50 protein-coding genes (2 of these 50 only partly in view) are annotated in these 57,671 nt (G+C 43.4%); 34 read left to right on the top strand and 16 right to left on the bottom strand.

Translation table 11 applies throughout. From position 1 onward, the window contains the following. Positions 1-519, bottom strand: the 5' portion of a protein-coding gene (torT, locus tag ATB74_RS06565) for a TMAO reductase system periplasmic protein TorT (RefSeq protein ID WP_060981521.1). It extends 510 nt beyond the left edge of the window; only the first 519 of its 1,029 coding nucleotides appear in the window; it begins with the start codon at positions 517-519; the stop codon falls past the left edge of the window. 92 nt (positions 520-611) lie between these two features. Between torT and torS the strand changes: the two genes are divergently transcribed. Beyond that, positions 612-3,623 carry a TMAO reductase system sensor histidine kinase/response regulator TorS gene (gene torS, locus ATB74_RS06560; protein ID WP_060981520.1) on the top strand — a complete coding sequence of 1,004 codons (3,012 nt, stop codon included), beginning with the start codon at positions 612-614 and terminating at the stop codon, positions 3,621-3,623. Between the two features lie 167 nt (positions 3,624-3,790). On the opposite strand, the gene ATB74_RS06555 is transcribed toward torS, so the two are convergent. The 3 genes from ATB74_RS06555 to ATB74_RS06545 all read right to left on the bottom strand — a co-directional run bounded on the left by ATB74_RS06555 (position 3,791) and on the right by ATB74_RS06545 (position 9,307). Further along, the gene (locus ATB74_RS06555; RefSeq protein WP_060981519.1) at positions 3,791-6,145 is read right to left on the bottom strand and encodes a fatty acid cis/trans isomerase; all 2,355 of its coding nucleotides are present in this window, start codon (positions 6,143-6,145) and stop codon (positions 3,791-3,793) included. A 201-nt stretch (positions 6,146-6,346) separates the two neighbouring features. Continuing rightward, entirely contained in the window at positions 6,347-8,011 is a 1,665-nt protein-coding gene (locus ATB74_RS06550) for a VRR-NUC domain-containing protein (protein WP_061017389.1), read from the bottom strand. A 57-nt stretch (positions 8,012-8,068) separates the two neighbouring features. Then, positions 8,069-9,307 carry an L-lactate MFS transporter gene (locus ATB74_RS06545; RefSeq protein WP_061017387.1) on the bottom strand — a complete coding sequence of 413 codons (1,239 nt, stop codon included), beginning with the start codon at positions 9,305-9,307 and terminating at the stop codon, positions 8,069-8,071. Positions 9,308-9,901: 594 nt separating this feature from the next. On the opposite strand from ATB74_RS06545, the gene ATB74_RS06540 reads away from it, so the two are divergent. Next, positions 9,902-10,282 carry a hypothetical protein gene (locus ATB74_RS06540; RefSeq protein ID WP_048660371.1) on the top strand — a complete coding sequence of 127 codons (381 nt, stop codon included), beginning with the start codon at positions 9,902-9,904 and terminating at the stop codon, positions 10,280-10,282. 165 nt (positions 10,283-10,447) lie between these two features. Here the strand turns inward: ATB74_RS06540 and ATB74_RS06535 are convergent, their stop codons facing one another. After that, positions 10,448-10,792 (bottom strand): YajD family HNH nuclease, encoded by a 345-nt coding sequence (locus ATB74_RS06535; RefSeq protein ID WP_017060876.1) that lies wholly within the window; start codon positions 10,790-10,792, stop codon positions 10,448-10,450. Positions 10,793-11,076: 284 nt separating this feature from the next. Between ATB74_RS06535 and yghU the strand changes: the two genes are divergently transcribed. The 7 genes from yghU to ATB74_RS06500 all read left to right on the top strand — a co-directional run bounded on the left by yghU (position 11,077) and on the right by ATB74_RS06500 (position 21,830). Beyond that, on the top strand, positions 11,077-11,934 hold the full coding sequence (gene yghU / locus ATB74_RS06530; RefSeq protein ID WP_061017385.1) for a glutathione-dependent disulfide-bond oxidoreductase: 858 nt from the start codon (positions 11,077-11,079) through the stop codon (positions 11,932-11,934). A gap of 225 nt (positions 11,935-12,159) precedes the next feature. Next, on the top strand, positions 12,160-13,386 hold the full coding sequence (locus tag ATB74_RS06525; protein WP_061017760.1) for an NAD(P)/FAD-dependent oxidoreductase: 1,227 nt from the start codon (positions 12,160-12,162) through the stop codon (positions 13,384-13,386). A gap of 353 nt (positions 13,387-13,739) precedes the next feature. Further along, positions 13,740-14,876, top strand: a complete 1,137-nt coding sequence (locus tag ATB74_RS06520) for a hypothetical protein (protein ID WP_060981514.1) — start codon at positions 13,740-13,742, stop codon at positions 14,874-14,876. Between the two features lie 16 nt (positions 14,877-14,892). Beyond that, entirely contained in the window at positions 14,893-15,798 is a 906-nt protein-coding gene (locus tag ATB74_RS06515) for a metal ABC transporter solute-binding protein, Zn/Mn family (RefSeq protein ID WP_061017383.1), read from the top strand. Between the two features lie 2 nt (positions 15,799-15,800). Next, the gene (locus tag ATB74_RS06510) at positions 15,801-16,595 is read left to right on the top strand and encodes a metal ABC transporter permease (RefSeq protein WP_061017758.1); all 795 of its coding nucleotides are present in this window, start codon (positions 15,801-15,803) and stop codon (positions 16,593-16,595) included. Positions 16,596-16,813: 218 nt separating this feature from the next. Next, entirely contained in the window at positions 16,814-21,301 is a 4,488-nt protein-coding gene (locus tag ATB74_RS06505) for an SslE/AcfD family lipoprotein zinc metalloprotease (RefSeq protein ID WP_061017381.1), read from the top strand. 205 nt (positions 21,302-21,506) lie between these two features. Further along, positions 21,507-21,830 carry a DOPA 4,5-dioxygenase family protein gene (locus tag ATB74_RS06500; RefSeq protein WP_052880068.1) on the top strand — a complete coding sequence of 108 codons (324 nt, stop codon included), beginning with the start codon at positions 21,507-21,509 and terminating at the stop codon, positions 21,828-21,830. A gap of 145 nt (positions 21,831-21,975) precedes the next feature. Here the strand turns inward: ATB74_RS06500 and fruA are convergent, their stop codons facing one another. Genes fruA through fruB form a run of 3 tightly spaced genes read right to left on the bottom strand, consistent with a single transcriptional unit; the run spans position 21,976 to position 25,869 of the window. Next, positions 21,976-23,733 carry a PTS fructose transporter subunit IIBC gene (gene fruA, locus ATB74_RS06495; RefSeq protein ID WP_061017379.1) on the bottom strand — a complete coding sequence of 586 codons (1,758 nt, stop codon included), beginning with the start codon at positions 23,731-23,733 and terminating at the stop codon, positions 21,976-21,978. 15 nt (positions 23,734-23,748) lie between these two features. Next, a complete protein-coding gene (pfkB, locus tag ATB74_RS06490; RefSeq protein WP_060981510.1) occupies positions 23,749-24,726 on the bottom strand; it encodes a 1-phosphofructokinase in 978 nt (325 codons plus the stop codon). Between the two features lie 9 nt (positions 24,727-24,735). After that, positions 24,736-25,869, bottom strand: coding sequence for a fused PTS fructose transporter subunit IIA/HPr protein (gene fruB / locus ATB74_RS06485; RefSeq protein WP_061017378.1), 1,134 nt, complete (start codon positions 25,867-25,869; stop codon positions 24,736-24,738). 385 nt (positions 25,870-26,254) lie between these two features. Here fruB and cra point away from each other — a divergent pair, with 385 nt between their 5' ends. Then, entirely contained in the window at positions 26,255-27,259 is a 1,005-nt protein-coding gene (gene cra, locus ATB74_RS06480) for a catabolite repressor/activator (protein ID WP_061017376.1), read from the top strand. A gap of 24 nt (positions 27,260-27,283) precedes the next feature. On the opposite strand, the gene ATB74_RS06475 is transcribed toward cra, so the two are convergent. The 4 genes from ATB74_RS06475 to nirB all read right to left on the bottom strand — a co-directional run bounded on the left by ATB74_RS06475 (position 27,284) and on the right by nirB (position 33,918). Beyond that, positions 27,284-29,074, bottom strand: a complete 1,791-nt coding sequence (locus ATB74_RS06475) for a bifunctional protein-serine/threonine kinase/phosphatase (protein WP_061017374.1) — start codon at positions 29,072-29,074, stop codon at positions 27,284-27,286. Between the two features lie 168 nt (positions 29,075-29,242). Beyond that, a complete protein-coding gene (locus ATB74_RS06470) occupies positions 29,243-30,712 on the bottom strand; it encodes a NarK family nitrate/nitrite MFS transporter (RefSeq protein WP_061017372.1) in 1,470 nt (489 codons plus the stop codon). Between the two features lie 141 nt (positions 30,713-30,853). After that, positions 30,854-31,198 carry a nitrite reductase small subunit NirD gene (gene nirD / locus ATB74_RS06465; protein WP_061017370.1) on the bottom strand — a complete coding sequence of 115 codons (345 nt, stop codon included), beginning with the start codon at positions 31,196-31,198 and terminating at the stop codon, positions 30,854-30,856. 137 nt (positions 31,199-31,335) lie between these two features. After that, the gene (gene nirB / locus ATB74_RS06460; protein ID WP_061017368.1) at positions 31,336-33,918 is read right to left on the bottom strand and encodes a nitrite reductase large subunit NirB; all 2,583 of its coding nucleotides are present in this window, start codon (positions 33,916-33,918) and stop codon (positions 31,336-31,338) included. A 472-nt stretch (positions 33,919-34,390) separates the two neighbouring features. On the opposite strand from nirB, the gene ATB74_RS06455 reads away from it, so the two are divergent. From ATB74_RS06455 to ATB74_RS06365, 20 genes are all read left to right on the top strand, one after another. After that, complete coding sequence (locus ATB74_RS06455; RefSeq protein WP_061017366.1) at positions 34,391-36,973, top strand: molybdopterin oxidoreductase family protein; 2,583 nt, start codon at positions 34,391-34,393, stop codon at positions 36,971-36,973. 161 nt (positions 36,974-37,134) lie between these two features. Further along, positions 37,135-37,731, top strand: coding sequence for a hypothetical protein (locus tag ATB74_RS06450; protein WP_155645126.1), 597 nt, complete (start codon positions 37,135-37,137; stop codon positions 37,729-37,731). Between the two features lie 8 nt (positions 37,732-37,739). Continuing rightward, a complete protein-coding gene (locus ATB74_RS24395) occupies positions 37,740-37,856 on the top strand; it encodes a phage terminase large subunit family protein (RefSeq protein ID WP_244270906.1) in 117 nt (38 codons plus the stop codon). Between the two features lie 214 nt (positions 37,857-38,070). Then, the gene (locus ATB74_RS06445; RefSeq protein WP_061017362.1) at positions 38,071-38,904 is read left to right on the top strand and encodes a hypothetical protein; all 834 of its coding nucleotides are present in this window, start codon (positions 38,071-38,073) and stop codon (positions 38,902-38,904) included. A gap of 105 nt (positions 38,905-39,009) precedes the next feature. Further along, positions 39,010-39,474, top strand: coding sequence for a hypothetical protein (locus ATB74_RS24080; protein WP_029842504.1), 465 nt, complete (start codon positions 39,010-39,012; stop codon positions 39,472-39,474). Between the two features lie 136 nt (positions 39,475-39,610). Continuing rightward, the gene (locus ATB74_RS06435; RefSeq protein ID WP_061017357.1) at positions 39,611-40,168 is read left to right on the top strand and encodes a cysteine hydrolase; all 558 of its coding nucleotides are present in this window, start codon (positions 39,611-39,613) and stop codon (positions 40,166-40,168) included. 146 nt (positions 40,169-40,314) lie between these two features. Beyond that, positions 40,315-40,854, top strand: a complete 540-nt coding sequence (locus tag ATB74_RS06430; protein WP_061017355.1) for a hypothetical protein — start codon at positions 40,315-40,317, stop codon at positions 40,852-40,854. A gap of 145 nt (positions 40,855-40,999) precedes the next feature. Further along, on the top strand, positions 41,000-41,299 hold the full coding sequence (locus ATB74_RS06425) for a hypothetical protein (RefSeq protein WP_061017352.1): 300 nt from the start codon (positions 41,000-41,002) through the stop codon (positions 41,297-41,299). Beyond that, positions 41,247-41,771, top strand: coding sequence for a hypothetical protein (locus tag ATB74_RS06420; protein ID WP_179946896.1), 525 nt, complete (start codon positions 41,247-41,249; stop codon positions 41,769-41,771). Before ATB74_RS06425 ends, ATB74_RS06420 begins: the two co-directional genes overlap by 53 nt. Before the next feature lie 140 nt (positions 41,772-41,911). Continuing rightward, complete coding sequence (locus ATB74_RS06415; RefSeq protein WP_179946895.1) at positions 41,912-42,397, top strand: GNAT family N-acetyltransferase; 486 nt, start codon at positions 41,912-41,914, stop codon at positions 42,395-42,397. A gap of 144 nt (positions 42,398-42,541) precedes the next feature. Continuing rightward, positions 42,542-43,165, top strand: a complete 624-nt coding sequence (locus tag ATB74_RS24245) for a hypothetical protein (RefSeq protein WP_061017346.1) — start codon at positions 42,542-42,544, stop codon at positions 43,163-43,165. Between the two features lie 135 nt (positions 43,166-43,300). After that, positions 43,301-44,371 carry a hypothetical protein gene (locus ATB74_RS06405; protein WP_061017344.1) on the top strand — a complete coding sequence of 357 codons (1,071 nt, stop codon included), beginning with the start codon at positions 43,301-43,303 and terminating at the stop codon, positions 44,369-44,371. Between the two features lie 148 nt (positions 44,372-44,519). Continuing rightward, the gene (dgt, locus tag ATB74_RS23710; protein ID WP_179946894.1) at positions 44,520-45,983 is read left to right on the top strand and encodes a dGTPase; all 1,464 of its coding nucleotides are present in this window, start codon (positions 44,520-44,522) and stop codon (positions 45,981-45,983) included. Between the two features lie 198 nt (positions 45,984-46,181). Next, entirely contained in the window at positions 46,182-46,766 is a 585-nt protein-coding gene (locus tag ATB74_RS06395) for a mobilome CxxCx(11)CxxC protein (RefSeq protein WP_061017343.1), read from the top strand. A gap of 7 nt (positions 46,767-46,773) precedes the next feature. Beyond that, positions 46,774-46,971, top strand: coding sequence for a hypothetical protein (locus ATB74_RS06390; RefSeq protein WP_061017341.1), 198 nt, complete (start codon positions 46,774-46,776; stop codon positions 46,969-46,971). A gap of 113 nt (positions 46,972-47,084) precedes the next feature. Beyond that, positions 47,085-47,582, top strand: coding sequence for a hypothetical protein (locus ATB74_RS06385; RefSeq protein ID WP_061017339.1), 498 nt, complete (start codon positions 47,085-47,087; stop codon positions 47,580-47,582). Between the two features lie 192 nt (positions 47,583-47,774). Continuing rightward, the gene (locus ATB74_RS06380) at positions 47,775-48,377 is read left to right on the top strand and encodes a hypothetical protein (RefSeq protein ID WP_061017337.1); all 603 of its coding nucleotides are present in this window, start codon (positions 47,775-47,777) and stop codon (positions 48,375-48,377) included. 150 nt (positions 48,378-48,527) lie between these two features. Beyond that, the gene (locus ATB74_RS24240) at positions 48,528-49,373 is read left to right on the top strand and encodes a hypothetical protein (protein WP_061017335.1); all 846 of its coding nucleotides are present in this window, start codon (positions 48,528-48,530) and stop codon (positions 49,371-49,373) included. A gap of 66 nt (positions 49,374-49,439) precedes the next feature. Next, positions 49,440-49,889: a hypothetical protein gene (locus ATB74_RS06370; RefSeq protein WP_155645125.1), complete on the top strand. Its 450-nt coding sequence runs from the start codon at positions 49,440-49,442 to the stop codon at positions 49,887-49,889. Positions 49,890-50,059: 170 nt separating this feature from the next. Then, positions 50,060-50,641, top strand: a complete 582-nt coding sequence (locus ATB74_RS06365; protein WP_061017331.1) for a hypothetical protein — start codon at positions 50,060-50,062, stop codon at positions 50,639-50,641. Positions 50,642-50,705: 64 nt separating this feature from the next. Here ATB74_RS06365 and ATB74_RS06360 read toward each other — a convergent pair whose 3' ends face one another. Next, positions 50,706-51,104 (bottom strand): hypothetical protein, encoded by a 399-nt coding sequence (locus tag ATB74_RS06360; RefSeq protein ID WP_061017329.1) that lies wholly within the window; start codon positions 51,102-51,104, stop codon positions 50,706-50,708. A gap of 195 nt (positions 51,105-51,299) precedes the next feature. On the opposite strand from ATB74_RS06360, the gene ATB74_RS06355 reads away from it, so the two are divergent. Then, positions 51,300-51,779 carry an Sbal_3080 family lipoprotein gene (locus ATB74_RS06355; protein WP_061017327.1) on the top strand — a complete coding sequence of 160 codons (480 nt, stop codon included), beginning with the start codon at positions 51,300-51,302 and terminating at the stop codon, positions 51,777-51,779. Between the two features lie 208 nt (positions 51,780-51,987). On the opposite strand, the gene ATB74_RS06350 is transcribed toward ATB74_RS06355, so the two are convergent. After that, positions 51,988-52,836, bottom strand: coding sequence for a DMT family transporter (locus ATB74_RS06350; RefSeq protein WP_061017325.1), 849 nt, complete (start codon positions 52,834-52,836; stop codon positions 51,988-51,990). A 138-nt stretch (positions 52,837-52,974) separates the two neighbouring features. Between ATB74_RS06350 and ATB74_RS06345 the strand changes: the two genes are divergently transcribed. Further along, entirely contained in the window at positions 52,975-53,874 is a 900-nt protein-coding gene (locus ATB74_RS06345; protein WP_017108419.1) for a LysR substrate-binding domain-containing protein, read from the top strand. Positions 53,875-53,956: 82 nt separating this feature from the next. On the opposite strand, the gene ATB74_RS06340 is transcribed toward ATB74_RS06345, so the two are convergent. Beyond that, on the bottom strand, positions 53,957-55,534 hold the full coding sequence (locus tag ATB74_RS06340; protein ID WP_061017323.1) for an EAL domain-containing protein: 1,578 nt from the start codon (positions 55,532-55,534) through the stop codon (positions 53,957-53,959). A 332-nt stretch (positions 55,535-55,866) separates the two neighbouring features. On the opposite strand from ATB74_RS06340, the gene ATB74_RS06335 reads away from it, so the two are divergent. After that, positions 55,867-56,289 carry a lysozyme inhibitor LprI family protein gene (locus ATB74_RS06335; RefSeq protein ID WP_061017321.1) on the top strand — a complete coding sequence of 141 codons (423 nt, stop codon included), beginning with the start codon at positions 55,867-55,869 and terminating at the stop codon, positions 56,287-56,289. Between the two features lie 119 nt (positions 56,290-56,408). Next, entirely contained in the window at positions 56,409-57,200 is a 792-nt protein-coding gene (locus ATB74_RS06330; protein ID WP_061017319.1) for a carbon-nitrogen hydrolase family protein, read from the top strand. 86 nt (positions 57,201-57,286) lie between these two features. On the opposite strand, the gene ATB74_RS06325 is transcribed toward ATB74_RS06330, so the two are convergent. Beyond that, positions 57,287-57,671: the end of a CHASE3 domain-containing protein gene (locus ATB74_RS06325; protein WP_061017318.1), read on the bottom strand. It continues 2,075 nt past the right edge of the window; only the last 385 of its 2,460 coding nucleotides appear in the window; the start codon falls outside the window, past its right edge; its stop codon occupies positions 57,287-57,289.

The following is a 57,671-nucleotide window of genomic DNA, read 5'->3' as shown; positions in this document are numbered from 1 at the left end:
AGGTGTTTCTCCTGATCCTTTAGGGTGTCTCTTCGACAAAAATTCTCCGACTTTGAATCCCATTTGATACCAATCGACTCCGACTGTGCCTTTCAATACCTTCTGTTGCTCTTCATTGATGGTTAACTCATTAACGGTCGCAAACACAGGGGTAGAGCCAACCCAATCTGTAAGGTTGTCGTGATAAGCATCAGGCGAAACTGTGCCTAAAATAATGGCATCGGCTCCCCATTGTGTGCAAAGCACCAGTTGTGAGGCCTGTTTGGCCACGTTAGGGTAACCACCAGCTTCCAAAACTCGGAGTTCGACTTGCTGCTTTGCTGCTTCTGAGACCATGCCGTAGTTGACAGATAACCAGTAAGAGTCTTTTAGGTGCGGATAAATGGCGCAAATTTTCTCTTTGTGTGATGTGGCCTCTGCGGGTTTGATTGGGCTTAAAGGCTCGCTAGCACTTGCAACAGTGGTCACTGAGGCCAGTAGTGAGAGAAGAATTTTTGAAGCGAAAGGTCTAGATAGCATGAATTGCCGTTTTATTGGTTTTAGATAAGAAACACTGCAAAATATAGCGTATTCTGCAGGGGTAAAGAAGAACGTTTTAAGGTTTAGAGTTTATGTTGTTAGCTTCAGCGAGTATTGGACGCAAGCTGCTGGCCTCATTCTTAGTGATGGCACTGTTGGTTCTATTGTCTGCATTGATCGGTGTTTCTGGTTTTAGCTTTGTAGCAAAAACGGAAAGAAACGTCGTTGATTCGGCGCTTCCTGCCATGATCGAAGCTCGCCAGGTTTCTGAGTTGAGTAATCGTATTATTTCATCGGTACAAACGCTTTCTAATGCGAGAAACGAGGCTGAGCGAAAAGAGGCTGGAACGGTATTGTTCGACCAACTTGAGTCGCTTCTTCAGCACATCAAAGAGCTTGGCGTCGACAGCTTCGATTCTCAACTCCTCAATAAACTCGAAAACAATGTCCAAAGTGTTATTAATACACTGGCTGAACTGGGTGTTTCGGTTGAACGTAAGCTTTGGTTAAGCAAAGAGCTGTCGTCTCGTGTTGAAGAGATGCGCCTACTTGCCGAAGAGCTAGAACAGCTGACGCGAACCCAAGTCTTGAACACGGCGACCATTGCAGTTGCTAACGTAACGCACATTTACGACCTGCTAGAAACCAAAGAAACGGATAAAGCCTACCAAGCCCTAGATGCGCTTGTTGAGGTTGACCTTGATTTGTCTGAACGCCTACACGAATTGCATTTGCTGGCGTTCAAAATGCTAAATCAAATTGAAGAAACACAGACCGTTACCAATGTTGAGCGTATTCATCAAATCCAATCTGAATTTGAATCCAACCTAAGAATCATGGCACGTCGTGTTAAAGCGGTCGAAGATCCTACTCGTTCAGCGCAGATGTCTCAGCTTCTTGAAGAGCTAAGAAAACGCCAAGTCGTGTTTGATATTTCGTTAGAACAATATGAGAACACCAAGAAGTCAGAGTTTCTGATGCAAAACACGCTGGAGTTGTTCTCTCAGCTGAATACAACGGTTAACCAACTGGTTGATGATTCAAACCGAAGCACCAAAGAAGCGGTTGACGAGTTGACTAGCACACTGAATCTGGCTCAATGGTCGCTGTCTGTGATTTCGGTTATTGGCTTGGTAATCGTCGCATTTATCGTGTGGCGAGTGGTGTATATCTCGGTTGTTAAACGTCTTACTGAATATTCATCGGCTTTGATGTCTATCGCACAAGGTCGCCTGAATATTGATATCTCGGTTAAGGGTAATGATGAGTTGGCTCATATGGGCGAGGCGATCATTACCGCCAGAAACACCGCGCAGGCACTGCAAGTGGTCGCGGTGGGCGAAGCAAAAGCGAAACGCGAGCTCGAAGAACACAAAGAGCATCTTGAAGAGTTGATTACTGATCGAACTTATCAACTGCAAAAAACCAATGAAAAGTTGAATATCGAGGTGGGCAATCACGCTAAAGCCCGCAACGCGGCAGAACAAGCAAGCCGAGCGAAATCCGCTTTCCTTGCGACGATGAGTCATGAAATACGAACGCCGATGAACGGTGTGTTAGGGACCGCAAGATTGCTCAAAGATACAGGGTTAGACCCTCTGCAATCAGGCTATGCTGACATCATTAACCGCAGCGGTAAGAACTTACTGGCGATTTTGAATGACGTGTTGGATTACTCCAAGATAGAAGCGGGGCATTTAGAGATACGCACGGCTTCCTTTGACCTTCATCAGATGGTTCAAGACACCTACCAGTTAATGGAAGGGCGAGCCGCCGAGAAGAAGCTAAATTTTGATTTTCAGATCGAAAGTGACGTGCAGCGTTATTGGCGAGGCGACGTAACACGAATCAGCCAAATCTTAAATAACTTGGTCGGCAATGCGATTAAGTTTACTGAAAGTGGTTCGGTCGATATCTTCATTAGCTTAGATGTCGAAGATGAAAATCGAGTGATGTTTGAAGTGTCTGATACGGGTGTCGGAATTGATGCAAGCGAGCAAGCTTGTCTGTTTGATGCTTTTACCCAAACCGATAGCGGTCGTAACAAAACGGGTGGTACTGGACTCGGGTTAGCGATCAGCAAAAGTATTATGCTGGCAATGAATGGTGATATTGGTGTTCATTCTGAAGAAGGCGAGGGAAGCCAGTTCTGGTTCTCACTGCCACTTGAAGCCGGTGAGATGATAGAAACGAAAGTACCGGTCATTGAGGCGTGTATTCGAGCGCAAGTACTTCTAATTGAAGACAATCCGGTGAACTGCATTGTTGCCGAAGGCTTTTTGAATAACTTAGGCCATGATGTTGTGATAGCGACAACCGGGCAAGAAGCGAGAGCCATATTCAGTGAACAAGAGTTTGATATTGCATTGGTAGACATTAACTTACCAGATTGCGATGGGGTTGAGTTAATTCAACAACTTAAAGATGATGCGCTCCAGCATGTGCAAAGTGCCAACCGCAAAGTTCCACCTATGATTGCAGTATCAGCTCACGTATTCAATGAGGAAGTCGAGAGCTATTTAGCATCAGGATTTGATGGTTTCCTACCTAAGCCACTTGAAAAAGAAGCACTTTCTCAGCTCATCGTTGCTCAACTTGATGGTAAAACACTATTGTTGCCACAGCCCGATCCAAATGATGCTGTTTGTAAGCAAAACGGTAACCGTATTATTACGAGCAACTATGATGAACTGCATTCGGCACAGGTGGCTGATGTTTTGGCAAAACATGCGACGACAACTGACGCTCAAGATGAAGGAGATGCTCCGGTGAAACTGATTGATTCAAAAGTGATCGAGGGTGACCTATCGATCCTTGGTTTAGAGAAAATGAAGCAAATCGTTGTGCTTTTCGAGGAGAGCAGCAACCTTACCTTGAATGAATTAGTTGAGGCGAGTGAAGCCGATAATGGACGAGAAGTGAAGTCTTTAGCGCACAAGCTCAAAGGATCTGCGGGTAGCTTGGGTTTATCAGCACTGTACAGTTTGTGTCAGAGCATTGAAGCAAGCGAAGATCCATTATTGCAGTATAGAGATAACGACCAAGCTTTGTCTGAATTGGTTAAAGGCTCGTTGGAAGCTCTTCTCCCTTATGTCTCTGCGTAATGGTATGAGCTTGTTTTAAGCAATACCTAAGCTGCACACCCAAAAAAATCCTCTGTACGAATATTCGTCAGAGGATTTTTTATACCGTGCAAGTTAGCCTTCCTTCAGAACGACTAGCCTTTCAAAACTAATCTCTCCCAAGAGCTAGAACCAAGGCTTATCACTTATTATCTATTTTCAAAGCGGTTGTAATCTAATAAACCAAACTCAATCGGTTGGTTTTGTTGATACCAACGGTGCACTCGATCACTGAACGGCCAGAATTCGCTAGAACTGCGTCGTACCGCAAACTTGTCTAGCATCGCCACGTAGTCCTCTTCTGTGTTTAAGTTTTGCAGCGTTTTAACCAGAGCAGGTATCTCGCTCTCGGTTAATGAAAGGTAAGCGGCAGGGTAGCTTCCCACAACGCCTCGTACGAGTGTTAAGTCGTCGTTGGCGTAATCACGGTTACCTTCTTCATTAAAAAGGCTAGAAATGTTGCTGTGGGCGTTATTGTGAATCATGGTGAACAGTTGCTCTTCGCCGTTTTCACCTTCAATCATGATCATCACTAACTGAGGAACATGACGTAGGCCCTCTCCCTTAATCAAATTCACTTGATTAAGCAGTGCTTCATTCTTTCTACCCAAACCGGTTTCGACAATATCAAAGCGATTATCAAGCACAGGTGCAAGCTTATCTTTGATCATATTAAGCAGTTCACGTTTAGGATCGGCCGTTTTGTAAACCACACTGGTTGGTTGTTCAAAAGGTGCAATATTACGCTGCAAGTAGTCGCTCAATTGTGTGCTTTGGTTTTTATACCAACTAGAGTGCTCAATATGTCGAACGTCTTTAGGAAGAAGGGTTAAGAAATTACTCTCACCTTCAAGGCGCAAGAAGTCCATGAACATGCGTGTAATCAGTTGGTGACCAAAGTTACCGTAAACATCGAAGCCTGCAACGAGAAGGTAATGAATACGTTCTAGAAGAGCGTAATCAAGAATCCACGCTGTCTTAGGTTGCGTGCCAACTAACCCTTGCACAACAGATGCGCTATCAAAATGTCTAAAGATGGTGAGGGCTGCATTTGGGTTGGCGCCATCGCCATCCCAAATGATGCCAGTGTCTAGGTTCACGCCACTTTCGAACCATTGATTAGTGAAGTCTGATTTCGCATTTAGGTATCGTGCTTGTTGCTTCGCGTATCTTACCCAGTTTGTGACAGGTACAGTGTTGCTCTTGAGCTCACTAGGTAGCTTTAAGTTTTTCTTTTGGCTCGCGTAGAAGGCATTTATTTCTGGTAAATCGGCTTTCTCGGGGTCGATGAAGAAAATCCAAAAGCGGTCGTTAATCACATTTAGGGCAAGTTGACCGCGGCACACTGGCCCCTTGATAAAGGCCATGATGGTGTTTTGAGCGTTGTCTAACATGAAGTGGAAGCGCGAGTTTACTGGCAGCGCTTCAAACGAAGTCATTGGGTTAGCAGAAACATCAATGTTGTAACTAGGAAGTTGTTTTACAGCGTAGTTAGCATCGACAAACCAGGTATTCCACTTTTGTAGTCGTTCTTTATTGAGTGCGAAAGGCATGTGCGTTTTGTCGACAATGGTGCCTTGCTCTGGAATTAGGCGGTAGTAAACACGGTCTACCTTTGGGTCGTCATAAGGGCGACGAGTTGTGATGCGTTGTACCGCTTCACCTGGAGGTGTTGCAGAGCGAACAAGGGTGAAGAAACGCGTTGGTTGTGCTAAATCAGAAAAATAGACGTGAGATAAAAACAGGTGCTCGTAGATGTAACGAGCTGAAAGTTGGCTCTTATTATCACTTTTATTTAAAAAGCTTTCGTAGACATTAACGAGCTCTTGTTCCGCATCATTCAGCGGAATGTGGTCGTTCATTAACGCGCCATTTTCCAACCAACTCATTAACGTCGCGTATTCTGTTTTATCTAAATTCGGCATCCCATAAGGCATCCCCCAAGTTGGGTAATCTCTCTCATATTGAGCATACTCTTCAATTGTTGGGCACTGTTGGTCGCGATCGGTTGAAAAATCGAAACCTTCAAGCTGTGTTTGATCGGGCAGAGGGTGATTCTCTTTCTGAATCAACATGCGAGAAACAAGGCCAGCATCTAGGTTCGCCGTTGAGTTCTGAATGCGCTCGTTGAGAACCGGATGAAAATCCGCATCGCGCCACTCTTGTGTGGTTAAAGCATCTTCAAATAAGCGAGTAGGGGCTGATGCAGTTAAGCGGGTGCCTTGATAAACGAGTGCTTTGCTCGCGCCTCGGTCTATGCCTTCTACTGAAGACATTTTGAGTTGGCAAGGAGCGTCATAACAAGCGTGACAAACCACGCAACGGTTATCAATGATAGGTTTTACTTCGTCAATGAAGTGCTGTGCTTGAGCCGAAAGAATAGGAGCTTGGCGATCGCGTACTTGTTGTTCGCCAAACAGTTCGTCGAAGTTTAAACCCGCGTAGACGGCACAACCTGAGAAGACACTAACAAAAGCTAAAATGAAGAGTTTTTTCAAATTCATACGTATTTATATATTAAGCATTTTCTCTAATTATATCGAAAATGATTGAAAATGCTCATGTTCTAATAATCTTATAGATAAGATCTTGATGGGACAGAGTAACTTGTCGATGCATGTCACTCGCTTTTGTTCATAAATTAGTGCTTAGACCTAGCTAGATTTAGTCGCTAAGATCTCACAGCTATGAGCCAAAAGTAAGACTCATTGATTGACGTAACAAACAGAGAAAGGGACGGACAATCGCTCAAACTCTTTGATCCAGCGCCATTGGTTGTCTTGCAGTTTATCTCCTGGGCCTTTGACTTCAATCCAATGAAACCCTTCGTCTTTGAACGCAATCAAATCGGGCATCCCGGTTCTAAATAGCTTTAAGTCACTCAATAACACTTTGAAGAGATCGATAATCAAGGCGTTAGGAATAGCTTCCATACTGTGTTCGATGAGTGCTTTAGGGAAATGATTCCAATGAACAAAGGGATTGGCGATGCCTTGCTTTTTATCGTACTGCTCAAGTAAGTGGTTCAGCCCGTATTCGGATATGGTTTGGAACACAGCTTCAATTTGCTCGGCTCGTTTGTTTAGGAAGTCTGAGTGATACAAGTCCAGTGGCCGATGTTGGTAACGATTGATAAAAGCACCTTCGACATCAGAGAAAATGACATTCCAGAAAGCCAAACCGAACAAACCACACAGAAAACTGTTTTCAGAAAAGTAGACATCCCAGCCTTGGCTTTCAAAATGTTGTTTTACCGCAAGCTCGACTCGCGTTTGGCTGAGATCCAATTCTAGTTTTATCTGCGCGCAACTTGGCTTTGAAGGGCGAGGGACCTTGTGGCCCTGCTTCCGTAATAACCTCTGTTCAAGCTTAACCGAGACCTCAAGCTCTGACACATCCGATGGAGTAGCTTGCATTTGCGTGACAATGTCACACATTAAGTCTAATTCATCTTGCTTGTCATAGATGCGCGCAAGTCGCTCTCTGCTCGGAGGAAGTCCAGATTGCTTGAACCAAAAGGTAGCTTGGTCATTTTGGTTAAGCCTTTCTAGGTCACGTGCGAGGTCATTGATCAATCGCGATCGTTTTCTAGCAATGCTTCTGTGTTCTGATTCTGCAGGTATCGATTGTAAAAGCTGCTCAAGAAACTCACCGTCTTTGCGGTCTCCTTCTGAATACAAGCGTTGAATATCGCGTATCTGGAGCAATTGATTGAGTTGATCTCTGGAAGTGAAGAAGCGGCGCTGCTTGCTTAATGGGTAGTTCTCGAAGGTGTTGAGTCCAAGGTCACTTAACACAAACTGGCTTAGGTCTTGGTAAGTATTGGCGAAGAAGAGAATCAGCAATACATCAATTACTTCGGATTCGACCACGTAAATACAGTCGAATGGTAGAGTTTGGAACTGATCAAAAGCTTGTGGTTCAAGGAACGCTAACAGTTGGTCTTTTTTAGCAGTTTTGTTGTTCTTAAGAGATGGGAATACATTTAGCAGTTCAGGCTTGGTGAGTAGGTGCAATCCAAGTTCGATCTGAGTGATTTCCAAGTCATGTTTGTCAGTAGGATGACTTAACGTAATGAAGCCAGAGGTGTTTAACTCACGTAGTGCACTATTTAAATCAGGAATCTCAACATAGCTGAGTTTATCACTTCGAAACCAGCAGCCCTTGCGAGAAAGCAAACGAACCATTAAACACTGACTAGCAATTGAAAGACGTTTGTATTCAGATAACCAACGGCATTCTTCGTCACTCAAAAGATCGGGGTAGAGTGTTTGAGCGTGTTCAACCAGCCGATTGAAGTTGTCGAGATAATAAGTAGGGGAGAGCTGAAGAGTGGTTTCGGTCGTCAATGGAGAAGTCGCTTGATACAAAAAGAGCCTAACCCTAAGGTTAAGCTCTTCAGTAACAAATTCAATCTTTTCTGATGATTAAGCTTGTGATGCTTTTAGTTCAGCAACTTTAGCTTCAGAGATTGGCTTAGTGATGATTGCTAGAACAATACACACCGCCATCATAACTGCAGAGATTGTGTAAGCTAGGCCGTAACCTTCGCCGTTTGCCATAGAGAAACCAACAACTGCTGCACCGATAGCGCCGCCGATACCCCATGCCGTGTAAAGCACGCCGTAGTTAGTACCGTAGTTTTTCAGGCCGTAGAACTCAGCTGTAAGTGTTGGGAATACTGCTAGAAGCGTACCGTAACCAACAGCAGCGATAGCCGTACCAATGATTAGCGTGAATTCAGAGTTGAACGTAGCGAATAGAGCCATGTTCGCGCCTTGAAGGATGAACGCTAGAAGTAGAGTGCGTACGCCACCGATTTTATCTGCAAGCATACCCGCAGCAACACGGCCGCCTGAGTTGAATACTGCAAGGATAGACGCTAGGTAAACTGCGTTTGGCAGGTTAGCTTGAACGCTAGCAATCGTAGTAATGTTACCGATGATCATTAGGCCAACAGATGCAGCGAACGCGTACATGATCCATAGAGAGTAGAACTGAGGAGTTTTCAGCATTACTTTCCAAGTTAGGTCTTCAGTCTTCTTAACCGCTTTAGGAGCTTGGCCTGCTTTTACTTTAGGTTCAGCTGGCGTGTAATCCGCTGGTGGGTTGTTGATTGTTGCTGCTAGAGGTACTGCGATTGCAAGTACACCAACACCAAGAATCATAAAGCTAGTTTGGATACCCATGCTGTCGATTAGCGCAGAAGTTACTGGTGCTAGGTAGATAGCTGCAAGACCGAAGCCTGCTGCGATAAGACCGTTAACCATACCTTTCTTAGAAGAATGGAACCATTTCATTGCTGATGGAGAAAGACATGCGTAACCGAAGCCGATACCAGCACCAGTCATAACACCGAACGTGATGTTCAGCATCATAGGTGTTGTAGCGAAACCAGAAGCAATCATGCCTAGGCCTGTAAGCGCTGTACCTAGGATAAGGATCTTACGTGGACCCATACGGTCTTGTAGGATGCCCGCAACAAGAAGACAAACAGAGAATGTGATAGTTGCAATAGCGTAAGGAGAAGATGCTTCAGCAGCACTCCAACCAGCTTCAGTGACTAGCGCTTTGTTAAATACACTCCAAGCATACAGGATGCCAAGACAAAGGTTGATACAGAAGCCTGCTAGCAGGATACGTGTTGCTTTATCAATCTTGCTCATTTTTATTCTCAGTTTTGTCATCGGTTAGTGGAGAGCCACTTAACTAAAGACGGGTTATTGTGATTGTTTCTTCAAAATTAGTTTGCGTTTATCAACAGATAGCGCAAAAGAGCGCGGATTATAACCAATAAAAATGTGATTGGAATCTCTTTTTCCATTTTTGGTAAATTAAATTCAGTTTGTTAATGGGTTGTTTTTTATTGGTTTTCAAAATGTTTTTAACACCTTTCTATTTTGTTCTTTTTCGCTCTGTCCCCCAATTATTCCTGGGATTTCGAGGTGATAACTTTTTAGTAGACTCGTATTCCGTGCGGATATCACAGAGTTGCAAATAATTTTAATTAATTTCCAAGGTTAAATTTGTGTAACAAAATAAATCGAAGTAGTGCTTTTTTCATATGAGACAAGGAGTAACGGAGTTCTATTAGAAATGGGATGTTAACCAGTTGTTAATGGTGATTTTTTCGGGTGCTTTTGCTTACATTTTGTTCGATATGAGGGGTTGTGTTGTTGGGAAAAAGTGGGAAAATAGTACGCAAACTGAGATTCCAAAAATGAAAGGATGCGTTTCTAGTCTATTACGAGGCGAGTATTATGAAACTATTTTTAATTCTATTGATGTCGATTACTGGTGGTGTAGCAGCTGCTGATCATATTCATTCTTTCTTGTTCGGCTTCTACATCGCGGCATTGGCTGTAGGCAGCTGTTACTGGCTTGCATTCCGCAGCACGCGTTTCCCACAGTTGGCATTAGTGCTATTGATGTGTGGCTTCTTTGCGAAGATTGCAGTGACGGTTATCGGTGTTTCTTGGGGTATCTCGAACGATATCATTCAATCGCCGTTCATTTTCTCATTGTCATACCTGTTCTTCTTAGTGGTTGTGTCTTATGTTTGGTTTGCATACCGCGATAAACTGACGATGAAAAAGCGCGCTAAACAGGTAGAAGAGTCTCGCAAACAAGCGGCAGCATAATTCGATTTGATTCTTAAAAAGCCTTCTTCGGAAGGCTTTTTTGATCCAGAGTAGTCTATATGGCTGCAGACAAAAGAAACCCCAGTATGGTGACATACTGGGGTTTCTTGTTATTCATCTATTATCTAGCAGTTACCATCTACCAAAGACAGTTCTGAAGGCGTGTTACTTCTTCATCATCTTAGCGAGATCGGCGAACGGGTTGTGTGTCGCTGACTGATGATCATCTAAACTCGCTTTTGCATCCACACCATAACGCTCATGGTCAGTGTATTTTGAATGCTCATGATCGTGACAGTATAGGCACAGTAGCTCCCAGTTACTGCCATCTTCAGGGTTGTTTGTATGGTCGTGGTCCACGTGGTGAACGGTAAGCTCTCGGAGGTTTGAGTAAACAAATTCACGCGCACATTTACCACAAACCCAAGGGTACAGTTTTAGTGCTTTTTCGCGGTAGCCTTTCTCTTGGCGAGCATACGCTGCACTCGAACCTGTGAAATCAGAAGACATTGCCAAATCCTTATCAATTGTAATATCCCGATTTTATCACAGCTTTCTTGAAGCTGTTGGTATGTCGTTCGTAAAATCATTGCTAAATGATGCGGTGGATTTATCGATATTAGATTGAAGTTTGAATACAGACTTACCTTCTACACCCTAATGCTTAAGCGGGTTATGTCTTTCTGGAATAAGCCATGCTTAACAGTTTGAAAATAAATCGTATTCAGGGGTTTTAACCACAGGCATGTGACCTAATATCAGTTTGTGAGACCCTATATTAATAAGGAAATATCATGTCAGAACAATACACTCCGCCAAAAGTTTGGGTTAACGATACTGCTAGTGGTAACAAGTGGGCAAACATCAATAGTCCTGAATCTGGAGCTCGCTTTGATAAAGAGCTTCCTGTTGGTGACCATGCTTTTCAATTGTATTCTCTTGGCACACCTAACGGTCAAAAAGTCACTATCTTACTGGAAGAGTTGTTAGCGGCTGGTGTTAAAGAAGCTGAATATGATGCGTACTTGATCAACATCGGTGAGGCGGACCAGTTCTCTTCCGGCTTTGTTGGAGTGAATCCAAATTCTAAAATACCAGCGCTTGTCGACAAGTCTGGTGATGAAGACGTTAATGTTTTCGAGTCGGCATCTATCTTGATGCATTTAGCTGAAAAATTTGGTCACTTTTTACCAAAAGAAGGGGCTGCAAGAACACAAACCATTAACTGGTTGTTTTGGGCACAAGGTTCAGCCCCATTCCTAGGCGGTGGCTTCGGTCACTTTTACGCTTACGCGGATGAAAAGCAAGAGTACCCAATTAACCGCTTTGCGATGGAAGCTAAGCGTCAGCTAGACGTGTTAGATAAACAACTCGCAAATAACACATTTGTGGCAGGTGAAGAGCTAAGCATCGCTGATATCGCGATTTGGCCATGGTATGGCAACCTTGTGCTTGGCAAAATCTACGATGCTGCTGAGTTCCTACAGGTTGAGTCTTACACCAACGTTGTGCGCTGGGCGAAGCAACTAGAAGCGCGCGAAGGTTTCCAACGAGGCCGAGTGGTTAACCGTTCATTTGGCGAAGAGTGGGAGCAAGTACCAGAGCGCCATTCTGCGGAAGATATTGATAAAGTTTTGAAACTAAAACCGTAATCTTTATATAGTTAGCTCTATATATCGTGAGTTAAGAAGCGCCATGTATCGTTTTGTATGTGGCGCTTTTTTGATCCTGTTACTTGGTAAATTGATTCACATTTAAAGTTATTATTACAAATTGGTAAAAGTGATTTTATTTAAATTGGGATTATCATTAATTCTGTTATAAATATAATGCGTTCCATCAGAAAGATTTTGCCTTTAGGCATGGTGGGTAAGCGAATGTTGAAACAGAAAGAAAAAATTGTTGTGGTTGGTGGAGGTGCTGCTGGCCTTGAATTGGTTACGCGTTTAGGTCGTGACAAACGTTATGACGTGACACTCGTTGAGCCGTCGTCACATCACTACTGGAAACCTCGCTTGCATGAAATTGCAGCAGGAACATTCGACGAAGAGCTTGACGCTGTTAGCTACTTCCAGCATGCATCTTGTAATGGCTACACTTACGTTCAAGCTTCAATGAGTGGGTTAGAGCGTGCTAACAAAGTCATCCAGTTGAACCACTTTAGCGGTACGACTCAAGAGCTCGAATACGACTATCTCGTCATCGCTGTAGGTGCCATCAGCAATGACTTTAAAACAGAAGGTGTCAGTGAACACTGTTTGTTCCTCGATTCAGCAGGGCAAGCACAGAAAGCTTGGCAGGAAATTAACCCTCTACTGAGAGCAAACAGTCAGCGTAAAATTTCTATTGTTGGCGCAGGTGCAACCGGTGTTGAGCTGGCGGCAGAGCTGGCAAAAGTGAGCGCCAAGCTACAGCGCTATCGTCAGGAAGGCAGCCTTGAAATTACTTTGATTGAAGCGGCAGATCGCGTGTTACCTGCTGGGCCGGAATGTATGTCGAAACGAGTCCATGAAGCTCTGGTAAAGCAAGGCATTAACGTTAGAACTGGGACCCGAATTCAAAGAGCAGAAGAGGTGAAATTAGTCACTTCAGAAGAAGAGATTATTTCAGCAGATCTGCAAGTATGGGCTGCTGGTATTAAATGTGCGGATTGGCTAAGTGAGTTAGACGGTTTGGAAACGAATCGAATTAATCAATTAGTCGTTGAGCAGACACTAAGAACGACCAACGATAGCGATATTTTTGTGATTGGCGATAGTGCAGAGTGTCCGCAACCGGATGGTTCTTTTGTTCCACCAAGAGCTCAAGCTGCGAATCAAGCCGCAGGTCACTTGGCTCAGCAGTTCAAGCGTTTAGCGAAAGGCAAGGCATTACAACCCTTTGTTTTCCACGATGGAGGCATGTTGGTAGCGGTTGGACATGACTATGCAGTCGGTGCTCTCATGAATGACAGAGTGCTTTTGCGTGGCAGATTAGTACGAAACCTTTACGACACTATTTTCCGTTTGCATCAGCGAGTCTTGTTTAGTTGGGGCAGGGTGACAGCATTGGTTGTTCTGAAAAGGTTGAAATGCGCGTTGAATCCATATAGTAAAAAGATTTAGCAATTGGACATTGGCTCCAAGACTCCGGCCTCAAACTGATTCACCCCTATAGAAACGCCACGCTTAGAATTGAGAGTGGCGTTTTTTAGAGGTTGCTCTGGTTGTTCAATCGAGATGCTCTTTTGTGCAGACAGATGTAGCTCTCGTACTTTAACGACAATCGTGACGAGTCTTTGTAAGTAAAGGGTTCACTTCAACATATTTTACTTTCCTATAGATACTGATTCTAAAGCTCTCCCTAAAACAACAATTTTACTTCTCGTTAATGATCAAAATTTGTTTCTCAAGAATTAATTGTTATGTTATAACGTATCAATTAATTCTTGGTGAGTATTTATAAAAGGAAAAATACAGTGAATAAAAAATTGGTTTCTCTAGCGGTTGGTAGCATTCTCGTTTCCCCTGTTTTTGCCGACACGTTGTCAAACCCTCAAATTGGCGTTGTTCTTGATGGTTATTATCAAGATGGTCAACGTAATAACTCGGAGCGTGACGAAGGCTTTGGTCTTGGCCATACCGAACTCAACATGTCTGCGAATATTGATGACAAGTTTTATGGCTCTTTGACTACAGTTATTGAAACTCACGATGATGAGACTGAATTACTGCTCGAAGAAGCTTTCATTGAAACACTGACGATGCCTTACGGTTTAAGCATTCGAGGCGGTCGCTTCCTATCAGACTTTGGTTACCTGAATAACCAACATATGCATACTGATAGCTTTGTTGAGCGTCCTGCTGCTTACCGCACATTCTTAGGCTCTCATTATTACGATGATGGTGTTCGTGCGAACATCGTTCTTCCTACAGATCTATATGTGAAGTTCGGCGTTGAAGCGTTAAGTGGTAGCAAGATGTCGTCTGTTGATGATGGCTCTGACGTTGGTGTTTACACTACAACTCTTAAGCTGGGTGACGACTTTTCAGAGTCATCAAGCTGGCAGTTTGGTCTGAGCTATTTACGAAATGAAAACGGTAAAGTTCGTGAGTTTGGAGACCATGATCACGGGCATGACCATGACCACGATCATAGCCACGGCGCGGCGGTAACGGGCTCAAACTTATACGGTGCTGACTTTGTATGGAAGTGGGCTCCTAACGGTAATTACAAATACCAAAACTTCACGCTTGCAGCTGAGTACATGCTGTTAGATGGCATCGTTGATGACAAATACAAAAATGATGCGGAATCACCAGATACGCTAGCAGGCTATTATGTATCGGGTGTTTACCGATTCAGCCCAAGCTGGTCTGCTGGCCTGCGCTACGGTGAAGCGGAAAGCTATGATGGGCACGCACATGGTGACCACATGCACTTTACTGCAATGAACGACAAAGAAGCGGATGCAATGATCGCTTGGGATTCATCTCATTTTGGTACGGTTAGAGCGCAATACTCTCGCGTTGAAAACCAAAGTAAAGAGACAGATAACGTATTTACCCTTCAGTATGTGATGACCTTTGGGGCGCACGGTGCTCATGCATTCTAGGAAATCCCTACTTACAATGGCAGCAGGTGTTGCCATTGTATCCTCATCTATAATTGTATCTTCGCCTGCAATGGCGTTGAATGTTTTTGTTTGTGAGTCTGAATGGCAAGCACTTGTTCATAGTCACGCTCCTGATGCCAACATCTACTCGGCGACTACGGCTAAACAAGACCCGCACTATGTTCAAGCAAGACCGTCACTTATTGCCAAAATGCGTCAAGCAGATATGGCGATGTGTTCGGGGTCTGAATTAGAAGTAGGCTGGTTACCAATGTTGCAAGTACGCAGTGGTAATCCTGCGGTTCAAGATAGGGCGCCAACCATGTTATACGCGAGCGATATGGTAGGTATGCTTGATACCCATGACCATGTCGATCGGAGCATGGGAGACATTCACGCTCACGGAAATCCACATGTTCAGTTTGCTGCTGAGTATATGATTCCTATCTCCAGAGAAGTCACCAAACGTTTACAACTGGTTGATCCTGACAATGCACATATCTATATGCGAAATGGCATGAAGTTCCGTGCCAACTGGCGTAATAAATTGGCAGAGTGGGAAACCAAAGCTGAGCCGTTACAAGGTAAAAAAGTGGTCGGTTATCATGCCACGTATCGCTACCTCTTTGACTGGTTAGATATGGCACAAATTGCTGATTTAGAACCTAAACCTGGGATATCACCGACTACGTCACATTTACAGTCATTGACCAAGTTGGATCCTGCTTCGTTTGATGCGATTGTGTATTCATCACATCAAGATAAGCGTCCTGCTAATTGGCTGAACCAACAAACCAACAAGCCTACGATACAGCTACCATTGACGGTTGCTGAGGGTCAAAGCCTTGATCAAATGTACGATCAAGTCATTGATGAGTTGCTGAGAGCGCTGGTTAACCCAGACACATCAACGAGATCGTAATGTTGATTGAATATGGTTGGTTGGCACCTGCAGTATTGTGTGGATTAATTGCATTAGTCGGCAACATCGTGCTTGGAGAGCAAGTTCTCAAGCGTCAGATCATCTTTATTGATCTCGCTGTCGCGCAAGTGGCTGCCCTTGGCGCTGCCTTGAGTCAGTATTGGCTGAGCCGATATGCACTGTTTAGCGGCTCTTGGTTTGCAGAGATGATTGGCCCGTGGGTTATGTCATTATTGCTGTGCGGATTAATTGCGTTAATGGAAAAGCGATACAAACAACACTTAGAACCAATGATTGGTAGTTTATTTGTTGTGTCGGCGTCATTGGCGATATTACTGGTAAGCAAAGATCCTCATGGTGCCGATTTTATTCAAGGGATTCTCAACGGGCAGCTACTGTGGTCTACCTGGGATGATGTCTGGCCATTGGCAATAATCACGACCGCGATGTTGGTGTTGATTAGCGTAAAGCCTGAATTTATGCAGGGTAGTGGCTTTTATCTTATCTTTGCTATTTTGATGCCGATCACCGTAAAGCTGACTGGGATATATTTGGAGTTTGCGTTACTGGTGATTCCCGCGTTGTGTGCAGCTGCGTATAAAGGTGTTCAGTTCTTTATCGCGAGTATTGGGATTGGCACTGTCGGTATTTTATCGGGCTTAGCGGTGTCGGCTTATTATGACTTACCGAGTGGCGCCAGCATTGTGATCACGCTGTTTTTGGTGGGGGTGATGTTTAATATTGTGATGCAGTTGTGCCGATACTTACGTGATACTAAATTGGCTAAGAGCTATTGAGTAGAAACGCCATATCTCGACCGAGATATGGCGTTTTTCTGTTTTAAGGTAGGGAGAGGTTTTGCAATTGGAATGAGAGTCTCAATTATCATTTTATTTATCTTATTCAATTACTTATGAGAAATGGTCTTTGTGGTTAAGACAAAAAACAATAGTCATCGAGATGCAGTAAATCTATAAGATAACGGTCCACTTAAAATTACGACCAACTTCGCTCAATGAAAAAAAACTTAATTGCGCTGGCTATCATATCCGCGGCTCTTTCCGGGTGTAATCACGACTCACTAAGCTATAGTAATGGCCCTGATACGGTTCCTCCAACAGACATTATTCCACCAACGGATATTCTTCCGCCGACAGATATTGTTCCACCAACGGATATTCTTCCGCCGACTGACATTATTCCACCAACAGATATTATCCCCCCAAAAACTTACATCGGTTCACTGTTGTCGAGCGGGGCGTTTGTGTCTGGAGATGTATACTGTGACGGTGTTCACCTTGAAAACGGAACGTTCAGTGTTAAACAAGGCGTGAGTTTTAGTTGTACCTTAGGTCACCTTACTTTAGGTGATTTCACGGCTCCTTTCCCTGAAGTTACAGAAAGCACGATTTCAAATGATGCGCTTCATGCGGCATTTGAGTTGACAGAGTTACATGGAGACAACGTTACTAAGGTACTCGAATCAATTGATGTTTGTGAGACTGAAAGTGCTATCTGTTTAAAAGAACTGGATGCTTTTGATATTGAGGATGTGTTTTCGCAACTTGATGATCAAGATGCTGTTGATGCGTACTTTTCATCGAAAGAAGAAGAGTCTACAGATGAAGTAGGTAAGGCTCCTAGTTCGCACGTAGACACAACTGTTGTTCCTGCGGTTGACCCTAATGCGGACAATAACCTTAACGCTGGTTTTGTTTCTGCAGACGCAGAGTCTACCTATGCTTATAAGCCAAGTATTGAAGGTAAGGTGTTAACTCGCAGTAAGCTTACAGACGCTAGTGGTAAAGCGATTTCTGGGATCAGTTTCTTTTCGGCTAACGCGACGGGCGTGACGGATGAAGAGGGAATCTTTGAGTACCTGTGGGGCGACAGAATCGTTTTTGGTATTGATACGTTTGAGTTTGGCTCCATTACGGGTAATCAGATTGCTTATAAATTGTCTGATGTGACCAATAATGTGGTTGAGAAAGCGAATATCCAGTCATTACTAGAGCGCTACGCGGTTGATCATCTCAGTCATTATGAGATATCTGAAGAAGTCCAAGATACCTTTTCAAAGTACCCTAACGTTATAAATGAACTGATTAACCTAACTCTGCCAAATGGGGGATTAATAGAGGGTACAGACTTTGAACTTCCTAATGAGTTTGTTGGTCAGTTTAGCCAAGGGTTAACGGCAGTAATCGATGAGCAGCTGCGCCAAACGCCTCAGTTTATGGATTATGTTCGTCAACCTGCCGTTTTATCTATGGATTCTGGTCAGTATGTTACGGAGTCTCTGCAGCAAATCTTCCACAACGTCACCACATTCCATGTTTTCAATGACAATGGTAGTTTTTACGGTGCGACGGGGTATACCCGTGGTATGCGAGCTCTGAACATATCGAACAGAGCATTCCCTGTGATGATGCCAAGAACTGATAAAAACCGTGAGCTTTACTTTGGTGAGCAACAGGCCTGGACTCGTGAAGGTAAGCCTTACATCGCACAACACCCAAGTATTTCTATGCCTCCGGTTCCTTTAGTCTCTGAAGACAACGCGACTTATGGTTTTCCATTCGTTACAGCAGGCGAGATAGGCAAAGGTAAAGTCGTGTTCATGGGTAATGGCTTATATCCAAGTATTCTGTCATGCCCTGAAAATTATTGGGCCAATCGAACATTGCATATCGATAGCAACAAACAACAGTGCACTGTTTCGACGTTCGAAAACCTACTGCATGATGACCAAGGCAGCATGAGGTTGTTTTTCTCGAACTTGTTTGAGTGGTTCAATAATGGTCTGCCTATTGCTGGGATGAGTGCAGTCACCAATATTGACCAAGCTTATTCGGCTTATCACCACTCCACAATGGGTAAGCAGTACACGTTTTTTGTTAGTCCTCAGTATGGTTTTGCATCAGTAGAAAAGCGTGGTTCAGGTGACTTTGATGGTTTGGATGCGAGTACTACGCCGATTTTGATCCTTCAGGCATATCCCCCTAAGTTGATTCAAGATGGCATGACTAACCAGTTTGTTGCTGACTTGGATAACCCGAACTTAAGCCAAGACGATATTACCGCTCTTATCAACTATGTTAATAACGGTGGCAATATCTTATTTATGGATGCGATTCAAACGACAAACCCTGAACCTATTGGACGCTTGGCAGATGCCGCAGGTGTATCTCTTGGTGGTGAAAACGTTACGCCGACAAACCAAGCTTTCTGCGGTAGCTCTTATTACTGCCAAGCTCCATATCCAAATCTTCACGTGAAGAGCGAAAAGGAAATGGTGGTTCTTGAGCGTTTCCAAGATAACCAAGGAGAGCCTCCATTCACGGTAAATCAAGATGGTACGGTTGAGTGGATCAAGGATGAGTCCAAGATTAAGTTTGAAATCCCGACTTATGAGGTTACTAAGTTAGACCCTGAAGGGAAACCAGTGCTTGATGAGTCTGGAGTACCAGTCATGGAGACCAAATCCGCACGTATCTTTGTTGAATCGGCAGAAGAGCGTGAAGCGGCGATCAAAGAACTGCAGTCGGCATTCGTTGGCACTGAGCTTTGTAAGAACGAGTATGAATACGAATTTAACTGTATAGAGACTCGTTCTGGAGACGGTGTGACTGTTCGCGGTGCTTATCATAGAGCCGATTTCGATCGCTATGAAGTGAGTAAAACCGTTGTCGACAGTATGGTGAAAGCAGCGAACTTGGGTTCTAACTTTACAGCGCTCTACGAGCACGAGGTTTACTATCGCACGAAAGGCACTCAAGGTAAGCGTCTGTCTAACAGCGAATTGAATCAAGCGTTTGATAACCTGTCTGTTTGGATGTGGAATGACAACGCATACCGTTTTGAATCAGACATACAAGATGAGTTAGGGTTCAAGCAAGCTGTTCAGTTCCTTAACTGTTATACCGAAGGCTTACATCAAACAGACACAATTGATGCACAGTGTCCTGTTGACCTAAAAGCGTCGTTAGTCGCTAATGGAATGATTCATGGTGAAGGTGAGTTATCTGGGCAGTTGAATCCTAGCTATCCATTAAATTACATGGAGAAACCTCTGACTCGTATCATGTTGGGGCGTTCATTTTGGGATCATGAAATCGTTGTTGATACTACAATGTATCCGGGTCGAACTTCAGGAGCATCTTCGTCAAGTTCGGTTCTTATCCAAGCTGATGGCAAGGGCGTCACGTATTCGGCTGGGAACAATCAATCGACAGGTTTATGGGCTCCTCAGCTTCAAAATGTGACTATTAGTGATGGTGTAGCTGCAACGATCACTGTGATGATGGCGGATGACCTTACAGGTAAGCCGAATCATGAAACCAGTTTGAAGCGCCCTCCGCGTATGCAAACTAACTATGCGTACGACGGTTCAAACTTAACCTTCAAGGTTCCATATGGCGGCCTTATTTACATTCAACCGAAAGTAAAAGAGTTTGGTGCAGTCTCGTTTAACATCGATGGCGCCTTAAAAGCTGCTTGGTGGAAAGAGGGAGAGTGGATTAACTCTATTCAATCGGCAGAGGCTCCAATTGCAGAAATCGATACGGGTTCATTTATTTATACGACCCCAATTAGGAATCTAGAATCCACTGATTTGAACCAATTCGCAACAGATATGAATCGATTCGCCGAAGCGGCAAGTGACTTCTACGGGCGTGATGGGAAACAAAGCGATGGTTTACACCGTAGGTTCACTTATACAGAACTGAAGGCGTTCCGCCATCGTTTTGTGAATGACGTGCAGATTTCGATTGGTGCTGCTCACTCTGGCTACCCAGTGATGAACTCAAGCTTTAATGCAAATCGGACATACATTCCAACCAACCCTGTTAATGACTGGCTGTTGTGGCATGAAGTTGGTCATAATTTAGCATCAGCTCCTTTCTTAGCGGCTGGTAGTACAGAAGTGACCAATAACCTTCTTGCGTTGTATATGCAGGAGTTAGAGGGTCGCAATGCAAACCCTGAAATGGATCGCATTAAATCGGATATTAAGAAAGCGCCTAAATGGTTGGAGCTTAATAATGAACATGCGTGGTCGCATGGTGATGCAGGTTTACGATTAGTTATGTTTGGTCAGCTAAAAATCTGGGCGAAATCGAACTTTGCAATTGATGATTGGTATACACGCGGCGCAAGCCAATCTGATGTGTATGGTGAAGATGAAGGCTGGAATATGTTCAAGCTAATGCATCGTAAAGCGCGAGGCGATAGAGAAGGCGACTCGAATACGAACTATTGTAGTGCTAGCGAGACTGGGCTTTCTGGTGGAGACTTAATGATGGTGTGCGCTTCTTATGTTTCAAACTATGACTTAAGTGACTTCTTTGTTGCTTGGAACGTGGGCGAAACCTCAATGACTAATGCTGATGGCTCTAAGTCTTATAGTGGCGGAATTAGCTCTAAAGGTCTTAGTGCGGTTGAACAGTTAAAACTAGAGAAACCAAAGAACAGCCCTTTGAATGTTAATTCAATTTACTAACGCTAACTCTTGCTAAGGCATTTTATAGCCTAGATACAAACGCCACACTTAGATTACGTGTGGCGTTTTTGTCGCAATGTTCTAGAAATTATCAGCTAGATCAGTCTTCTACATGATGTTTAATACTTCGGCTGCCATTGGTTAGCTGTCCTTGCTAGAGAAAGCAGGTTAAACTGTTCGCATCATAATTCTAAAGGATGGTGCCATGTACCACGGTCATATCTATTTCCCTTTGCGATTTGCAGAGCAGGCAGAAACACTGCGTCAGAAAATCCTCTCAGAACGTAAAGATGTGTTAGAGACTTTCCCATTAATCCAGCGTTTGGTTGGCCCACATAAGATGCCGATGTTTGAGATTCACTTTGCTAACAAAGAGTCGGGTATTGTTGAGTGGCTTGAGCAAGAACGCGGCGATATGTCGGTGCTTATTCACCCGGTAACTGGCGGTGAAGAAACTTTGGATCACACAGTACGCGCGATTTGGCTTGGTCGTGAGCTGGGTGTCTTTGAAGAAACGCTAAGTAGCTAATCAAATATACCAATATTGTACTTAACTCATTCCGACCGGAAAATGCACGAATAATAAAAAGGCTCCTCAATTGAGGAGCCTTTGTTCTGTTTCAAGGAACAGTTTATCAAGAGTCTCTGTTTGTCATCTAAACAGAGTAGGGGGATTAAGCCTCTGCAGTTGCCTTAGAGTCGCTCATCTTTTTAAGAGCTGCGTAACCAAAGCCAGTTACCGCTGTACCCGCTGCAATTGCCACTAGGTACATAAGAACTGGAGAGATAGCGCCAGGAATCAGTAGTACGAATAGACCACCGTGTGGAGCCATTAGTTGTGCACCAAACATCATTGATAGAGCGCCAGTTAGTGCGCCACCTGCCATACAAGCTGGGATAACACGCATTGGGTCTTTCGCTGCGAATGGAATAGCACCTTCAGAGATGAAACATAGGCCAAGAACGAATGATGCTTTACCTGCTTCACGCTCGCCCGCTTCAAACTTGTCTTTCACTAGGAAAGTCGCAAGACCCATACCTAGAGCAGGAACCATACCTGCTGCCATAATAGCTGCCATTGGCGCGTAAGTTTGCGAAGCCAGTAGACCAACACCGAACGTGTAAGCCGCTTTGTTTACAGGACCACCAAGGTCGAAACACATCATTGCGCCTAGAATAACACCCAGAAGAATCGCGTTAGACGTACCCATGTTGTTTAGGAAGTCTGTCATTGCGCTCATCACGCCAGAAACAGGACCACCCACGATGTAAACCATCACAAGGCCAGTGAACAAACTCGCGATAAACGGGATGATCAGGATAGGCTTAAGCGCTTCCATCGATTGTGGAAGTTGAACCTTGTCAGCAATGAACTTCGCTGAGTAACCCGCTATGAAACCCGCTGCGATACCACCTAGGAAACCTGCGCCTGTTGAACTAGCCAACATACCGCCGATTAGACCAGGAGCCAGACCCGGACGGTCAGCAATCGAGAATGCAATGAAACCAGCAAGAACAGGAATCATCAGTGCGAATGCAGAGCCACCACCGATAGTCATCAGTGCCGCTGCTAGTGTGCCTTCTTCTTTAAACGCTTCGATACCGAATACGAAAGAAAGAGCGATGATCAAACCACCTGCAACCACTACAGGAAGCATGTGAGAAACACCTGTCATTAGATGCTTGTACACGCCTTTCTTCTCGTCAGTGGGTGCTGAATTTGAAGATGCTGTGTGTTGGTAAGGCTTAGCTTCAGCAAAGGCCTTCTCAACTTCTTGCTTTGTTTTCTTAAGCGCAGGACCCGTTGTCGTTTTGTATAGCGCTTTGCCATTGAAACGATCAAGAGGAACATCGATGTCAGCAGCGATGATAACCAGATCAGCGTCTGCGATTTCTTGGTCTGTCAGTTGGTTCTTCGCACCTACAGAGCCGCGAGTTTCCACTTTGATTTGGTGACCTAGGCGTTTACCTTCTGCTTCAAGCGCTTCAGCTGCCATGAAGGTATGTGCAACACCGGTTGGACAAGCAGTAATTGCTACGATCTTTTTGCTGCCTGTTGTTTCTGGTGAAGTATTTGCTGACGTACCAGTTACAGCAACTGCTTTTTCAACTTGAGAAGCGTCTAATACTGTTGCTTCTGCTGCCGCCTTCTCTAGAAATACTTTTGCATCCGCAGTGCACTCAGAGATAGCTGCTTGGTAAACTTTTTTGCCCACGAAACGTGCTTTATCAACGTTTGTGTTAGCTGCAATAACCACAACATCGCTGCTGTCGATAGCGTCTTGTGATACTGGAGATTCAGGTAACACGCTTGATTGACATTCAATAGCGGCGTTCCAACCCAGTGCTTTTGTTGCTTGCTCTAACAAGCCTGCTGCGATGATGCTGTTTGCTACGCCACTAGGGCAAGCTGTGATAATGGTAATATTCATAATAAACCTTTTGTCCTATTTGCTTGTGTCTAACTGGATAGTTGGAGCACTAAGCGACTGTAATTGGATATTTTGTAGTACTGAATCCAGCTCTTGTTGGCTGGTGATGCCCACACCTACCTGTGAAACTGCTAGAGCAGATAGGGCGGTTGCGAATTTAATAAGTTCTGGTTTTGGCATCTGTTGCATGTGACCCCAACATAGGCCAGCAACCAATGTGTCACCTGCGCCTACTGTGCTTACTACTTGCATACGCGGTGGCTGAGCATGTAGCCATTCACCTTGGTTAAGCCACATCACGCCTTCAGCGCCAAGTGATACCACGATGTTATCGATGCCTTTTTCACTTAGGGCTTGGCCTGCGTGTTGGCATTGGTCACGTGTGGTTAGTTCGGCATTGAACAGCTGAGACAGCTCTTCATCGTTTGGTTTGATTAACCATGGTTGTGCATTGATACCGGCTTTAAGTGCGTCACGGCTGCTGTCGAACAAGACCTTTTTACCTAGGTCACGCAGGCGTTGTACCCAAGAAGCGCAAAGCTCTGGTGATACGCCTTGCGGCAAGCTGCCTGCAATCACGAAGTAATCGTGCGTTTCTGCAAGCTCTAACAAAGTTTCTTCAAACGCTTTGATAGCGTCAGCATTAACAGGAACACCAGGGAAGTTGATGTCGCTAACTTGGCCTGAATTCTCTACCAGTTTCACGTTAATACGAGTTGCGCCATCAACACGGATGAAGCGGTCCGTTGCGCCCATCTGTTCGAACAGTTGGCAGAAGGCTTCTTCATTATTGCGACCAAGGAAACCTGTTACGGTAACTTTTGCGCCAAGCTCTGAAAGTACTTTGGCTACGTTTACGCCTTTGCCTGCTGCATGCAGAGAGCCTTTGTTTACTAGGCTAACTGAGCCGACATTCAGAGCGTCGATAGCACCTGTTAGGTCTAGGGCAGGGTTTAGCGTAACGGTAACGGCTTTGATTTGTTTATCAGACATATCGACTCCTTAACCTTCGCCAAGGCCTGAAGCGATAGCTTTACCAATCGATTCAAGTGCTTGTGCTGCATCATCACCTTCGGCAACAAACTGAAGCTGGTGGCCGTGTTTAACGCCAAGTGCGATTACTTTCATCAAGCTCTTCGCGTTCACTTCTTTTCCGTCACCATCTAGGTTTGATACGCGGATAGTTGATTCGAATTTCTTCGCTTCTGCTACCAGCATTGCACCTGGGCGAGCGTGTAGGCCGTGCGCGTTTTTGATTTTGAATACTGCGCAGTTGTCATCGTCTTGAGATGCTGTAGAAACCGCTTCACCTTTCAGAAGGCCAATCACTTGTGCTGCATCCGCAGTTAACAGTTGTTGCTGTTTACCTTCGAAAACCATCTTGCTTAGGTTAGCCAGAATTGATTGGTGTGCGCTGTTACAAGCGGCGAATGCTACCAATGCTTTCACTGGTGTGCCTTCGTATTCACAATGGTTCGCTGTTGAAACAAACGATACGCCAGTGCGAGTTACGCCTTTGTCGCTGCCCAACAACCACAGGCCTTGGCCTAGGTGAGTCGGTGTTTTTGTTACTAGGTCAGCAACGAATGTGTTGTCAGTGCAACCCGTGTTCTTAAGAAGGCCACCCGCGACTGCCGACATTTGAATCATGTCGCTTGCAGGGAACAGTAGCTGAACTAAAGATGCGTCTAGGTCGGCTTCAAGCTGAACTTCGCCGTTAAGTAGAGCGATGATTTCGTCTTCTGATTTCGCTTGCTTTAATTTCTCTTCAACACCGTCTGCCGCCAGCACTTTTGTTAGCTGCTTAAGGATGCCTAAGTGCTCGTCAGATTTAGCAGCAATACCAATTGCCACGTAAACGCGGTTGCCGTCTGCCCAATCAATACCTTCAGGGAAGTGGTGTACTGCTACGCCAGTCTCTTTTACTAGGCTACGAGTGTCAGTGGTTCCGTGAGGAATCGCGATGCCGTTACCTAGGTACGTAGAGTTCTGGTTTTCACGGTTCAGCATTCCTTCAACGTAGCCAGAGTCAACTAAGCCTTTCGCGGTTAGGTCGCCAGCAATGTTCTGGATAGCTTTGAATTTGTCATCGGCCGTTTGACCGAGAGTGATGTCAGATTTTGATAATTTAAGCATGGTGCCTCTTTAGCGTATCGCTTGAGAATTTGTGTATCGCTACGATTCAGTCTAGAGCAAGATTTATGGAGCTTAACTCGTTGCTTTGCTCTTTGTTCTATCTTAGCTGAATCGGTTCAGCATTCGGTGTAAAAAAATTCAGCAAAGCCGATTTTGGTTCTCAAAATAGTTTTGCTGCGTGTCGTAATTTAAGTTTCGTTAATAACGAGAAGTTGAATCACAACAAATGACGCTCAATCCATACAAAAGGATGATTGAAGTCACTTTTCAGATTTTGCTGAATCCTTTCAGCTTTTATACTGAATCGATTCAGCATATAATTCAACTAATCCGAGGATCAGATCATTGGTTATATGATCCTACGCACAAAATACAGGTCACCCATATGACACTTGATGAAATTGCTAAATTGGCTGGAGTATCGAAAACCACGGCCAGTTATGTCATCAACGGCAAGGCGCAGAAATACAGAATTAGTGAAAAGACTCAGCAAAAAGTCATGGCGGTTGTCGACGAGTATAATTACCGTCCAGACCATGCTGCTTCTTCGCTGCGCGCTGGTAATAGCCGTTCATTTGGTTTGATTATTCCTGATCTCGAAAACAGCAGTTACGCGCGTTTAGCTAAATTGATAGAGCAGAACTCACGTAAAGTGGGCTACCAGATTTTGATTGGTTGCTCTGATGATGATGCAGAAACCGAACGCAAAGTAGCCGAAGCTTTAGTGAGTCGTCGTATCGATGCTTTGCTGGTGGCGAGCTCAATGCCAGACGCCAATGAGTTTTACTTGAAGCTGCAAAACTCAGGTACACCCGTAATCGCGATTGACCGTCCGTTAGATGATGAGCACTTTGCGTGTGTGATCAGTGAAGATTTCGAAGCCGCATTTGAGCTGACTCACTCGATTCTTGATGACAGCATCCATAGTGTTGGTTTAATCGGCGCGTTACCTGATCTGAACATTTCACGTGAGCGTCAGTTGGGTTTTGAAGCAGCGAACAAAGCACATACTCAACAAACAGGGTTAACAGAAAACAAGCCGATGGTTGTGGGTTATGGTGAACACTTTGACAGAGAATCTGGACGTGAGGTTTTTGAGGGTTGGATTGCTAAAGGTACAGTCCCTGATGCCATTGTCACTATGTCTTACACCTTGTTAGAAGGTGTACTGGATGTAATGGTCGAAAAGCCTGAACTGATCAAGCAAGTAAAGCTGGCAACCTTTGGTGATAACCGTTTATTGGACTTCTTACCTTTTAAGGTTCACTCACTGCCGCAGCAATTTGAAGTCATTGCCGATAGTGCTTTTGCACTTGCTTTGAACGCATCAGCTAAACGCTATCAAGCTGGCATTGAGTTAGTGCCAAGAAGCTTAGTAAAACGAGGCTAAACGCGGTTAGCTTGATCTTAAGGTTTAGTTAGAACTAAGCAATAAGCCAAACTCTACAATGGCAACAATGCCGAGCAACAAGGCCAACACTTTCCAAAACTGGATTGGGTTTCGGTTTATTAAAGGTTGCTTGGCTTTGCTTTTCACCAAGCTTTGGTTCGGTGTGTAAAGGTCTGCCACAAAATCCCCCAACACTTGATGACGCTCGCTTGGCGATTCCGCACAGGCTTTTTGTAACACCAAATCCACCCAACTTGGTAAGTCAGACCGTTTTTGTGTGATCGGTTGATATTCCCACCGATGGTGACGAGATTGATTAAGCGATTGTGCGGTCATCTCAGAGTAGGGCAATGTACCCGTTAGCATTTCATAGCCGATCACTGCGATAGAGAACAAATCTGAACTAGTGGTCGCCGTATTGTGCTTGATGGTTTCTGGTGCAATATAATTGACCGCGCCTAATGGTGTGTCGTCCTTGTCTGTGAGCTCTCCCTCTTCAAGGCCCCTCACTAACACTGCACCAAGGTCGATGATTTTTATCTCACCATCACGTTGAATCATGATGTTCTCGGGCTTTAAGTCTCGATGCACCATGTCTGCGCGTTGTAATACTCGAATACCTTGCGTGATTTTTTCTAAGATTTCACGCACTTCATTGAGTGACGGCTTTGGATTATCGTACATCCATTGTCTTAGCGTGATACCTTCGACCCATTCGCAGATTTGATATAAGAATTGCGAGTGCTCTGGCGTTGGGTAAACCTTCATGATTTTCTTGTTGTGCAGTAATAGCCCCGCCCATTGTTCATTAAAGAACGCTCGGAGTTGCGAAGGACTATCGTGATATTGAACAGAAGGGACCTTCAACACGAACTCGGTTTGTGTCTCTTTCTGCATCACACGATACACATGGCTTCTAGTGCCTGCATACAACACCTCAAGTACCATAAAGTTGTCGATACTTTGCCCGAGTTTTAAAGCGGGTGGGATGGCACGTTTAGCCAGTTTTTCATGGAATTCAATGAGCGAAGGCTTAGGTAGGTGGTTAACTTGCACAATCAAGCAGCTTACGTTGTCTGAACTGTTGTGACTTAAAGCGGTATTACAGATCGTTTGTGCAGCGTGTTCGAAATCAACGCCGGGTTTGTCGATATGTTCCTTGAACGTGTTGGGAGAAACGAACTCGTGTACGCCATCAGATGTCAGGATAAAGCAGTCGTTTTTCTTGATGGGAAGTGTTTGATAGTCAACGTTGAGTTGGTTGTCCATGCCTAAGGCGCGTGTTAGGTAATGCTTCTGCCCCATATTCTTGCGCGTATGGTCGCGTGTCAGTTGGCGCAATTCACCATTTCTTAATAAGTAGATACGGCTGTCACCGACATGGAATAAATGCGCGGTGTTTGATTTTAATATCACGCTGCTGAAAGTCGAAACTAGGGCGTTGTGGTTAACTTGTTGTGCGGAATGAATATTAGAAACAGAGGTATTGAAGAGCCAAGAGTTGAGTGACTTTAAGACTTTCTGAGCCGAGCGCTGAATGCTCCAACTTTGTGGCGTTGCGTAATAGTCGTCGATAAACTGCATCACGCTGGTGTGGCTGGCTTTCTGGCCGTGTTCACTGCAACTCGCGCCGTCTGCTATGCAGGCAACACTGCCTTTCAACTCTTGCTCCGCGCGAGTTTTAGGGTGTTTTACAATGATGGCGTCTTGGTTTTCATCACGGATGCCTTTATTCGAATAACCACCAAACTTGAGCGTTAACTGGTTATTAGATTCTGGCGTGATGACTTGCCCTTGGTTGAATGAAATTGTCATAACTGCTCTTCTTCTTAATTGGTCTTCTCTCAGGTCCTTGAGAGAACATCCTAGGAAGAACAAAAGCCCTAGTGAACCTAGAGCCTTTGAACGCAGTACCAAAGTGGTGAAACACACCTTAGTACCACTCCCGATTCAATAATTCAGTGTTTCATGTTAGTGCTGGGACTAACTCGAAACATTGATCAGCGTGACACTGCCATCGTCGTTTACCTCAGCGATTTGTCCGTTTGGTTCTTCCATAAAGAACAGAGTCACAAAACCAAGTACCGCTGTCGCAGCAATCACTAAGAAGAATGTTTGATAGCTCACGAATGACAATACGGTAAGGTAAACCACCGCGCCAACGTTACCGTAAGCGCCAGTCATACCTGCGATTTGGCCTGTCATACGACGTTTAATCAGTGGCACTGTTGCAAACACCGCACCTTCCCCCGCTTGTACGAAGAACGAACACGCCATTGCCGCAACAACCGCTAACCATACTGGCCATGTGCTCTCTACCTGACCCATTGCGAAGTAACCCACAGCTAAACCTGCCGTTAGTATCAGTAGCGTTGGTTTACGACCGAATTTGTCAGAAATCCAACCGCCACCAGGGCGAGACATCAGGTTCATGAAGGCATAAGCCGAAGCGACCATACCCGCAAGAACGGGCGTTAATTCAAACGTCTCCGAAAAGAATAGCGGTAACATAGAAACGACGGCGAGTTCTGAACCAAAGGTTGCGAAATACAACACGTTTAACACTGCGACTTGCTTGAATTTATATTGGTGAATTTCAGGCACTTCTTCTTTAAATACGTTCTTGTTTACTTTCCAAACTTGAGACACTTCGTATACATACAGCGCAGCTAAACATGCATATACAGCGTAAACCGCCATGTCAGACAACATGCCAATACCTGATGGAGACAGTTTCCAAGCCAGCAGAGCCAGTGCCGCGTACATTGGGATCTTCATAATAAGTAGGAAGAAAAAGTCACCCTTTGATGTTACTTCCATTGCGGTCACTTGAGCAGGCTTGAAGTAGGTAGACCCTTTTGGTGTGTCGGATACGTTTTTGTAGAACACCACTGAGAACAGTAGGCTCATTACACCCGTGATACCGACCGCATAACGCCAGCCGTCTTCCCCACCAAACGCTAGGGCTAGAGTTGGAAGTGTAAACGCCGCTGCTGCAGATCCGAAGTTACCCCAGCCGCCGTAAATACCTTCTGCTGTACCCAGTTCATTGTGTGGGAACCACTCAGACACAAGACGAATACCAACAACGAAACCTGCACCAATGAAACCTAATAGGAAACGTGCAATCGCCGCTTGAATGAAAGAGTCTGCCAGAGCAAACATAAAACAAGGGATTGAACAGACAGCGAGTAGCGAAGAGTAGACTAATCTTGGGCCATACCTGTCGGTCAACATACCAATGGCGACACGCGCCGGAATGGTTAATGCAACGTTGAGAATCAGGAGTGTTTTGATCTCTTCAGTAGAAAGACCCAGTGATGTTTTCACCATTTGCAGTAGTGGGGCAAAGTTGAACCACACAACAAAGGTGATAAAAAAGGCCATCCAACTTAGGTGTAAGACTTTCATCTTACCCGTAAATGAAAGCAGCGAAAATTTTGTGTTATCCATGGTTTAAATCCTTTAAATCTGGAAATTACCCGGTTTTAGCATCTGCGTTACTTTTGAAACTCGAACGCATTAATGTGGCTAAAACCTATGCCGAAATTGCTTACGCCTATAAAGCGTTTGCATCATGATGTCGGCGTTTAGTTAACTGGCGATAGCAAGCGGCGCGAGAACTTGAACTTGTTCTCCTAGCTTGCGAACTTCAAATTTCACGAGCTTGAGCTCGGGTTGTTCAAGACATTCGCCAGTCTCTAAGTGGTAATGCTGCTTGTATAAGGGCGAGGCCACGTAAGGCTCTCCGCTTAGTGAGCCAATAATACCACGTGACATCACATTCGCCTTGCCGATAGGGTCGAAATTAGAGAGCCCATAAAGCGTGTCGCTGCGTTTGCAGTAAAAAATAGCCACTTGGTTGTCGTCTACTTTTGCGCAAATTCCCCCGTTTGGAGTTAGGTCGCGTGTGTTGCATACGGTTGTCCAATTTTCCATGACTTTCTCCTGATCTAAATATAAAACTAATCATCAATTTAATTAGGGTGATAGCCGGCAGCAGTTTTCTTGGGCTGCGCCACTGCCGACTATCGATATTAGGTTTCGTTGTTACTGATTCACTCACTCAATGAGGCTTACGAAACTTCCGTGACTTCGATTTGGTCTGCTTTTGTTAGCTTTTCATCGCGTTTTGCATTCGAAGAATCACTCAAACTCGGCTTAGGAAAACGTTGCTCTCGCTCTTTTATGAATGACAGGCTAGTGTCCATTTCTTCGCTGTTGATGTAGTGCTGGAATCGCTTCATCTTTTCAGGGTTTTCAATGGTGGTTTTCCATTCACACTGGTATTTCTCGATGTTGAGTGCGATGTCCGCTTCGAGTTCTTCAGCAACGTTGAGCTTGTCTTCAATCACGACTTGCTTGAGGTATTCAATGCCACCTTCAAGGTTCTCCATCCATACCGATGTACGTTGTAGGCGGTCTGCGGTTCGTGTGTAGAACATCAAAACGCGGTCGATGTATTGAAGCAGTGTGGTTTCGTCCAAATCAGTGGCGAATAGGTCTGCATGGCGAGGGCGCATACCGCCGTTACCACAGATGTAGAGGTTCCAACCTTTGTCAGTTGCGATAACACCAATGTCTTTCGATTGCGCTTCTGCACATTCGCGAGTACAGCCAGAAACCGCAAACTTGATCTTGTGTGGCGAGCGTAAGCCTTTGTAGCGGTTCTCAAGTCGAATTGCTAAGCCAACACTGTCGTCGACACCGTATCGACACCAAGTGCTACCAACACACGATTTCACAGTACGAACCGATTTACCGTAGGCGTGGCCAGTTTCAAAGCCTGCATCGATCAGTTTTTTCCAGATGATCGGCAGTTCGTTCAGCTGCGCACCAAACAAGTCGACACGTTGACCGCCTGTGATTTTGGTATACAGGTCGAACTCTTTAGCGACTTCACCAAGCACGATTAGCTTATCTGGTGTGATTTCACCGCCAGCAATACGTGGTACCACAGAGTAGGTGCCATCTTTTTGCATGTTACCGAGGTAGATGTCGTTGGTGTCTTGCAGTTCGATGTGTTGATCTTCGAGGATGTAATCGTTCCAGTAAGAAGCCAAAATTGAACCGACTGCTGGCTTACATACGGTACAACCTAGTCCGTTTCCGTGAGAATCTAATAGTTCATCAAAGGTCTTAATTTTGTTGACGCGGATGATGTCAGTGAGTTCTTGGCGAGAATAAGCAAAGTGCTCACAAATATCGTTAGAGACTTCAACACCTAGGTTACTTAGCTCACTATCCAGAACCTGTTTAGCAAGAGCAGAACAACCGCCACAACCTGTTGAAGCATTAGTGGTTTCTTTCAGTGCAGCCATAGTGGTGCAGCCAGCAGAGACCGCGTTTTTAATGTCGCCTTTGGTCACATCAAAACATGAACAGATCACAGCGCTGTCTGGCAGAGCTTCAACACCCATTGCCGAACCTGAATCGTCCGCCAAGTTAGGTAAAATCAGTACCGATGGGTTCTCTGGTAGTGGCATATCGTTTTGCTTGATTTGCAGTAGCGAGCCATAGGCTTCTGCGTCACCAACCAATACTGCACCGACAATCTTTGTGCCGTCAGCTGAGATGATCAGGCGCTTATAAACTTGTTCGATTTCATCGTTATAGGTATACGATTGTGCGCCTTCCGTCTTGCCGTGTACTTCACCAATACTGGCAACATCGACGCCAAGCAGTTTGAGCTTAGTGCTCATGTCTGCGCCAGTGAATGTAGCGTCGTCAGTACCGTCAGAGACAATATGCGAAGCCGCGATTTTTGCCATCGAATAACCAGGCGCCACTAAGCCGAAGATCTTGTTGTCCCAAAGCGCACATTCACCAATGGCGTAGACGTTATCGATGTTAGTCTGACAGTGATTGTTGATGACAATACCGCCACGCTCGCCAATCTCGACATCAGAGCTTCTTGCTAGCTCATCTTGAGGGCGAATACCTGCAGAGAATACGATCATATCGGTTTCTAAATGGGTGCCATCGGCGAAGTTCATGCGGTAGCGAGCGTTTTCGCCATCGACGATTTCAGAGGTCGCTTTCTCGGTATGAACTTGCACACCAAGGTCTTCAATCTTTCTGCGCAGTAGGGCACCGCCACCGTCATCTAATTGAACGGCCATTAGGCGAGGCGCGAATTCAACCACATGGGTTTCTAAGCCAAGGTTTTTGACTGCGTTTGCGGCTTCTAAGCCAAGCAGACCCCCGCCAATGACCACGCCAGATTTACTGCTCTTGCTTGAAAGCTCGATGGCGTCTAAGTCTTCGATAGTACGATAAACGTGACAGTGTTCTTGGTCGTTACCGGGAATAGGGGGAACAAAAGGGAAAGAGCCCGTCGCCAAGATTAGCTTGTCGTAACTTTCAACATGACCACTCTCAGTGATGACTTGTTGATTGGCTGTGTCTAGCTTGGCGACTTTCTGGTTCAACAAGTAGTTCACGCCGTTGCTTTGGTAATACTCTTCACTGGTTAATGACAAGTCATCAGCGGTTTTACCATTAAAGTAGGCGGTTAGCTGAACACGGTCGTACGCTAGCCTTGGCTCTTCGCTAAAAGTAATTACATCAAACTCATCACTCTCTGATTGCAGGATGTTGTCGATAAATTTGTGTCCAACCATGCCGTTACCAACAACGACGATTTTCTTTTTGCTCATAATCCATTCCTTATTCTCGGCTTCATCATTACTAGCATCTAATTTCTAGTCGTTAGTAGTTGAATACCGGGTTGAGATTCCACTCAATTCATAATCATCAAGAAAAACAAAAATGTTTTTTCTAAGTCTTGGTTTTTAGTGGAGCAAGGAGGGTGCCAGATTATAGTCTGCTCATTTAAATAAAAATTAACATATAAAATTCAAAAACTTAAAAATCTACAGTGGCACGCACTTACCCCTAAAGTGGTATGTTGGTTTTTTGTTAGACTGGCATAAATGAGCGTTTGTGGTGCAACTTTCTACAAGATGGTGCAAAAATTAAGTTTCCATTTTGATTAAGTTCTGCTGGATTCATTGTTGATATTTCTTTGTTTGTTAAGTTGTTGTTTTGTATTGTTAATTTTTCAACTTTAACAATTGGTGTTAAGTGGCGTGTTATTTGCTTGGTTTAAGTTATTACAATTATGGATAATTGAGCGAGAAACGGATGACCGATTCAAACAGCGGCTGGATAAAATCGACCTGTGCTTATTGCGGTGTGGGGTGTGGAATAGAAGCGAGGCCGACATCGCTAGGAAAACTAGAAGTACGTGGTGATAAAGACCACCCGTCAAATTACGGAAAGCTGTGTACTAAAGGGATTGCGCTTGGCGACACCGTCACGCCTTTAGGTCGTCTTACACAGCCAGCTCATATTCAGAATGACCAAAAACAAGAGCTAGATTGGAACAGTGCAACTCAGTTAGTCGCAGACAAATTCAATCAAACGATCGAAGAATTTGGAGCCGATTCCGTCGCGTTTTATGTTTCTGGTCAGCTGCTTACTGAAGACTATTATGTTGCCAATAAACTGATGAAAGGCTTCATCGGTAGCGGCAATATCGACAGTAATTCTCGCCTTTGTATGGCTTCAACTGTGGTTGGGCATAAGCGTGCATTTGGTGCAGACACAGTACCAGTTTGCTATGAAGACCTCGAGCAAGCAGAAGTGGTCGTTATCACAGGCTCAAATCTCGCTTGGTGTCACCCGGTTCTTTTTCAGCGCCTACGCGCTGCCAAGCAAGCCAACCCAGAAATGAAAGTGATCGTCATAGACCCGCGCTACACCGACACCTGTGAAATTGCTGATATACACTTGGCGTTGGAGTCTGGCTCAGACGTGGCGCTGTTCAATGGTTTGCTAGCCTACTTAGATGACAACGACAAACTCGATGCTGATTACATTGAAAAACACACCCAAGGTTTTACGGAAGCGATTCGAACAGCCACAGATTACCGTTATACCGAATCAGGCTGGGGCAAAAAAAGCGTTCCTGAGCTGACCGGGCTTAGCGAGCAGCAACTTGAACAGTTCTACCAGTTGTTTGCATCGAACGAGAAGGTGCTGACTATTTATTCCCAAGGCGTAAACCAATCCACCCAAGGGTGCGACAAGGTAAACGCCATTATTAACAGCCACTTAGCGACTGGCAAAATCGGTAAGCCGGGCATGGGACCATTCTCTGTCACAGGCCAACCGAACGCGATGGGTGGGCGTGAAGTAGGCGGCTTAGCCAATACCTTAGCGGCGCACTTTGAATTTGGTGATTCGCAATCACACCAAACCGTGAGCGAATTTTGGCAGGCCGACAGCTTGGCCACTCACGCAGGGTTGAAAGCGATCGACCTGTTTGATGCCATGAATGAGGGCAAGATAAAAGCCGTGTGGATCATGGCAACCAACCCAGTCGTGAGTTTGCCTGACAGCGAGAAAATCAAAACCGCATTAGAGAGGTGCCCGTTTGTGGTGGTGTCGGACTGCATTGCCGATACGGAAACCACACGTTTGGCCGATGTGGTGTTGCCTGCGCAGGGGTGGAGTGAAAAGTCCGGTACCGTGACTAACTCTGAGCGTCGAATTTCACGTCAACGCCGTATATTACCAAGCCCAGGAGAAGCCAAACCGGATTGGTGGATCTTAAAAGAAGTCGCGCAGAAAATGGGATTCAAAGAGCAGTTTGACTTCCGGCATGAAGGCGAGATCTTCAAAGAGTATAGCGAGATGACAGCGCTCGGTAATGAAACGGGCAAAGCGCGCGATTTGTGCTTAATTGGATTAACCAAACTGGATGAAAAAGGCTATGGCGAGCTGACTCCACAGCAGTGGCCAGTGCTAGAGTATCAACCAGAGATCATTGAACAGCGCATGTTCACCAATGGCGAGTTCTTTACTGAATCTGGCAAGGCGCAGTTTATTGCGGTTGAACACGATAAGCCGATTGCTGATACCAGTGTCGAATTTCCGCTAATCATGAACACAGGGCGAATCCGAGATCAATGGCACACCATGAGCCGAACTGGCTTGGCGGCTGGCTTAGGTGAGCATACACCCGAACCTTTTGTTGCCATGCACCCAGACACTGTCGCTGCACTTGGCTTCGATGAGTTTGGTTTAGATGCGTTTAACCACACGACTATAAACCCAGTGGTGAAAGTGCGCAGCGCACAAGGCGAGTGCCAAGCGCGCTTAGTGGTAACCAAAGAGATGCGCCGTGAACAGGTGTTTATGCCTATTCACTGGAATGCTCCGACCGCCAAAGACAGTAAGCCGTGTGACTTGATCTTGCCTCATACCGATGCAGCCTCTGGTCAGCCAGAATTCAAACACACACCTGTTGTGGTAGAGCCGTGTGGCTATCGCAGTGAAGCCGCGTTGGTCAGTGACAAAGTGATGGATTGCAGCGGCTTTGATTACTGGGTTCGCCAAAGAGTGGAGGGCGGTTTTCTGTATCGTATATCCTCATCTAAGAACCCAATGGAGTTGGTGATTCAGCTTGCCAACACCCTTGATGCCTTGCCGGAGCCAAACACGGATGTGATTAAATCACTCCATTACCACGGCAATAAATCGTTCAAGAATTATGGCTCTGCCAAGCTGGATCAGTTTGGTGTAAAGCAAGCGTTCGTAGTGAACAGTAAGCTCGACCATGAAAGCATAGATTGGCTGGTGGCATGCCTAACCCGAGAAGCCGATGAAGAGTTTGAAGCCGAGTTTTTGAGTACATTGGCGAAGTAGCTGACTACCTCTAACCTATTCATACTTAAAGTTAAGCGCCGACAATTATGTCGGCGTTTTTGTTTTTAAGTATGCAATACCGATTGATTAAATGACAAGTTTCACATATCATTTTACGAATTGGTATGGTGTTCCATAATATTCTCGGTAGAGGTAAATTGATGTCTAAATTGGCCATTTCTAAATTCTTTGAACAAAAACTGGAGGCTCCGCTTCACAACACCGTGTGGTCTTGGGGAAGTGAGAACGCCAAAGGGATTTACCTACGCGCATGGAACCGCACCAAAATCGGTGAGAAGTTTGATATTGCCAACAGCGGTATGGAAACAGACAACGATGGAAGAACTCGAGCGGGTGGCGTAGAGCGTGCAAAACACGTTAAAGCCATTGCCCAAGGCAAGCCTGGCTACATTGTTGCCATTGATGGAGAGGTTGATGATGAAGGCAAGTCGCATATTAAAGATTACAACGACAAAGCCGTATTTCGCATTTTATCGCTAACAGTGAACGAGAAGGGCAAAACGCTAGCCGAAGTCGACTACGACAACCCGATACTCATTGAAGCGATTGGTGAAGAGACCGACGTAGCCGCGATTATGGAAAGCCTAGAAGATAAACCCAAAGCGCTTGCCACATTAGCCAAGGCCGAAAAGCTCGGTTGGCAAATCACAGGCATGAACGACCAAGGCGTAACCATTCTACTCAAAGGCAAGAAAACCGGCCTTATCTCATACACTGGCGAATTCAGCGCTGCTTAGGAGTGACTATGTATAACCAAGGCGACCTGTGCCCACACTGCGGCTTAATCATTATGCTACCCACAGATCTAGAACCAAAATGCCTAGGCTGCGGTGAAGAAATCAATGAACACGATGACGACTAACTCACACATTGAGTCACTTTCTGCATTTTGCCGAGACTATATGGAATTTTTCTGCTTTTCGTCATGTTTGATAAAGAAGTAATCAGGTAAGATTTTGTTATTAAATGAGTTATTAGATAGAGCCTGAACGGTTTAGATTACTAGACAGAATTGTTTCAGGGACAAAATGTAGAATTATTCTGTCTAATATAGCTGTTATAAGCAAAAGGACAGTATGAAGACAGTTATCATCACACTTCTATCAATTCTTCTCTTTCAAGGGATTTTGGTCGTTTTTTCAGGAGCTTCTGTGGTCTTTAATGACTTAAATGGTGGCTTTACTCTATTTGTAGATGTCGCATCGAAAGGCGCTACAATTGGTGTGTTTATTTGGGCTGTTTTCCTTTTTCAAGAGCAAAGGAAGGAAAAGAAGGCAGATACTAGCCTACAGCGTTCAAAAGATCTTAGCTTTAGGCTTATTGACTTCGTAGGTAGTTCTAATTATTCACTGAACAAAAATTCAGCGAATGTATTGATAGCATACTTATCATCGTTGAAAGCCGAAGTTGGGAATAAGAACTCAACGGAAACACATTTAAAAGAATACAAGTTGGCTCTTGATATTGTAAATGAGTCACTAAAGGTAGTGACTCTTAGAGATATAATCGGTGTTGAGAGTGGAAATGATTATGATGGTGTTATCGAAACACTCACAGCGCAATATAAAGTTCAAGATAGCTTGAAGGCAATTGATCCAGACCTGTTTAGACGGATTGAAAGTGGCGAAATTAGTAATACAAATTTCTCTATTAGTCCGCCTGATAGCGCATTGCGTTTATGGCAAATAGAAGAAATTATGAAATATGTCTTTGAGGCTACAGAAGAACAAGTCGTAGAATCACTGGAACGTAAGCCAAATTGCTTCACAGATAAGCATCATCATATTCCTGTTTTGTTTGCCTATTATTACTTTTATACGGAAGGCTTATTGCACGTTAGTAAAGACAAAACATGGAGCTTTTCAACTAATGGGATTTTGATGGCATGTGAACGTGAATTTTGCTTATAACAAAGCATTTAAGAGTGATTCGCAACGCTTGGCAGTTTCGCTTCGCTCAAGTATAGCCAAGCGCCGCTCACACCTTAATGCGGCGTTATGCCTTTTGGAGGGGAAATGAAAAATCTGCAAGAATTGGTCCTAAATTTTCGTCGTGTAATGGAGTGTTTAAATCCGTCCGATTTTGTAGGAACGTCCCTGTCTGTGAGTAAGTTTCCTTCTGCTTGTTGTGATGACTCCTCTCAGATTTTAGCCGCGTATTTAACCGATAATGGTTTTTCTGGTGCGGCATTAATTCGTGGGGAATACGGTGGAAAAAGCGAAGAGTTACATTCTCATGTTTGGCTCGATTTAGATGGCTTCAAAATAGACGTAACTGCAGACCAATTTAATAAAAGAGGCTATGACAATCCATCAGTAATAATCGCACAGGAAAACGAGTTTCTAGAGACTTTTGAAACAACGAACGATGGTATTGCTGATTTTCGTATTCACTTAAAAGGCTACTCTGACCCTGGCTTAGAAAGTGACTTTGAATCTTGCTACAAGGTAATATTGTCGCACTTATCAGCACAGGCATAACAAACTGTTCAAGAGGGATTCGCAACGCGTGGCATTTTTACTATGCGTTGGTTTTAGTGTTTAAGGTGGTATGCGGCGGCTTTGGTATTGCGTTGCTCACCCCTTAACAGGGCGTTAGCTTTCCTAGGAGATCATCGTGACTAAATTACTACTAGTTATTGATATGCAAGAGGACTTTTTCCAGCAGGGTAGACTCGCTGAAAAAAGAACGAAATTTACTCGCTCATTGAATGAACTGGTACATGCCTTTCGTAAAGAAAGTCAAAAGATTATCTGGGTGCGACAAGTTTTTGAAGAAGACTTATCGGATACATATTTAGCGTTACGACAATCGAGTCAAAAGTGGACTATTGAAGGTACTAACGGCTGCGAGCTATTAAGTGAGTTGTCTCGACATCCTGAAGAGCATGAAGTTATTAAAAAGCGCTATAGCGCTTTCTTTGAAACAGAGCTCGATGAAATCTTAAATGAAATGCCACCTAGTGAAATTGTAATTGCTGGTGTAAATACTCATGCATGCGTGAGAGTCACCGCTATCGATGCATATCAACGTGACTACCATTTGTTACTGGCCCAAGAGTGCATCGATTCGTACGACCAAGGTTGTCATGATGAATCATTTGGATACATGGTGAATAGTGGCATCGGAGTTCCATTATCCAACACTGAGATCATCGATAGATTGAAAAGCTAACAATAAATTTAAGAGTGATTCACAACGCTCGGCGCTTTCACATCAAGCCAGTTTAGTGTTTATGGCACAATGCTTAGGTAGGGTGGTTAGCGTTGTTCACACCTTAATTGGGCGTTAGGTTAATCTTACGGAGTATTCAGATTCATATGTTTGGTAAATTTTGGCGAGACCCTGTTGTAAGTGCGGTTTTCGGTGGTCTGATTCTCTCGGGAGTAACGGCATCAGGCACATATTTTCTAGGCTATTGGTCGGTACTTAAAGAGTTTTTCGTTGATTTTTATACTTATTTGGTTTCGCCTTCAAATGTGCCGATATGGTGGGTAGGTCTATCGAGTATCGTCACAATATTGGTTTTTGGGTTCGTGTTGTATCTATTTCTTCAAAACAAAAAAGAGACTAGAACGGTATCTTGGAAGGGTTACAAGTACGACAATTTTTGGGGAGTAGAGTGGCATTGGACATACTTTGGTAACTCTATTGAACGTATTAACCCTTTGTGCCCAAACTGTAAGTATCAGTTGATTTCTGAACCGTCATATACGAATTACGAGAAAACGACATACAAATGTGAAGATTGTGGCTACTGTACGGATGTAAGTGGCCACTCAGAGAGTGATGTGAAGCGGAAAGTAAACCTTAAAATACAGCAGAAAGTTCGCACTGGTAAATGGTATGAAACTAATTAACCTAACAATATATTTAAGAGTGATTCACAACACTTGGCGCTTTCACTCCAAGTCACTTCAGTGTTTATGGCACAATGGTTTAGTTGGGTGTTAGCGTTGTTCACACCTTAATTGGGCGTTAGTTGCGCGCGAAAATAGAGAACATATGAAAGAAAGTTGGATTCGGTACGAAGATATTGAAGAAAAGAGACAAGGCTATTTTGTTGTTTACAACCCTGTATTCACAGGTCAAGACTTTGCTATGTTAAAAATTCATGTTTATGAACAAGAATTAGTTTCTGAAATAAAAGGGATCGCCGAACATGAGCTGAGTATTTGGGCAACACGATACGCTACTCCAATTATGGTTATTGTAAAAAACTTTACTCAAACTGATTGGAGAACCAAAGACATTGTGGGGCACAATTTTCTGCTTGGTTACGCTGCTTGGTTACGCTGCTGGTAATGATGTGATAGCGCATTGGGATGAATACCCTAAGTCACAAGAACCGCAATTTGATTTGTCAAAAGAGACCTTAGCAATCATATACTCCGATTTGAGTAGTAGAACTTTTGAGCAAGTAACAGAAAAACAAAAAGAAGAAGCAAAAGGTCGAAAATTACTATTGTTTGTTATGACTTTCTGGTTTTGTGTTATTCCTGCTTTCATTGCATATCTAGGCTGGTCTAGTCCGTTCTTTTCTTTACTAGCGTTACTATATAGTTGGTATCTGGCTACGAAGAAAGGACTTGAGTTGTGGGGTAAGAAAAGTAAATCTCAAAAGGAATTAGATGAGGAAAAGGAGAAGTTACAGAAAGAACATCACCACTATCATTGTAAGCTCAATCCTGATGCATTCCTTAAGCTAAAGTGTGAGAACTTTAAGAAAGAGCGTCTAGAAAGAGAGCGCAGTAAGGTAGAGGAAATGCGCAACTAACAAACTGTTCAAGAGGGATTCGCAACGCGTGGTATTTTTACTATGCGTTGATTTAAGTGATTAAGGTGGTATTCGGCGGCTTAGGTATTGCGTTGCTCACCCCTTAACAGGGCGTTAGCCGACAACCAGAAACTTGAGTTATGGAGAACAAAGTGAACGTAAGGAAAGCGATCAAGCAAGACTCCAGTAAGTTGTTAGAACTTATTGGACACAAAGCTGAGTTTGACAGAAGTATGAAAGGGTTCGACGGTGAAATCTCCACGACTGAAGAGAAGATTGAACGAACCTTATTTGGTGACTATCCGTTTGCCCACGCTTTGCTATTGGAAGTCGATGGTGAAGTCCAGGGTTTCGCCTTGTTTCACTATCGTTATTCATCCTTTCGCGGTGAGCCGTCTATTTGGCTAGATGACCTTCTAGTTGTTAGTAAGCATCGGTCAAAGGGATACGGTGCTGAACTTATGCATGCTTTGAAAACGGAAGCTCAAAAGTCATTAACTTCTCATATTTCTTGGACAGCTAGCCCACATAACTCCAAAGCTCACGAGTTTTACAAAAACTTAGGCGCAGAAGTTGAACGGATGGATGGTCAGCGTCCATATTTCCGTTGGGCAATGTACGGCTAACAAGCAATTTAAGAGGGATTCACAACGCTTGGCACTTTTGCTTCTACTTCAAATTTAGTGTTTATGACACAATGCTTTAGGTTGGGTGGAGGCGTTGTTCACCCCTTAATTGGGCGTTATAAAACTTTATGGGAATGGTCGAAATTGGATAAGTTTGAAGCAATCGTTGTGTTAATTATGGCTCCAGCCTCAGTCCTCGGTGTCATTACCTTTTTAGCAAAGCATTTTATTGATAGTTGGTTTAAATCAAAGCAAAAAGAATATGAATTAAAGCTTAAAAACAGGCTTGATACTGAGTTACATAACCACAAAGAAAACCTTGAGAATGAGAATCTGCGCTATCGAGTCAAAGTTGCGGGGGTGTACGAGCGACAAGCAGAAGTGTTAGTCGAACTTTATACAAAAATTGTAGATGTAGATACTGAGCTTTATAACGCAATTAACTATGCAACAGGTAACTCTCCAATATACGCACGATTTGAAACCGCCTATCGAGAGTTACGCTTGTACTATGAAAGAAATCAAATACTGATTCCAGAGAGTATCGATTCATTAATTGGTGCTTTGCTTAATGACGCTTTTTGGAGTTTTGATGGGCATCGCAGTGCAGAAAGTAGATTGGCAAATACAGGGTACTTCGTTGAGGGGCAACTCGACGAAATTTTTGACAATAAAAAAGAGGCTAGCGAGTTAGCCAAGACAGTACCTCAGATTAAGAAAGAGCTAACGAACAGTTTGCGTGAAATTATCGGGGTACCAGTTTTATAACAAACAATTTAAGAGGGATTCCCCACGCTTGGCATTTTTGGTTTGGGTCAAGTTTAGTGTTTACGGTGTCCAAATTGAGTATCGTGGTAGCGTGGCTCACCCCTTAATTGGGCGTTATATTTTTAATGGAGTTATATGAACCAATTTTTTGAAAGTGAGACGACTCAACGAGTTATAGCGAAGTTCACTAATCGTATTGAGGGGTTGACTTATGAAACAGATTTTGAAAAAACTCGCGGTCAATACCTACTTGTTGTTTGCAAAGCTATAAAAGGTAACCCAAAGCTTTGGGATGAGCGTTGCCAAATAAATATTGGCTGGGTTGGTGATCATCTGCTGCATTTTCTATCGGAAAGAACCTCAAATCTAGACAAAGATGATTTAGATAGTGCTATGGGGTTATTCTTTAGGTTTCTCCTTGAATATCATCTATCGACTCCAAATGATATTCATCGCGACTTGGAAAGAGTTAGACGGTTTTGTACAGAGAATGCTGCCGATTTTAATGATGAGGGTCGTTCGGATATCTACTTCTCTATTGGAGAAATGCCGATAGCCATTTTAAAGGAAATTGCTAATAGCCCAGCGATTGAAAGTGTTAGAAAGCTTCACGTAGCAACTTCTGAGTTTGAAGAGACTAAAAATCGATGGGACGTTGAACTTCGTGAGAGAGAAGAAAAAGCGAGTAAACTAAAAGAGTCCCTAGATAGTTATAAAGATGCATTTAATTTTGTTGGACTGAGCGAGGGCTTTAATCAGCTCGCAGAGCAAAAGAAGCAAGAAATAAGAAATGTACTTTTTTGGTTAAGGCTAGTGTCGATACTAATCGTTTTACCTCTGGGTGCAGAAATCGTATTTGTATTGGCAAATATCGATAAAGGTGCCGAGCTTTCAAGAATCATGATGTTAGTGGCATTACCCACAGTCTCATTGATTGCTATTCTTGTTTATTATTTCCGTGTACTTCTGAGTAACTACAAGTCATTACAATCTCAGTTACTGCAAATAGATCTAAGAATGACACTTTGTCGGTTTATTCATAACTATTCGGAATATGCTAGTGATATGAAAAAACAGGACAAGTTCTCGTTGGAGAAATTTGAGAACATCATATTCTCAGGGATTACTGCTAGTACTGAAAACATACCCTCGACTTTCGATGGTGTAGAACAACTTGGAAAATTGATAAAGTCAGTCAAGCAATAAAAATATAACAAAGCGTTTAAGACAGATTCCCAACGCATGGCATTTTTCATTCCATCGTTGGGTTTTGTGTTTAAGGTGGTATGGTTAGGTTTCGTGGTGGCGTTGCTCACTACTTAACGCGGCGTTATATCAATCAGTTGGAAATAATATGAATTATAAAGAAAAGTTAAAATCTGATAGATTTCGATCTTCCACAATTGGAGGTCGAGATTTCAACGAAGAAATGGAAAGTGATCGCGGTAGAGCAGTGAATTCTGCAGCAGTAAGACGCTTACAACAGAAAACACAAGTTTTCCCTTTAGAATCTAATGCAGCAGTACGAAGCCGTTTAACGCACTCGCTAGAAGTTCAGCAGGTCGGCCGCTACATAAGTAAAATTATTCTCAAAGAGCTGAGCAAGCAGGGGATTGATCTCTCGGAGTATTCGGAGGGCTTTGTTAGTGCTGTCGAGGTATCATGTTTACTACATGATATCGGTAACCCACCATTTGGGCATTTTGGCGAAGAAGCTATTAATCTATGGACGAAGACTTTTCTTGCTAAATTAATAAATGATGCTTTTGGTGAGGAGCCAGAATGCCAGAAATTAATTAAGGATCTTTGTAATTTTGAAGGTAACGCACAGGGAATCAGGCTACTACATCAGATTCAAGCTTTGAATCTTACATATACTCAATTGGCTTGTTTGGTAAAATATACTAGAGCGGCTTACGAAGATAAGCCTTCAACTGATGATGAATTCTGCTACAGGAAAAAAAAGCCGGGTTTTTACCTAACGGAAGAAGCTCTGTATAAATCTATACAAGAAAAGCTTGGTATTGAAGATGGTGCGAGATTCCCTCTAACTTATATTATGGAAGCTGCGGATGATATATCTTACTGTATCGCAGACGTTGACGATGCAGTCGACAAAGGTATTCTTTCAATAGATAAACTTCATTCTGAAATAACGAGAATATGGGAATCTTTTCGTTGTAAGGAGGGTGTTGATGATACTGTTGTTGATGAAGGGTACTTGCTAACAATTTCTGAAAAAGCTATGGAAAAAGCCAAGGAGCAGAAATTCAATAGCAACCATGCTTATATTTTGACCCTTCGTACTACTTTAGTTAATGATCTTGCGCACTATGCAGCTAGTCGTTATGTTGAAAACCATGACTTGGTTTTTTCGGGGGCTTTTGATGAGTCTCTGCTCGATGGGTGCGACAAGTATAACCTAGCAACTGAGACTTTAAGGCTTCTATCTGTAGACAATGTATTTAATCACGCTGAAGTAGAAAACTTGGAGTTAAAGGGATATGCCGTAATCTCTGGTTTATTGGAAATCTATTCTCCACTGATAAAACTATCATTTTCGGAATTTAAGACTTTAGCACAAAGTAACAGATTAAAAAGCCATCCGATTGAAACACGTTTATTTCATAAGTTATCAAGTAAACATAAGAACACTTACTTTTCGGTAGTGTCTGATCTTTATGATGTAGAGACTCCGTCAAATGCTCAAAGGTTAACTGAGATCTATCATCGCTCGAGGTTGGTAATTGATTATATTAGTGGAATGACTGATGGTTTTGCTCTAGAAGAATATCAAAACCTTAGCGCGTCGAAGTAATTGATATAACAATCTGTTTAAGAGTGATTCGCAACGCTTGGCATTTTTGCTATGCGTTGCGTTTAGTGTTTAAGGTGGCATGCGGAAGCATCGGTATTGCGTTGCTCACACCTTAACAGGGCGTTATGTTACAAGATGGTGACCACTATAATGTATGGTGGTATTATGAGTCCTGTTTATTATTAACTTTGAGCTGATATGACAGAACCTGTTGATAGAAAAGAAATTCTGGCTGAAATAAAACATCAAGAGTTTTTGGCTTACGGTACAGCTCAAATATTTGAGAAACGAGCTAATACTTTAAAATTCTTGCGAGCTTGGCTTACATTTTTGGGTATTGTTATGCCTATTACTGTTGGTGGCGTCTACTTGGCATTTAGTAAAAGTACAGAGTTAATTGAATGGACGGTTACTCTAGCAGGAGTTATCGGTGTCTTTCAGTTAGGTTTGTCTACATGGGCTCTTGTTTCAGGTTGGGACAATAAATACGAGTCTGCAATTAAATCGATGCAGGGGAACGTCTCCATTTGCAATCGTTGTAAGCGTTTCTCTAGCGCCCCCCCAATTGATGACATTGATCTCATGAAAGGTTTCAACCAAATTCTCAACGATGTTGAGATGCAAGAGTTGGTTGACCTATCGCAGCATGTAAGTCAGAAAGAAAAGCAGTACGCATATGTTTCTTCTTTAAGTTTCTATGGTGGGTCTTGTCACGCTTGTGATCAAAGCCCAAATCAATTTCATACAACCTCTACTTGCCGTAGTTGTGGACAAAAAAGGTAAAATAATAATGAGTCAAAATGTGGATAATATCTTACGTATGGTTGCTCAATTAACTCCAGCAGAAAAAGCAGAGTTAATGCATAAAGTTTCAAGCGGTGGTGCTGGGCTCGGAAATGACTTTGAGTTTCGTAACAAAGGTGGAGCTCCCGATGCCATTGGTTTTGCGCCAAGAAATGGAGCCAAATGCCCAGCATGTGGAAAGTAACATAACAAAGCATTTAAGAGTGATTCCTTACGCTTGGCATTTTCGCTTCGCTCAAGTGTAGCCAAGCGTGCGTCACACCTTAATGCGGCGTTATATTTTTAAGAGGATTTAGTGTGTCAAACAGAGAAAGAGCAGCCCAAAGAGCGTTAGACATAATCAATAATCTTGGCGGTGTTGCTAGCGAATTTCGTGATAATTGGCTAATAGTTCAGGCATATAGCACAGAATTTGAGGGTGTGGATCAGCGTGCAGCTTTGATTGCCTCTATAGAAGAGTCAATTGACAATCAAAAAGCTACCGAAATTCTAGGAAACCTTCAGTCCGAAGTTCAGTACTTACAACAGACTCCGGTGGGTGATTTAAGGTTTGAAAGTGCAGATGTTCGTTTCAGACGAAATGGTTTGAGAGATATTACAAATGTAGTTGACGAACAACTCGATTCGAATACAAGGCTTGCTAATCTTATCTGTGTTGTTTACCAGATTCGATGCAACATTGATCATGGACATAAGGAACTGACAACAGCACGGAGTCAACGCCTCTTCACTATTGGAAACAGCATCCTATCAACAGTAGTTGGAGCGTTGATGCCATCAACCGAAGGCGCATAAATATAACAATCTGTTTAAGAGTGATTCGCAACGTTTGGCATTTTTGCTATGCGTTGCGTCTAGTGTTTAAGGTGGTATGCGGCGGCATCGGTATTGCCTTGCTCACACCTTAACAGGGCGTTATACATTATTGGATTGCTTCCAAAGCTTAACAATTTTTATTATAATTCTCTTTTTATTAGTTCTTTTAATATGTCTAGATTCAAAAATCTCATTTTAGATGAAATAGTTCCTTACTGCCCTAATACTCTACCTGAGACATACATTGACTTTAACAATACTTTTTCGTCAGAAACTAACTTTGAAGTCAACTCTATCGAAATGATTTTAGGTCGGTCGGTCTCCTTTCCCGTCTATCGAAACCTTAGAAAGCAGATTTCAAAGATTCTTTATAGTAACCCAACGTCGGCGATCACCGGAGAAATGGGAGTATATTTATGTTGGGATGTGATTGACTATGACTCAAGGAACGAGCAATATTTGCTTGAATGTATTTATGTAGGTAAGGGCTGGGCAAAAAATAGAGTAGATAAGCATTTAAAGAAAAAGATGTCTAATAACAGATATTTTATTACCTTTTACGAGTGTGAAAACCGTATTGCTAAATATATAGAACAGCTTTTTCTTGATTATTTCTATTTCGATTTGAACAGGTCAGAGAATCATGGAAAAGAGCCGTTGTACCACTTTATAGATGATATGACTCTTGTTAATGGTTGTTATAGATTTCAAGCAATTGACATAGAGCGTCACATGAATGACCCTAGAGTGCAGAGATCAATGAAATCATTCTAAATAAGAATAATGTATAACAATCTGTTTAAGAGTGATTCGCAACGCTTGGTATTTTTTGCTATGCGTTGCGTTTATTGTTTAAAGTAGCATGCGGAAGCATCGGTATTGCGTTGCTCACACCTTAACAGGGCGTTATGTGTAAGAGGTAAAATGAGTTATATGCAAATCTCTGATTGGATATCGTTAGGTTCTAGTGTCGGCGCCTTAGTAGCAGCATTGGTTGCTTTACTTTCTTTATTTGAACTAGTACGTCAAAGGAAATCAAGTTACAAACCGGATATCGCAGTTTTATCTAGCAAATTTATTATTGAGCATAGTGAAAACTCAGAGCGGTTCTCCTGTTTTTGGTCTACCCCGATTCCAAATGATGAGGGGTTTAGAACTTTGAGAATTGTTAATGTAGGTTTAGGTGTCGCTAAAGATCTGGAGATTGAGTGGATATTTGACGTAAAAAATCTGTATCAAAAAGCAGCAATTTCCTGTCCGAAAGATACGCCAATAGAGGAAAAATTAATACTTGAGGGGGAAGAGGTGTTCATCAAAGTTGGCGATATTTCGACTTTGTTGCCATTAACTACAGAGCCTGAGAATGAACTCCCTTATCTAGTTCCTAGTACCATTTCTACGGATGGGCATTTGATTAATATCCCATCATCGTACGAAGCTTTGGTCACAATGTGGATATACAACAAGGTGATTTCAGGCTCTGATTGGGACTTCAGTGATATTGAGCCTTTGCAATTAAAATTATCTTTCTTTGACCTCGGAAGAAAGAGGCATACTCAAAAGGTTACATTGAAACCAAAATTTAATAGCAGTATAAAAAATTCAGTAAGTGATGAGTTTTCGTATTTTCGGTTAGAGTTCTCGCTTGGAAATTACACATACAAGGCGTTTAAGACAGATTCCCAACGCATGGCATTTTTCATTCCATCGTTGGGTTTTGTGTTTAAGGTGGTATGGTTAGGTTTCGTGGTGGCGTTGCTAACAACTTAACAGGGCGTTATGTACATTCGGAGGAACGAATTCGCAACTAATGTGTTATAGGGATATGTAAAGAGCTTGAACCTTTCTTTTTTGGGGCTAAATATCAAGCTCTTAAGGCGAACTATCTCCACTTTATTATTAAAAGGTAAACCTAAAATGAATGTACTTATCCTACGACACTCTGCTGAACAAGCTGAAATTAATGGTAAGCGCCATGTAATGAAAGCGTCGGAGCTAGAGCACTCCACTGGATATGCTTTAAACAAAGCTCAGATCGCATCAATTAAGGTTGGTGACCCAATTTATATCATCGACAAAGACAATGAAATTGCGTTTTTGGGAAAAATTGAGGCACAACAGCAGCGCTTTGTTCAGTTCCCTACAAAAAAGGAAAAGCGACAGGACTTTACAATTAAGAACATTAAACCTAAGGCTTATGTTCGTGTCCCTTTCGTTAAAGGTTGGGAGACTCATAGAGGTGTTAAGGTAATGCCTTTTCAGGAGTTTGAAGCATTGTTCGCATAGTCTATTGATATGCACATAACAAAGCACTTAAGAGTGATTCGCTACGCTTGGCAGTTTCGCTTCGCTCAAGTATAGCCAAGAGTTGCTTACACCTTTATGTGGCGTTGTGCCACTAATTACATACGGAATTCTATATAAATTGCGGTTGTCATTTAAACCTGAGATCATTTATGAATAAGTTACTCGTTGAAGCTTTATTGCAGTTGGCAGGTGTAGCGTTAGATAAGCTAGAAAAAGATAAAGAACTTCAAGATAAGGTCATCAGCAAATTTCGAGGTATAGCAGATCTGATCCAAGAAAAGTCTGGTCGAGTAAATGTCCATGATATGGATACAGCCATTCAATTATCTTTGGACACAGCGATTAAACGAGATAAAGAAACAATGTGCCAAGTGCTATCTGTTATAACTACCTTATATGCAACTACGGATGTCAAGCGTGGGGCTATATGTGGTGGTACTTTATTGAAATTCTTTGGAGAGGATGTATTCCCCCATATAGACCAAAGAGAGTTGCGTTTTGCTAAAAATATCAATGACAAAGTCTACAAAAATGTCTTAGCTACTGTTGAAGCAAACTTCGATGAAAAAGTATCTAACTATCTCGTTAAAGACTACGCAGACTTTTCAAATGTACAGCCCACTTCTAGTTATTGGGGAACAACTGATGCGATTGAGGGGATATTGAGACCAGTAATGAAAAATGGTTCCAAAATCTTCAATTTTGTAAAAAACGTTGCTGCGAAAAAGTAGCATAATACAAGCATTTAAAAATCAAGCCTACCAAACAGGGCGCCATTAACAGGCGCCCTTTGTATTAGTTGGAAACACTGTAAGTGTCGTAATCACGCAGTAAGAAGAGTGCGACACAGGCTGCGAGCATTGGCCAAGAGGCAAAGAATAGTAGGTTGTTGAACGGGTCCATGTACTTAGCGAAAGAGGCGAAAGTTGAACCTGCATGCAGGACTAAAATTGTGCCGTAGGTGTACTTCTTCCACATGCCGACGACAAACGCACCTAAAAAGCCGAGCTGCGCGACACCCAGCGCCATCATCGCGTTGTCCGAGATGTCGACGCCATAAAAACCAGACAGCACTTTTACAGCGTGTTCAGGGACAAGGATCTTATCCAACCCCCAGAACAAGAAGACGATAAAAATACCGATTCTTAGTAGCAGTAGGCTGGTCGCCAGTTTGGTTTGAAGTGACTTTTCCATGATATTCCTTTTATGCATTCAAGATGCGATGACGTTAAATGTTCATCAAAGGAGACCTATGGCTTTTGTGTTTTCTTTCGCGGTTTTTCAGTGACTTATGTAACAAGGAATGTCTGGTTGATCTTTGTTTATATAATATGTCGTTTTTTTGATGTGGTATCATTCATGCAATTAATTATTAATGGATTATAAAACGTGAAAAAATACCTACTATTATCGCTTTCGGTTTTAATTTTGGCTGGTTGTGGAGCCCCTCGTTACACAGGGAGTGCGATTCCAGAACCTACGACTGAAGTGGATGTTGTGATTGTTAAAGACGCTGAAACACGTGAAGGGTTCTTGAATACCATGGAAACGTGGCTGCAAGATAACGATTATACCTACACCGTCGTACCGGATAAGTCGCAGCACGATCTTGATAAGCTAACTCTGGAGTATGAAGGCCATTGGAGCTGGGACTTGGCGTTGTTCTTAAAGCAAGCGGAGATCAATGCTTATCAGAACGGGCAAAGAGTCGGTGAAGTCGAGTTCAAAGTTCCATATACGGCTAACCCGAACAAGTTCGGTAATGCAACTAAGCGTATTGGGTTCATGATGGATACGATATTTGGTAAGAAAACCGCTGAAGAAGCGACAAAAGCGGCCAATTCATCTGATTCAAAAGCGACGAACTAGTTTAATTGGCTTACTAGTTCCTCCCTTTATTCACTTTCTATTTTTCTTTAAGCTTAGCTCGAAGAGACGAAGAGACGAAGAGACGAAGATGTGAAGCCGTCGCTTTTACCGTTACGGCTTCACATCGTTCATATTAATTAAAGCTCTTGTCTGAAGTGATACCTTACTCATTTTGCTTGGTATTCAGGCCTGATATCAATAAACTTCGTTAGCTTTGCTTCTTTTCATTTCGAGCCAGCCAGATGAGTGGCAGTATGATCATCGCAGTGCCAATCGCCATTGCAATATCAGGCATTTCACCAAACCAGACCAACCCAACTCCCACCGCTCCGAGTAAGCCGCTGTATTCAGCACTGGCGATTTTGTTGCTTTCTGCTGATCGGTAAGTGACTACACATATCGCCGCGTAGATGAGGATAAAGCCGCTTGACCCTGCAGCAGTGATAAGTGGTGACCAATCCCATTCACGGCCTTCCCAAATGGCGAGTCCAAGTGATGCCGGAACTCCTGCTAAATTGGTTAACAACAACGTTTGTGCCACGGTTTGGTGCTTCGGAAGTTTGCGAATTAACAAGTTATTACTGGCAATAGTTAACGCCACGATAAGCGCTGCAATGGCCGCCCAATCGATCTCTGTTGGGCGAATGATGACCAGAACGCCCATAAAGCCGAATATTCCAGCAGCAATGGAGTAGCGGCTGAGTTGTTCTTTGAAAAATACCAAGGCTAACGGCAGCATCATCAAAGGTGCGGCGTAGAAAATCGCGTTGGCGGTGGCTAATGGCATGGCATTGATGGCAAACACCATAAAGATTGCGCCCAGCAACCAGATATGCGCGCGCAGGGCATGCCATTTCAGCCCGTCGGTAAAGCTCTTTTTACTCACACCAATACAAAAAGGCAGAAGGATCAACACGGCAGTTAGCTGTCTGAAGAAGACAAATTGAAACACAGCAGTGTCTTCACCCAAGGTTTTAATTAAGGCATCAGAGAAAACCGCAATTAGATTGCCGACAATGAGTAAACTCATTGCCATTCCAACAGACATTGTAGGCATGAAGAAGCTCCTATCATTGACTGACACGTGTTCAGTGTGAGTTAAAAGAAAATGAAGAAATGTGATGGCGTAATCTTAATGCATAAAATCGTTTCATATATAATGATAAAAATTCACTTAGTATGAGCTGAGCTAATAATGAAATTACCCCCTTTGAGATCAATACAATGTTTCGAATCGGTCGCTCGTTTAAATAGCTTTTCTCAGGCGGCTATCGCGCTTCATGTTACTCAAAGTGCGGTGAGTCATCAGGTTCGCTTGCTAGAGGAATACTTAGGTGAAACCTTGTTTGTGCGTCAGGGAAGGCGTTTATCGCTCACCCCGATAGGAGAGCGTTACTACGAAGATGTGTCTCATTCACTGCAGAATATCGCGCAAGCCAGCTACCAAATTCGCGAAGGTGACAGTGGGAAAATTCGGATTGCAATGTACAGTTCTTTGGCGGTGAAATGGTTGGTGCCTAGGCTCGAAAACTTACGCCAGCAGCATCCAGAAATCGATTTAACGTTAAGTATGGTAGCTGACGAGCCTGAGTTCTCGGATCAAGTAGCCGATTGCTTTATCACTGCCTACCCGCCAAAGAAAAACTACGTTAGTGACTTCCTATACAAAGAGCAGCTCTATCCGTTCTGTAGCCAAAAGGTGTGGCAGAGAATCGAAGATAAACCTTTGCCAGAGGCACTATGGGATCAGCAGTTACTTTCAGTAAGTTCAATCTTCAAAGACGGGGGTGAAGCGAAAGACTGGATTCAGTGGTGTGAACGGGGTGGTTTCAGCTTGCCAAAGGATGTGAAAATTAGCCAGTTCAGCCACATGGTGCTAGCTGCCGAGGCTGTGAAATACCATCAAGGTATTGCGTTCCTGAACGACTACTTTCTTAACGATCAAGATCTTCAACAAAACTTGGTGCGTATCCCAATGCACGATTTGCCGACTGGCGACAATATGTATTTTGTCTACAAAAAGTCGAGAGCTAAACAGTTTGAAATCAAGACTCTAGGCCATTGGCTTAAACAGCAATGTTTTGATTATGAGTAAGCAGTGAACAAGATCTTATGCTCACTGTAAGCGTAGATTTGAAGTAAAAAGAGTCTACGTAGGCTGCAATCATCAAATCTACTTAAATTTGCTGATACTCCTGCGTTGATGCTGAAGGTTCCTCAATGCTATCGGATTCAAAATGCTGTTGCTTGAGTAAGCTGATAGTCAGGTTTATTGGCATTGGCTTATAAAAATAGAAACCTTGAATATAATCGACGCCTAGCTTAGATAAGATTTTTACTTGTGACTCATACTCGACACCTTCGACGATGACTTGCATGCCCAGAGTTTGAGAAAGTTGCAGCATGGATTCAAGCAAAGGGATACCAAGGCTTGATTCGTCTGATATGTTTTTCACGAATACGCGGTCGATTTTAAGAATGCTAAACGGGAACTGTCTTACAAAGTCTAATCCGGCGTAGCCTGTACCAAAATCATCAATCGCAACTCTTACGCCCATGTTCGATAGTTTGGTTAGGTTGTCTCTAATTTTGACCATGTCGGCATCAGAACATTCACCATCCTCTGTTACTTCAAATACCACCTGTTTGAGAATCTCAGGGTGTTTTTTAAATATGCTAAGCACTTTGTTAGAGAAGTTACTGTTGGACACGACGTTTCGGCTGATGTTGACGCTAATGTACTTTGACTCAAATACATCTTGATTGTTTTTCAATGTGATTAAGACCTTGCGTAATACAAAGTAGGTCAGCTCTTCAATTAAGCCTAAGCTTTCAGCAAGCGGTATGAAAATAGCAGGGGAGACGTTACCTTCAATGGGGTCATTCCATCGTAATAGTGACTCACAGCCGACGATCTCGTTGGTGTTTTGGTTAACGATGGGCTGCATGTGTACATGTAGGTGTTTGTTTTTTAGCGCGCTTGAAAGTGAATACTCTAAGCTACGCTGGCTCTGCTTTTTGTGTTTAGCAGAGAGCAGGCAGATAGTGGTGATTCCCGCCATGAGAAACCCAAACCATGAAAAGCTCATGAGGAAGTGTATGTAGTACTGGTGTCCGATGTAGGAGGTAATGGCCAACGGGTAGGCATCTGATTGTATGCGTACTTCTGCGAGATATGATCCGGGATCGGTAGGGTGAATATCTCTTTTAATCACTTCAACCTTAGAGTTTATACCATGGCTACTCAGGCTCGATTCTACAAGATCGTAGATGAAGTGTGGCGGTATCATAAGGCTCACCCCGGCTTCTTCTTTGTTCGAGAAAATGAGCATGATGGATTGTACTTTAGTAATCGCTGCACTCGAGTAGGACAGAGTGGTTAAATTTGGATCTTCATTGAGCCTTTCTCGAATGGTGCTATATAAGCGAAACGACACATCGCCATCCGTGGTGGAGCAATAAAAGCGGTTGTATTTATTGAATACGGCGGCTTCTTTTACCCAATCGGCATTGAATACATTTTGACGAAGCTCGGTCACTACGGCGTCGCAAGAAAGATCGGGCGTGATCTCTGAGAGAAAACTACCAAATCGAGCTTGGATCTCTTGAAGCTTTGTTTCTACTAACTGTGAAGACTTTTCGGTTAACGCATGATAATGAGACGGTGTAAAAGGTATGAGTAATGCCATCGACAAAATGAAAGAAATGGCAAAGTAGAATGTGGTCTTGGCAAAATGTTGGTACTTGATATCCATAGTAGGAAAAGCGTTACCGATTGGATGAGCATTCGATTTAATTTATAAATTTAACGATTAAGTGGCAAGATAAATAATAATTATTGTGAATGCAGACACGAATTATTGATATAAATAATGTGTTTTCTATTTTTACCAGCTAAATCTGAGCGTTATCTCGTTTATTTGAATTGGCGATGCGTCATTTTTGATAATTTATACGGATAATAAATGCTTATATCCTGATAAGTTTTGTTATTTGGCCGAGCTGAATGAACTGAATATTGAGCCTCGTTTAAATGAAAAAAGTCGTGTCACGATTCATTTTGGTGGTGACAGTATTAAGGATGTTTATGAAAAAACTGATATCAGCACTTATAGTTGTGTGCTTCTCATTCTCTGCGTTGTCTGATGAGAGTGTTGTTGACTGCGAGAATGCGATGAATACCATCGAGATCAATCAGTGTGCCGCAATTGAGTTGGAATCCGCACAAGCGGAACTTGATAAATACCTTGAAGCCAGCTTTGAACACAACTCTTATGATGCTGAGCTAGTGAGTTCAGTCAAAAGCGCGCAGGAGAGCTGGCAAGCTTACGTCACGGCGCATTGTGACTCTGTGTATACCCAATGGCGTGACGGTTCTATTCGAGGGGTCATGGCGCTTTCTTGTAAGACTAAGTTAACCAAGCAACGGACTTATGAAGTATGGGAGAACTTCTTAACTTACATGGACAGCACGCCGCCAGTGTTGCCAGAACCTAAATTGATGGAATAGATAGGCGAAAACGAACTTGAGAGTGTGCGCTTGCTTCAACGGTTTGGCTTGAAGCAGGAAAGCGAAGGGCGATTCCCTTACTCTGCGTTTGATTTGTGTTACCCAGTAAGGATTCGATTTTGAATAATGTCAGCATCACCCTTATTCAGCTTGAAGTTGAATACAAAAATAAACAACAGAACATTGATTCGGTTTCTGAGCTTTTGGACGCTGAGTCGTCAGTTGGCGATATTACTTTACTGCCTGAACTGTTCACTACTGGGTATATTTTTAATGATGTCGGAGAAATTCATGAACTCAGTGAAGACTTCAATGGTAGCCCGACCATAGACTCGCTAGCTTTGCTTGCTAAGAAACACCAGACCTTGATTGTTGCTGGCCTTGCTGAGAAAGAACAAGATCAGTATTACAACAGCGTTGCAGTTATTGATGCTTCCGGTTTACGACATAAATACAGAAAAGTCAGCCAAACCAAATTCGACAAGCAGTATTTCTCGAGAGGGGAGGAACGCCTCATGTTTGAGCACAAAGGCTTGAAGTTTGGTGTCGCGATTTGCTTTGATATTTGGTTCCCGGAGATCATGAGAGCCTATCAGTCGGTCGACGTTATTCTTCATCCTGCCAACTTTGGTGGCCATCACAGCTTTGCTATTGCTCAAGCGAGAGCTTTAGAAGAGAGGTGTCATGTCGTGACGTGTAATCGCGTTGGGCAGGATGTTGTTGATGCGTTTACCGCGACTTATTGTGGTAGCAGTAGAACCTATTCACCAAAGGGGGACTTAATGCTTCAGCTCAACGAAAAGCAATCGGTAGAAACTGTGAACATTCAAGATCTCTCGATTGCGCCGCAATATAATGGCATTGATGTCGAAGATGAGATGCAGCAAATTACCGCTCTGTTACAACGTTAAATCGTTAGAACGAAGACTATAGCGATGTAAGATCGAAAAACGCAAGGTGATTAAGCCTTGCGTTTTAGTTTAGGAACGAAGCGTTCTTAAGCCTTATCATTCATTTGATTCAGATGCTCGACTGAATTCGCGGTTTTCATCCGCTGAGCTTGATGGATGTTGACCATAAGCCGATTGAGCAGTTTTTGTAGTAGTTCAATATCAGGCAGTTGCTGGTTTTTTGCTTGTATTTCAAGCTCCAATGCCTGCTTTGACAGCGTGCCGAGGCCTAAATTTAGCGACATGCCTTTAATTGAGTGAAGAGTACGACAAAGTGGCTCCAACTCCTTCGCTAAATAGTATTCGATGACGTGGTCAACAGACAGCTCGAACTCAATAATGGTTGAGTCGATGAGTAAGCTGAACCCTTCCGCGTCGTCTTTCAGTATGTGTATCACCTCTGAATGGCTAATCTCTTCTTCCGTTAACCTT

Source organism: Vibrio splendidus, assembly GCF_001557875.1.
GTDB classification, from domain to species: Bacteria; Pseudomonadota; Gammaproteobacteria; order Enterobacterales; family Vibrionaceae; genus Vibrio; species Vibrio splendidus_F.
The sequence above is the reverse complement of the archived record's forward strand: the minus strand, read 5'-3'. Positions and strand labels throughout refer to the sequence as shown.

Excerpts from the sequence above, each read along its gene's own strand:
- yghU (WP_061017385.1), top strand. The coding sequence starts at position 11,077 with ATGTCAGAACAATACACTCCGCCAAAAGTTTGGGTTAACGATACTGCT.
- ATB74_RS06425 (WP_061017352.1), top strand. The coding sequence starts at position 41,000 with ATGAAAGAAAGTTGGATTCGGTACGAAGATATTGAAGAAAAGAGACAA.
- ATB74_RS06540 (WP_048660371.1), top strand. The coding sequence starts at position 9,902 with ATGAAACTATTTTTAATTCTATTGATGTCGATTACTGGTGGTGTAGCA.
- ATB74_RS24240 (WP_061017335.1), top strand. The coding sequence starts at position 48,528 with ATGAGTTATATGCAAATCTCTGATTGGATATCGTTAGGTTCTAGTGTC.
- ATB74_RS06555 (WP_060981519.1), bottom strand. The coding sequence starts at position 6,145 with ATGAATTTGAAAAAACTCTTCATTTTAGCTTTTGTTAGTGTCTTCTCA.
- dgt (WP_179946894.1), top strand. The coding sequence starts at position 44,520 with ATGAATTATAAAGAAAAGTTAAAATCTGATAGATTTCGATCTTCCACA.
- torS (WP_060981520.1), top strand. The coding sequence starts at position 612 with ATGTTGTTAGCTTCAGCGAGTATTGGACGCAAGCTGCTGGCCTCATTC.
- ATB74_RS06415 (WP_179946895.1), top strand. The coding sequence starts at position 41,912 with ATGGAGAACAAAGTGAACGTAAGGAAAGCGATCAAGCAAGACTCCAGT.
- ATB74_RS06395 (WP_061017343.1), top strand. The coding sequence starts at position 46,182 with ATGACAGAACCTGTTGATAGAAAAGAAATTCTGGCTGAAATAAAACAT.
- ATB74_RS06365 (WP_061017331.1), top strand. The coding sequence starts at position 50,060 with ATGAATAAGTTACTCGTTGAAGCTTTATTGCAGTTGGCAGGTGTAGCG.
- ATB74_RS06405 (WP_061017344.1), top strand. The coding sequence starts at position 43,301 with ATGAACCAATTTTTTGAAAGTGAGACGACTCAACGAGTTATAGCGAAG.
- ATB74_RS06450 (WP_155645126.1), top strand. The coding sequence starts at position 37,135 with ATGTCTAAATTGGCCATTTCTAAATTCTTTGAACAAAAACTGGAGGCT.
- fruA (WP_061017379.1), bottom strand. The coding sequence starts at position 23,733 with ATGAATATTACCATTATCACAGCTTGCCCTAGTGGCGTAGCAAACAGC.
- ATB74_RS06445 (WP_061017362.1), top strand. The coding sequence starts at position 38,071 with ATGAAGACAGTTATCATCACACTTCTATCAATTCTTCTCTTTCAAGGG.
- nirD (WP_061017370.1), bottom strand. The coding sequence starts at position 31,198 with ATGGAAAATTGGACAACCGTATGCAACACACGCGACCTAACTCCAAAC.
- fruB (WP_061017378.1), bottom strand. The coding sequence starts at position 25,869 with ATGCTTAAATTATCAAAATCTGACATCACTCTCGGTCAAACGGCCGAT.
- ATB74_RS06390 (WP_061017341.1), top strand. The coding sequence starts at position 46,774 with ATGAGTCAAAATGTGGATAATATCTTACGTATGGTTGCTCAATTAACT.
- ATB74_RS06500 (WP_052880068.1), top strand. The coding sequence starts at position 21,507 with ATGTACCACGGTCATATCTATTTCCCTTTGCGATTTGCAGAGCAGGCA.
- ATB74_RS06505 (WP_061017381.1), top strand. The coding sequence starts at position 16,814 with ATGAAAAAAAACTTAATTGCGCTGGCTATCATATCCGCGGCTCTTTCC.
- ATB74_RS06360 (WP_061017329.1), bottom strand. The coding sequence starts at position 51,104 with ATGGAAAAGTCACTTCAAACCAAACTGGCGACCAGCCTACTGCTACTA.
- ATB74_RS24080 (WP_029842504.1), top strand. The coding sequence starts at position 39,010 with ATGAAAAATCTGCAAGAATTGGTCCTAAATTTTCGTCGTGTAATGGAG.
- ATB74_RS06545 (WP_061017387.1), bottom strand. The coding sequence starts at position 9,307 with ATGAGCAAGATTGATAAAGCAACACGTATCCTGCTAGCAGGCTTCTGT.
- ATB74_RS06345 (WP_017108419.1), top strand. The coding sequence starts at position 52,975 with ATGAAATTACCCCCTTTGAGATCAATACAATGTTTCGAATCGGTCGCT.
- pfkB (WP_060981510.1), bottom strand. The coding sequence starts at position 24,726 with ATGTCTGATAAACAAATCAAAGCCGTTACCGTTACGCTAAACCCTGCC.
- ATB74_RS06380 (WP_061017337.1), top strand. The coding sequence starts at position 47,775 with ATGTCTAGATTCAAAAATCTCATTTTAGATGAAATAGTTCCTTACTGC.
- cra (WP_061017376.1), top strand. The coding sequence starts at position 26,255 with ATGACACTTGATGAAATTGCTAAATTGGCTGGAGTATCGAAAACCACG.
- ATB74_RS06340 (WP_061017323.1), bottom strand. The coding sequence starts at position 55,534 with ATGGATATCAAGTACCAACATTTTGCCAAGACCACATTCTACTTTGCC.
- ATB74_RS06515 (WP_061017383.1), top strand. The coding sequence starts at position 14,893 with ATGGCAGCAGGTGTTGCCATTGTATCCTCATCTATAATTGTATCTTCG.
- ATB74_RS06430 (WP_061017355.1), top strand. The coding sequence starts at position 40,315 with ATGTTTGGTAAATTTTGGCGAGACCCTGTTGTAAGTGCGGTTTTCGGT.
- ATB74_RS06335 (WP_061017321.1), top strand. The coding sequence starts at position 55,867 with ATGAAAAAACTGATATCAGCACTTATAGTTGTGTGCTTCTCATTCTCT.
- nirB (WP_061017368.1), bottom strand. The coding sequence starts at position 33,918 with ATGAGCAAAAAGAAAATCGTCGTTGTTGGTAACGGCATGGTTGGACAC.
- ATB74_RS24395 (WP_244270906.1), top strand. The coding sequence starts at position 37,740 with ATGTATAACCAAGGCGACCTGTGCCCACACTGCGGCTTAATCATTATG.
- ATB74_RS06475 (WP_061017374.1), bottom strand. The coding sequence starts at position 29,074 with ATGACAATTTCATTCAACCAAGGGCAAGTCATCACGCCAGAATCTAAT.
- ATB74_RS06470 (WP_061017372.1), bottom strand. The coding sequence starts at position 30,712 with ATGGATAACACAAAATTTTCGCTGCTTTCATTTACGGGTAAGATGAAA.
- ATB74_RS06535 (WP_017060876.1), bottom strand. The coding sequence starts at position 10,792 with ATGTCTTCTGATTTCACAGGTTCGAGTGCAGCGTATGCTCGCCAAGAG.
- ATB74_RS06525 (WP_061017760.1), top strand. The coding sequence starts at position 12,160 with ATGTTGAAACAGAAAGAAAAAATTGTTGTGGTTGGTGGAGGTGCTGCT.
- ATB74_RS06350 (WP_061017325.1), bottom strand. The coding sequence starts at position 52,836 with ATGCCTACAATGTCTGTTGGAATGGCAATGAGTTTACTCATTGTCGGC.